Annotated in this window: 50 protein-coding genes and 1 riboswitch (1 of these 51 running past the window's edge); of the genes, 32 read left to right on the top strand and 18 right to left on the bottom strand. The window is 30.5% G+C overall.

Annotated elements, in window-relative coordinates; translation table 11 throughout:
* From B2217_RS15700 to B2217_RS15690, 3 genes are all read left to right on the top strand, one after another.
* Window positions 1-361 carry the 3' end of an NAD(P)H-dependent flavin oxidoreductase gene (locus tag B2217_RS15700; RefSeq protein ID WP_180904689.1) on the top strand. Its footprint begins 605 nt before the window's first position, so 361 of the gene's 966 nt are visible here — the last part of the coding sequence; the start codon falls outside the window, past its left edge; it ends in the stop codon at window positions 359-361.
* 8 nt (window positions 362-369) lie between these two features.
* Entirely contained in the window at window positions 370-1239 is an 870-nt protein-coding gene (locus B2217_RS15695; protein WP_180904690.1) for an acyl-CoA thioesterase, read from the top strand.
* A gap of 84 nt (window positions 1240-1323) precedes the next feature.
* A complete protein-coding gene (locus B2217_RS15690) occupies window positions 1324-1587 on the top strand; it encodes a hypothetical protein (protein WP_180904691.1) in 264 nt (87 codons plus the stop codon).
* On the opposite strand, the gene B2217_RS15685 is transcribed toward B2217_RS15690, so the two are convergent.
* The 4 genes from B2217_RS15685 to B2217_RS15670 form a co-directional block, all read right to left on the bottom strand.
* A complete protein-coding gene (locus tag B2217_RS15685; RefSeq protein WP_291123124.1) occupies window positions 1581-3167 on the bottom strand; it encodes a hypothetical protein in 1587 nt (528 codons plus the stop codon). The genes B2217_RS15690 and B2217_RS15685 overlap by 7 nt on opposite strands.
* 495 nt (window positions 3168-3662) lie before the next feature.
* Window positions 3663-5225, bottom strand: coding sequence for a hypothetical protein (locus B2217_RS15680; RefSeq protein ID WP_221855848.1), 1563 nt, complete (start codon window positions 5223-5225; stop codon window positions 3663-3665).
* A 4-nt stretch (window positions 5226-5229) separates the two neighbouring features.
* Window positions 5230-6276, bottom strand: coding sequence for an HlyD family secretion protein (locus tag B2217_RS15675; RefSeq protein WP_280037837.1), 1047 nt, complete (start codon window positions 6274-6276; stop codon window positions 5230-5232).
* Between the two features lie 2 nt (window positions 6277-6278).
* The gene (locus tag B2217_RS15670; protein ID WP_291123121.1) at window positions 6279-7610 is read right to left on the bottom strand and encodes a TolC family protein; all 1332 of its coding nucleotides are present in this window, start codon (window positions 7608-7610) and stop codon (window positions 6279-6281) included.
* Between the two features lie 119 nt (window positions 7611-7729).
* Between B2217_RS15670 and B2217_RS15665 the strand changes: the two genes are divergently transcribed.
* The 3 genes from B2217_RS15665 (at window position 7730) to B2217_RS15655 (ending at window position 9763) form a co-directional block, all read left to right on the top strand.
* Complete coding sequence (locus B2217_RS15665) at window positions 7730-8584, top strand: AraC family transcriptional regulator (RefSeq protein ID WP_291123117.1); 855 nt, start codon at window positions 7730-7732, stop codon at window positions 8582-8584.
* A 15-nt stretch (window positions 8585-8599) separates the two neighbouring features.
* Window positions 8600-9127 (top strand): NADPH-dependent FMN reductase, encoded by a 528-nt coding sequence (locus tag B2217_RS15660; protein WP_221855853.1) that lies wholly within the window; start codon window positions 8600-8602, stop codon window positions 9125-9127.
* Between the two features lie 69 nt (window positions 9128-9196).
* Window positions 9197-9763, top strand: a complete 567-nt coding sequence (locus B2217_RS15655) for an NADPH-dependent FMN reductase (RefSeq protein ID WP_291123114.1) — start codon at window positions 9197-9199, stop codon at window positions 9761-9763.
* Window positions 9764-9821: 58 nt separating this feature from the next.
* Here B2217_RS15655 and B2217_RS15650 read toward each other — a convergent pair whose 3' ends face one another.
* The gene (locus B2217_RS15650; RefSeq protein WP_038336062.1) at window positions 9822-10238 is read right to left on the bottom strand and encodes an OsmC family protein; all 417 of its coding nucleotides are present in this window, start codon (window positions 10236-10238) and stop codon (window positions 9822-9824) included.
* A 268-nt stretch (window positions 10239-10506) separates the two neighbouring features.
* Here B2217_RS15650 and B2217_RS15645 point away from each other — a divergent pair, with 268 nt between their 5' ends.
* Entirely contained in the window at window positions 10507-10803 is a 297-nt protein-coding gene (locus B2217_RS15645) for a hypothetical protein (protein ID WP_291123111.1), read from the top strand.
* A gap of 170 nt (window positions 10804-10973) precedes the next feature.
* Here B2217_RS15645 and B2217_RS15640 read toward each other — a convergent pair whose 3' ends face one another.
* Window positions 10974-12167 (bottom strand): Pycsar system effector family protein, encoded by a 1194-nt coding sequence (locus B2217_RS15640; protein WP_291123108.1) that lies wholly within the window; start codon window positions 12165-12167, stop codon window positions 10974-10976.
* Between the two features lie 24 nt (window positions 12168-12191).
* Here B2217_RS15640 and B2217_RS15635 point away from each other — a divergent pair, with 24 nt between their 5' ends.
* Window positions 12192-15914: a metallophosphoesterase gene (locus B2217_RS15635; RefSeq protein ID WP_291123105.1), complete on the top strand. Its 3723-nt coding sequence runs from the start codon at window positions 12192-12194 to the stop codon at window positions 15912-15914.
* A gap of 33 nt (window positions 15915-15947) precedes the next feature.
* On the opposite strand, the gene B2217_RS15630 is transcribed toward B2217_RS15635, so the two are convergent.
* The 4 genes from B2217_RS15630 to B2217_RS15615 all read right to left on the bottom strand — a co-directional run bounded on the left by B2217_RS15630 (window position 15948) and on the right by B2217_RS15615 (window position 20146).
* A complete protein-coding gene (locus tag B2217_RS15630; protein WP_286475306.1) occupies window positions 15948-16361 on the bottom strand; it encodes an SRPBCC domain-containing protein in 414 nt (137 codons plus the stop codon).
* Window positions 16362-16364: 3 nt separating this feature from the next.
* Complete coding sequence (locus B2217_RS15625) at window positions 16365-18683, bottom strand: hypothetical protein (protein ID WP_291123101.1); 2319 nt, start codon at window positions 18681-18683, stop codon at window positions 16365-16367.
* A 66-nt stretch (window positions 18684-18749) separates the two neighbouring features.
* Window positions 18750-19505 (bottom strand): peroxide stress protein YaaA, encoded by a 756-nt coding sequence (gene yaaA / locus B2217_RS15620; RefSeq protein WP_291123098.1) that lies wholly within the window; start codon window positions 19503-19505, stop codon window positions 18750-18752.
* A 20-nt stretch (window positions 19506-19525) separates the two neighbouring features.
* Window positions 19526-20146 carry an L-threonylcarbamoyladenylate synthase gene (locus tag B2217_RS15615; RefSeq protein WP_219034359.1) on the bottom strand — a complete coding sequence of 207 codons (621 nt, stop codon included), beginning with the start codon at window positions 20144-20146 and terminating at the stop codon, window positions 19526-19528.
* Window positions 20147-20440: 294 nt separating this feature from the next.
* Between B2217_RS15615 and B2217_RS15610 the strand changes: the two genes are divergently transcribed.
* Window positions 20441-21733, top strand: a complete 1293-nt coding sequence (locus tag B2217_RS15610) for a T9SS type A sorting domain-containing protein (protein ID WP_291123095.1) — start codon at window positions 20441-20443, stop codon at window positions 21731-21733.
* Window positions 21734-21788: 55 nt separating this feature from the next.
* On the opposite strand, the gene B2217_RS15605 is transcribed toward B2217_RS15610, so the two are convergent.
* Window positions 21789-22760 carry an N-acetylornithine carbamoyltransferase gene (locus B2217_RS15605; RefSeq protein WP_291123092.1) on the bottom strand — a complete coding sequence of 324 codons (972 nt, stop codon included), beginning with the start codon at window positions 22758-22760 and terminating at the stop codon, window positions 21789-21791.
* A 118-nt stretch (window positions 22761-22878) separates the two neighbouring features.
* Here B2217_RS15605 and B2217_RS15600 point away from each other — a divergent pair, with 118 nt between their 5' ends.
* Entirely contained in the window at window positions 22879-24138 is a 1260-nt protein-coding gene (locus tag B2217_RS15600; RefSeq protein WP_291123087.1) for a M48 family metalloprotease, read from the top strand.
* A gap of 14 nt (window positions 24139-24152) precedes the next feature.
* Here B2217_RS15600 and B2217_RS15595 read toward each other — a convergent pair whose 3' ends face one another.
* Together B2217_RS15595 and B2217_RS15590 are read right to left on the bottom strand one after the other, a co-directional pair.
* Window positions 24153-25652 (bottom strand): DUF6770 family protein, encoded by a 1500-nt coding sequence (locus tag B2217_RS15595; protein WP_115001084.1) that lies wholly within the window; start codon window positions 25650-25652, stop codon window positions 24153-24155.
* Window positions 25653-25688: 36 nt separating this feature from the next.
* A complete protein-coding gene (locus B2217_RS15590; protein WP_291123084.1) occupies window positions 25689-26570 on the bottom strand; it encodes a DUF72 domain-containing protein in 882 nt (293 codons plus the stop codon).
* A 180-nt stretch (window positions 26571-26750) separates the two neighbouring features.
* On the opposite strand from B2217_RS15590, the gene htpG reads away from it, so the two are divergent.
* Window positions 26751-28628, top strand: coding sequence for a molecular chaperone HtpG (gene htpG / locus B2217_RS15585; RefSeq protein WP_291123081.1), 1878 nt, complete (start codon window positions 26751-26753; stop codon window positions 28626-28628).
* Between the two features lie 640 nt (window positions 28629-29268).
* Here the strand turns inward: htpG and B2217_RS15580 are convergent.
* Genes B2217_RS15580 through B2217_RS15570 form a run of 3 tightly spaced genes read right to left on the bottom strand, consistent with a single transcriptional unit; the run spans window position 29269 to window position 32822 of the window.
* Entirely contained in the window at window positions 29269-30039 is a 771-nt protein-coding gene (locus B2217_RS15580; RefSeq protein ID WP_038337216.1) for a succinate dehydrogenase/fumarate reductase iron-sulfur subunit, read from the bottom strand.
* A 60-nt stretch (window positions 30040-30099) separates the two neighbouring features.
* The gene (locus tag B2217_RS15575) at window positions 30100-32112 is read right to left on the bottom strand and encodes a fumarate reductase/succinate dehydrogenase flavoprotein subunit (RefSeq protein ID WP_135836184.1); all 2013 of its coding nucleotides are present in this window, start codon (window positions 32110-32112) and stop codon (window positions 30100-30102) included.
* Window positions 32113-32129: 17 nt separating this feature from the next.
* Entirely contained in the window at window positions 32130-32822 is a 693-nt protein-coding gene (locus B2217_RS15570) for a succinate dehydrogenase cytochrome b subunit (RefSeq protein ID WP_038337219.1), read from the bottom strand.
* Between the two features lie 325 nt (window positions 32823-33147).
* On the opposite strand from B2217_RS15570, the gene B2217_RS15565 reads away from it, so the two are divergent.
* The 8 genes from B2217_RS15565 to B2217_RS15530 all read left to right on the top strand — a co-directional run bounded on the left by B2217_RS15565 (window position 33148) and on the right by B2217_RS15530 (window position 39581).
* Window positions 33148-33648 (top strand): RNA polymerase sigma factor, encoded by a 501-nt coding sequence (locus B2217_RS15565; protein WP_180904711.1) that lies wholly within the window; start codon window positions 33148-33150, stop codon window positions 33646-33648.
* Window positions 33648-34289: a hypothetical protein gene (locus tag B2217_RS15560; RefSeq protein ID WP_180904712.1), complete on the top strand. Its 642-nt coding sequence runs from the start codon at window positions 33648-33650 to the stop codon at window positions 34287-34289. The genes B2217_RS15565 and B2217_RS15560 overlap by 1 nt, the downstream gene beginning before the upstream one ends.
* Before the next feature lie 21 nt (window positions 34290-34310).
* Window positions 34311-34622, top strand: a complete 312-nt coding sequence (locus tag B2217_RS15555; RefSeq protein ID WP_180904713.1) for a hypothetical protein — start codon at window positions 34311-34313, stop codon at window positions 34620-34622.
* A gap of 50 nt (window positions 34623-34672) precedes the next feature.
* The gene (locus tag B2217_RS15550; RefSeq protein WP_291123078.1) at window positions 34673-37057 is read left to right on the top strand and encodes a TonB-dependent receptor; all 2385 of its coding nucleotides are present in this window, start codon (window positions 34673-34675) and stop codon (window positions 37055-37057) included.
* A gap of 7 nt (window positions 37058-37064) precedes the next feature.
* Window positions 37065-37382, top strand: a complete 318-nt coding sequence (locus B2217_RS15545; protein ID WP_038337229.1) for a hypothetical protein — start codon at window positions 37065-37067, stop codon at window positions 37380-37382.
* A gap of 53 nt (window positions 37383-37435) precedes the next feature.
* Window positions 37436-37918, top strand: coding sequence for a DUF4625 domain-containing protein (locus B2217_RS15540; RefSeq protein ID WP_052218032.1), 483 nt, complete (start codon window positions 37436-37438; stop codon window positions 37916-37918).
* Between the two features lie 101 nt (window positions 37919-38019).
* Window positions 38020-38874, top strand: coding sequence for a BadF/BadG/BcrA/BcrD ATPase family protein (locus B2217_RS15535; RefSeq protein ID WP_038337231.1), 855 nt, complete (start codon window positions 38020-38022; stop codon window positions 38872-38874).
* A gap of 2 nt (window positions 38875-38876) precedes the next feature.
* Window positions 38877-39581, top strand: a complete 705-nt coding sequence (locus tag B2217_RS15530; protein WP_291123075.1) for a formyltransferase family protein — start codon at window positions 38877-38879, stop codon at window positions 39579-39581.
* Window positions 39582-39659: 78 nt separating this feature from the next.
* On the opposite strand, the gene B2217_RS15525 is transcribed toward B2217_RS15530, so the two are convergent.
* Window positions 39660-40265 (bottom strand): DUF4126 domain-containing protein, encoded by a 606-nt coding sequence (locus tag B2217_RS15525; RefSeq protein ID WP_084106959.1) that lies wholly within the window; start codon window positions 40263-40265, stop codon window positions 39660-39662.
* A gap of 339 nt (window positions 40266-40604) precedes the next feature.
* Between B2217_RS15525 and udk the strand changes: the two genes are divergently transcribed.
* The 12 genes from udk (at window position 40605) to B2217_RS15465 (ending at window position 55102) form a co-directional block, all read left to right on the top strand.
* Window positions 40605-41273 (top strand): uridine kinase, encoded by a 669-nt coding sequence (gene udk, locus B2217_RS15520; RefSeq protein ID WP_180904718.1) that lies wholly within the window; start codon window positions 40605-40607, stop codon window positions 41271-41273.
* The gene (locus B2217_RS15515; protein ID WP_180904719.1) at window positions 41273-41662 is read left to right on the top strand and encodes an FtsB family cell division protein; all 390 of its coding nucleotides are present in this window, start codon (window positions 41273-41275) and stop codon (window positions 41660-41662) included. Before udk ends, B2217_RS15515 begins: the two co-directional genes overlap by 1 nt.
* A complete protein-coding gene (locus B2217_RS15510; protein WP_180904720.1) occupies window positions 41655-42929 on the top strand; it encodes a methylmalonyl-CoA mutase family protein in 1275 nt (424 codons plus the stop codon). The genes B2217_RS15515 and B2217_RS15510 overlap by 8 nt, the downstream gene beginning before the upstream one ends.
* A gap of 127 nt (window positions 42930-43056) precedes the next feature.
* Window positions 43057-44223 (top strand): RsmD family RNA methyltransferase, encoded by a 1167-nt coding sequence (locus tag B2217_RS15505; RefSeq protein WP_180904721.1) that lies wholly within the window; start codon window positions 43057-43059, stop codon window positions 44221-44223.
* A gap of 62 nt (window positions 44224-44285) precedes the next feature.
* Entirely contained in the window at window positions 44286-46463 is a 2178-nt protein-coding gene (locus B2217_RS15500; protein ID WP_291123069.1) for an FUSC family protein, read from the top strand.
* A gap of 3 nt (window positions 46464-46466) precedes the next feature.
* A complete protein-coding gene (locus B2217_RS15495) occupies window positions 46467-48266 on the top strand; it encodes an ABC transporter ATP-binding protein (RefSeq protein ID WP_291123066.1) in 1800 nt (599 codons plus the stop codon).
* Between the two features lie 60 nt (window positions 48267-48326).
* On the top strand, window positions 48327-49001 hold the full coding sequence (locus tag B2217_RS15490; protein ID WP_291123063.1) for a hypothetical protein: 675 nt from the start codon (window positions 48327-48329) through the stop codon (window positions 48999-49001).
* Between the two features lie 146 nt (window positions 49002-49147).
* Entirely contained in the window at window positions 49148-50530 is a 1383-nt protein-coding gene (locus B2217_RS15485) for a TolC family protein (protein ID WP_291123060.1), read from the top strand.
* Window positions 50531-50534: 4 nt separating this feature from the next.
* On the top strand, window positions 50535-51527 hold the full coding sequence (locus B2217_RS15480) for an HlyD family secretion protein (protein ID WP_180904726.1): 993 nt from the start codon (window positions 50535-50537) through the stop codon (window positions 51525-51527).
* Between the two features lie 6 nt (window positions 51528-51533).
* The gene (locus tag B2217_RS15475) at window positions 51534-52715 is read left to right on the top strand and encodes an ABC transporter permease (RefSeq protein WP_180904727.1); all 1182 of its coding nucleotides are present in this window, start codon (window positions 51534-51536) and stop codon (window positions 52713-52715) included.
* A 34-nt stretch (window positions 52716-52749) separates the two neighbouring features.
* Window positions 52750-54639, top strand: coding sequence for an ABC-F family ATP-binding cassette domain-containing protein (locus B2217_RS15470; RefSeq protein ID WP_180904728.1), 1890 nt, complete (start codon window positions 52750-52752; stop codon window positions 54637-54639).
* Window positions 54640-54707: 68 nt separating this feature from the next.
* A riboswitch (SAM-I-IV-variant riboswitch) is annotated at window positions 54708-54807 on the top strand.
* A gap of 43 nt (window positions 54808-54850) precedes the next feature.
* The gene (locus tag B2217_RS15465; protein WP_180904729.1) at window positions 54851-55102 is read left to right on the top strand and encodes a hypothetical protein; all 252 of its coding nucleotides are present in this window, start codon (window positions 54851-54853) and stop codon (window positions 55100-55102) included.
* Between the two features lie 52 nt (window positions 55103-55154).
* On the opposite strand, the gene B2217_RS15460 is transcribed toward B2217_RS15465, so the two are convergent.
* Window positions 55155-56642: a helix-turn-helix domain-containing protein gene (locus B2217_RS15460; RefSeq protein WP_180904730.1), complete on the bottom strand. Its 1488-nt coding sequence runs from the start codon at window positions 56640-56642 to the stop codon at window positions 55155-55157.
* A 117-nt stretch (window positions 56643-56759) separates the two neighbouring features.
* Here B2217_RS15460 and B2217_RS15455 point away from each other — a divergent pair.
* Window positions 56760-57671: malate synthase (locus tag B2217_RS15455; protein WP_414647367.1), on the top strand; the 912-nt coding region annotated here is incomplete at its 3' end.

Raw genomic sequence — 57671 nt, 5'->3', positions numbered from 1 at the left:
CGGAACTCGTTTTATTGCGACAAAAGAAGCGTCTGCTGATCAAGATTATAAAACAATGTTAGTCGATTCTACTTTCGAAGATGTGATTTATACAGATGGAATTTCTGGTGTAAATGCAAATTTCTTGAAACCAAGTATTATTCATTCTGGAATTGATTTAGACGAAAAGAAAGAAGAAGATTTTTCGAAATTAATTGGAGGAGATGGACATAAAGCATGGAAAGACATTTGGTCTGCTGGACACGGAGTTTCTGGAATTCATGATATTATTTCAACCGAAGAATTAATCAATCGAATGAAAAATGAATATAAATGTGCATTAGAACAAAATGTGCAGAAATTAAATAATTTGAAATTTTAAACTTAATAATGAAAACTACTCAAGAACTCATCGAATTAATTTCTCTCAAAAAACTAGAAGAAAATTTATTCGAAGGGAAAAGTTCTTTTATGGGAAGTCCAAATGTTTTTGGAGGTCAAGTTGTAAGCCAAGCTTTACACGCGGCGTATCAAACTGTTCCTACAGATCGTTTTTGTCATTCCCTTCACTCCTACTTTATTTTACCTGGACATTTAGAAAAACCTATCTATTTTGAAGTAGCAAATCTTCGTGATGGAGGAAGTTTTAGTACGCGTGTTGTTACAGCAAAGCAAGACAGTGTGCCTATTTTTGTAATGGCTTGTTCATTTCAGTTAAAGCAAGAAGGTTACGAACATCAAGAAGAAATGCCTGTTGTAACACCTCCAGAAGAATTAATGAGCTGGAATGATGTAGCAGAGCAATTTGGTTCGGTTTTACCAAAATCAATTATGCGATTTGTCTTAGCAGAACGTCCATTAGATTTCAAACCTGTTGAATTTGTCAATCCTTTTGATAAAAAAGATTATCCTAATTTCAGTAATGTTTGGTTAACTTTTAATGATGCTCCAGAGGGGTTACCTTTACCTATTATTCAGCAATTAATTGCTTATAGCTCTGATTACAATTTGTTATCAACAGCGATAAAACCACATGCTTCTAAAGCTCATTTTGGAAATACGCAAATGGCAAGTTTAGATCATTCGATTTGGTTTCACAGAGAACCAAATTTGCATGATTGGATATTAGTTAATGTTGAATCTCCAAGTGCAAATGACACAAGAGGTTTTACAAGAGGAAATTTATTCAATCGTTCTGGTGAACTAATTTGTAGTGTTGCACAAGAAGGTTTAATCAGACCAATCATTAAAGATAAATAACGAAAAAAGCTAACCAATTGGTTAGCTTTTTTATTTAAATCTATTTTTTAATTTGATTTTACTATCTTTAATAAAACAATTAAAATGAACAAAGAAAAATCTTTGAGCGAATTATCATTAGAAGAATTAAATGAAAAAAGAAAAAAAGTTAACAAACTAAATCTTAGCATTCAAATCCCATTATTACTTATAGCAGTCATTCTATTAATTCTGAAAATGACAAACAAATATGATATCAATGTAACATTCGTTATTTTATTATCATGTTCTGTAACTTTTATTCCTCTTATAACAGATTTAGCGAAAATAAACGCAGAAATAAATACTAGAAAAAAAGAGAATCAATGACTCTCTTTTCTCTTTTTCCTAAGATGTAAAACGTTTTTGATTGGATTATAAATCATAATAAAAACCATCATTACAATTCCGAAATAAAATAAAGTTCTAAAAATTTGAATATCTGCAATCAACAAGGCTTGGTTATACAATTGAGATTTCAGATTACTTGCTGTCAAACTGATAGATTCATTTACTAAATGAGTTGTATTGTGTTTATTGAATAGATTATTCCATTGTTCTTGAAAAATCGTATTGGTAATATCTAAATTTTTCGTCATCAAAAATTGATGTTTAGTCGTCAAGAAAAGAATTGCATTTTGCATAATCGAAAAACTAATTGTCGACGACCAATAACGCATTGCAACTGCTGCTTGCATGGTATTCATAGAAAAATTAGCATGTACAGAACATACCATATATTGCAAAATTGGCGCAAACAACATTCCTTGTCCCATTCCTTCCATCAACAATGGCGGAATAACTGCATTCGGACGAGTATCTGGAACCAAAATGTAACTAAACCACAACATAGCAAACGTTAAACAAAAAAAACCTCCAAAAAACACATACTTATATTGCGTTTGAAATTGTGTAATGATGTAATAAGCAAACAATGCTCCGATATAAATTCCGGCACAATTATAATATTGTATTTGCAAAACAAACTCCCAATGCCATTTCCAAACAACATTCATCACTTGATAAATGTTACTCATACTCGATTTGAAAATATAAAATGTAAAAAACAACAACATCCCTACAATAACTCTTTCGGAGCGAAGAATCTCGAAATGGAAAATCGGTTTTTTAGATGTTAATTGTTGCAAAATAAATAAGCCCGAAAAAATAAGCATTGCAGCAAACGCAATAACGATATAAAGCGATTCGAACCAATAATATCTTTTACCATAAATCAATAAAAAAGCTCCTGCTATTAATGACAACATCATCAAAAAATAACCAGCCAAATTCAACTGATACAAAGGTTTTTTGGGATACAATCTACCATGACTAAAAAGAAATACGTAAATCAATAATGATAAAACATGAAAAAAGATGACCGTATAAATCACCATATTGAAATTGTAATTTTCGATGGCAAATTTCACAATAGAAGTCGTGTATTTATCAGCCGTCATCATAAATCCATACAAAAACGTATTTCCTAATAATCGTCCATATTCGCCTTTTATACGCGACATAATTAGCGGAACTATAATACAACCTTCGAGATAAGATGTTGTTCCTTGTATCACACGAAGCAGATAAATCAATTGCGTATTTGTTGTCAACGAAATCAGTAACATTAATACAATATTGATAATCGTCATAAACAATAAATAGGAACGAATATTAAAGAACTGAAAAAGCCGTTCGTTAATAAAAAGCCCACATACAATTGTTGCGTAAGCCAAAGAAAAAATGAATTGTAAATCGTCTACATCAACATCTAGAAATGAAGCTGTAAACGTACTATTCATATTGAAAAGTGAGAGAATCATCACATGCGGAATCAACGCGGCAATGAGAATTGGAAGTACCAATTTTTCTGGTATCCATTTCTTGAAAATGGGATGTTGATTGTGCATTGAGTTATTTATTCAATTTTACAATCAAGTTCAAAACATTCATTCGAAAGTTTGTCTAATTAAAAATATTTTATTGATTTCGTGATTATCTTACCTAAAAAGTAAAAAAGGGAAGCTGCCTGAGAAAAGTCAAAAGGCTAAAATGTGATTCTGAATAATAAATCGTTAAAATACGATGATTCATTTTTATAAAACCATAACAAATTTAAAATCAATAAAATACAACTAATATTTATTAAAACAATTAATCATTTTTCGTTTGATTTATTTTGATGGCAAAAGTAAGTGCTGTCTCAGAAAAACAAGTTGATTATTTGAGAATATAATTTGTTCATTTACGCCATTTTTAAATTTAAAAAACTTTAAACTATCTCCTTTTTATCGAATAATTTTGATAAAATATTCATTTTTAAAAATTTGTTATAAAAAAAACGTACTTGATTCTATTAAATCAAATACGCCAATTAAATAAAAAAGTAATATATAAAAATTATTTTAACGATGTAAAAGTCTATTTTTTATCGGTTGATAAAGAATTACAAAAATCGCAGCGATAATTCCCACAACAAACAATGTTCGGAAAATCTCAATATTACTAACCAACAAAGCTTGGTTATACAATTTTGCTTTTAAAGCTGCGGCAGTAATACTTTCTGCTTCTTTTGGAAGATGACTCGCAATATTTTTATTGAACAAATTATTCCATTGTTGTTGGAAAATCGGACTCGTTTTGTCTAAATTTTTGGTCATCAAAAATTGATGTTTAGTCGTCAAGTATAAAATTGCATTTTGCATCAGCGAAAAACCAATTGTTGTCGTCCAAAAACGAATCGCCGTACCTGCTTGCGCCGCACTACCAGTAATAGAAGGATGTACAGAACCTGTAATATACAACACTAATGGCGTAAAAATAACACCTTGCGCAATTCCTTCTAACATCAACGTTGGCGCTATTGCCTCGACTTTTGTATCTGGATAAAACAAGTGACTAAACCACAACATGCTCATGGCTAAAAGTACAAATCCAAGAAAAAATATTTTTCTAAAATCAATTTTATTTTTAACCATGAAAAATGAAAATACAATACCAATGATGGAACCTGCAACATTAAAATATTGAATCTGCAACACATATTCCCATTGCCATTTCCAAACTGTTGACATGACTTGGTAAATATTGCTCATCCCAGCACGTAAAGTATAGAAAACAAAAAACATTAATATTCCTAAAATGACACGTTCTGATTTGAAAATCTCAAAATGAAACAAAGGTCGTTTGGCTGTTTTTTGATGCAATAAAAATAAACCACTAAAAACGAGTGTTGATGCAAATGCTATGATAATAATTGGCGATTCGAACCAATAATATTTTTTTCCATAAATCAAGAAAAATGCACCAGAAATTAGGGAAATAATCATCAAGAAAATTCCGCCTAAATTTAATTGATACAATGGTTTTTTAGGAAACATTCTGTTGTGATTAAAGAAAAATACATAAATAATTAATGCAACAACATGAAAACTCATAATCGTATACACCATCATATTGTGGTTATAATTCTCAATCGCAAACTTCACAATTGAAGTCGTGAATTTATCTCCCGTTAACATTACGCCGTACAAAAACGAATAAGCAATCAATTTTGAATGTTCACTTTTAATATTCGACATAATGATTGGCAACAAAATACAACCTTCGAAAAGCGATAAAGGTCCTTGAATAAAACGCAGAATCAAAATCAATTCTGTATTTGTAGTTAATGTCATTCCAAACAATACCAAAATGTTAAGCATGGTCATTGTTAGCAAATAACTTCTGATATTGAAAAAGTGAAAAAATCGAACGTGAATAAATAAGCCACAAACAATAGTGGCATACGCCATCGAAAAAAGGAACTGCAAATCGTCGACCTCCAAATCCAAAAATGATGCTGTAAACGTACTATTCATGTTGAATATAGTCAAAATCATCAAGTGTGGAAATAGCGCAAGGATAAAAATTGGCACAACCAATTTTTGCGGAACCCATTTATTAAATATTGAATTTTGTTGTGACATTTATTTAATTTACTTTTTCTGCGGAAACATTTACATTCATTCCGGTACGTAATTTTTCGTTGTTTTTAGACTCTTTCAGAATTATTTTTACAGGAAAACGTTGTTCAATTTTCACGAAGTTTCCTGTAGCATTATCAGGTTTAATCAAAGCAAACTCAGACCCAGAAGCTGGCGAAAGTGATTCAATTTTTCCTTCAAACTCAATGTATTTGTAGGCATCAGCTTTTATAATAACTGGTTGATCCAAATCGATTTCTCCAATTTGCGTTTCTTTAAAATTTGCAACAATCCATTTCTCTTTCGAAACTACTTGCACCAAGGCCTGCCCTTCTTTTATTAACTGACCTTCTTGTATATTTTTTGTTCCAACCCAACCATCGTAAGGTGCTACAACATAGGTATATGAGAGAATAAGTTTAGCATCGTTCAATTGGGCTTTTCGTTGTAAAATTTGAGTTTTTGCAGGCGCAACTTTTGTTTGTTCTGCAGACGCACTAACATTCACGGCATTACGTTGTTGTTCCAAAGCACTCAAACTTGCTTTTGCTTGTTTATATTTCGCTTCAACTTCTTCAAACTGTTGCACGGTTGCAGCATCTTCTTGCACTAAATTTTTGAAACGATTATAATCTTTTTCAGTTCTCCAAACCTCTATTTTAGCAGCTTCTATATTTGCATTCACAATATTAACATCACTTGATTTTGTGTCAACCGCTTTTTCGTACGTTAGAACAGATTGCGAAGTCGATTCTAAATTTGCTTCTGCAATATCAATCTGGTTCTGAAACTCTCTATTGTCAATCACAACAAGCGTATCACCTTTGTGTACAAATTGATTTTCTTCGAAATTTACTTTTTTGATAAAACCAGAAACTTTACTCGAAACTGGTGTAATATATTGTCGCACTTGCGCGTCATTTGTATTGACATGTGAACTCGAAAAGAAATAAAACCAAGCCACTGCAGTGATTCCTATGATAATAAAAATCCAAGCAATCGCCGAAAGCGTTCTATTCATTCGTTTTTCTCCTTTTGTCTGTTGTTTTCCCATTTTTATAAGTTTCCTAAAACGTATTGTAATTGATAGTATTTTAATTGTTTGTTGATCTGCAATGAAATCAAATTCGATTGAGCCTCTAAATAAGCGTTATCTGCATCGATAAGTTCTGTAATCAAACTCAATTTGTTGACATATTTTGTTCGAACAATTCGATAATTTTCTTTAGCTTGACCAATTGCTTCTTCCGCAATTTTTATTTTATCGATCGATTCTTCTAATCGTTTATTCGCTGCAAAAACATCGTGTTGAATTTGTTCTTCTTTCTCTTCTATTTCTAATTTTGCAATTGAAATGTTACGATCTGCGATTTGCATTTTTTGTTTATTTTTGAAAAAATTACTCAACGGAATCGAAACATTTACCCCAACAGAACCGAATCTGTACAAATATTCTTCTGGAGGAAAAAACATAAAGTTTGGATAATTATATCCATATTCAGCACCAGCAGTTATTTTTGGTAATGTATTGGCTTTGGTAATTTTCTTATCAATTTCTTTCAAATTCAAATCATCTTTCGCAATTTTCAAACTTTCACTTTGATCCATTGCTTCCAAAATCATTTCATCAACTAACCCCAAATGCTCTTCATTTGTAAACAAATCATTGGTATCAATATGCATTTCTTGATTTTCTGGTAAAGCCAAAATTGTTTTGATTTGATGTTCGATAATCGAAATTTCATTCGCCAATTCTGTAAAAGACATTTTATGATTTGACAATTGCAATTCTGTTCTCAAAACTTCGTTGTACGTAACCAAACCATTTTTTTTCAAGGATTCTGTTTGCTTTATCACAACCGAATCTTCTCTCATTTTATCCGAAATCAACTTTTGTTGCTCTTGTAAATGCAACGCTTGTAAATAAGCTGTGATAACTTGCATTCTCAATTCTCGCTCATCTTTTCGAACTTGTAGTTTCGAAATATTAGTTTCTATTTCAGATTTTTTCTCTTCATTTTTTAATTTTCCTCCCAAATAAATTGGAATTTCAGCCGAAAGTGTAAAATCATATTTCACACGAGGAACAGCATATTTTGTAGAAGGTTTTAGAACACCGTCTTCGAATTGGCGTAAATTACTCAAAACATTAAAACCAGTGTGAAAGTCTACATCTGGTAATTTTTCGTTTTTAAGATCTTTCTCTTTTAATTCAGCAATATTAGTTTTTAAAGCGCTAATTTGTAATTTTTTATTATTTTGAAGTCCAATTTCAATTGCTTTGCTTAATTTCAGTTGGTTATAGTCTATTTCATTTTGAGCATAACTCAACCCACTCAGCATTAACAACAATGTAAGCAACTGATATTTAACGAATTTAAATATCATTTTGTATTATTTATAAGTCTGTTATTGATTTTTAGTGATGCAAAGTTACATTGAAAACATGTTTACCCTCTTGATAAAAAAAGAAAATAATTTGCTCATTTACGCCAAAATAAAGTAATTTGCAAAAGCAAAATATTTCACTTTATAAAAGTATAAAAACAATGTTGTTTGATCAGTTTTTTTTTAACGAAGTTGACAAATCTAAAGTCCATTTTTACATACAACATGCACATTTAGATACTATAGGAACGCGCGTACATGAGCACAAAAAAGCACAATTATTATATGCAGAAGGCGGAATTGTACACGTTTTTGTAAACGACAAACATTGGTATTTGCCTGCGCGATGTTTTATGTGGATTCCTGCAAATACGCCACATTCTATCTTAACGAATAGTAAAACAGGCGATTTGTATAATTTTTATTTCAAGACCGAAAAAGAAGAAAACGATTTTTATTCGATTACAAATATTTATTACACGAATGAATTGTTAAGGGAAATGATATTGTACACCAAAAATTGGAGTGGATCAATTTCAGAAAAAGATCCTGCAAAATATGATTTTGTAAAAGCCATACGATCTATTCTACCCGAAATGGAATCGAACAAATTGCCCGCTTTTATTCAGCATCCATTTCCAAAAGATCAGAAACTGATTGATATTGCTCGATTTCTGATGAAAAATATCGAGAAAAACTATACAATAGATGAAGTTGCGCAACAATTTGGTTTGAGCACGCGAACATTATCTCGAAAATTCAAAGATAATATGGGAATTAATTATGTTCGATTTTTACGCGCATTACGTATCACAAAATCATTGGAATTGATTGCTGAAAATAAATACAATATGTACGAAATCGCAATGTTAGTTGGTTATAATTCGTTGTCATCTTTCAGTAATATTTTTCAGAAAGTTTCAGGAATTCGACCAACAGAATATGCGCAATTATTACACACAAAAAAACAATAACTTAAGATAAAAACTATGATTATTAAAGCTTTTGCCGGAAGTAACAGCTCTACTTCTATCAATAAACAACTCGTAACTTATGCTTCTTCTTTATTAAACAAAGATCAAATTGAGATTTTAGATTTAGATGACTTTGATATTCCTACTTTTGATATTGATATAGAAAAAGAACAAGGTTTTTCTGATGAAGTAAAACGATTTTATCAAAAACTTGTTGATTCTGATATTTTACTTATTTCATTAGCAGAACATAATGCTTGCATTACAGCAGTTTTTAAAAGCTATATGGATTGGTGCTCAAGAATTAATTATAAATTTCTTGAAGGAAAAAAGGTCTTCGTTATGAGTACATCTCCTGGTGGTTATGGAGCTAAAAACTCTTTAGAAATAGGTTCTAAATTAATTACAAAATTGGGAGGTGACATTTTAGTCGATTTCTCTTTGCCTAAATTCAACGAAAATTTTGCAGAAGATAAAATCACTAATGAAGAATTAAACAGAGAATTGATTCTTAAAATTGATGAATTTAGAAAAAAAATATAAGTTTTTATCTTTTCCTAACATAGGTCAATAAAATTTATGGTTGCTTGCAATAACTTTGCTTCATCAAAAATGAAAATACTCAATAAGAATATGAAAATTTTAGCTTTCGCTGGTAGTAACAGCAAAAAATCAATTAATAAAGAATTATTAAATTATACTTTAAATCAAATCGAAAATGCAGAAATCGATTTAGTTGACATCAATGATTTCGAGATGCCTATCTATTCTATTGACCGTCAATTAGAAAATGGATTTCCACAAGAAGCACAGAATTTTTACAATAAAATCAAAGATGCAGAAGGTGTTGTAATTTCTTTGGCAGAACACAATGGAAATTTTTCTGTTGCATTAAAAAACATTTTGGATTGGGTTTCGCGTATCGAAATGCCATATTTGAAAGATAAAAAAGTGTTATTATTAAGTACATCTCCAGGTGCTTATGGTGGAGGAAATGTAATGGAAGTTGCAACAAAATATTTTGGAATGTTTGCAAGCGGAGAAATTGTAGCAAGCACGACTTTCCCATCTTTCAACGATAATTTCCAAAATAACGAAATTGTAAATGAAGAATTAAAAAATAAAGTACTAGCTCAAGTTAGTATCTTTCAAAAAGCTTTAACTATTGTTGAAGCTTAATTGAAAAAGTATGTATTAAAAAGGTCTTTCGTTCGAAAGACCTTTTTTTGTTATCAATTTAATTTACATTTATCTCGTAAGTGATATCAATTCCTCCATTTGCAAGCATATCATGTACACTACAATACTTCTTAACCGCTAATTCAGCAGCCTTATTTGCTTTATCTAAATCAATATTTCCTTTTAAGAAAAATTTGATGTGAATATTCGTGAAAATATTTGGAATTTCATCTCTACGTTGACCTTCAACTTCAACTTTAATATCTTCAATTTCTTGGCGTTGTTTCTTCAAAATCTCATTCAAATCAAAAACACTACAACTTCCCAAAGCAATCAAAACTAACTCCATCGGGCGAACTCCTTTTCCTTCTCCTCCAATAGATTCTGGTCCATCAATATTTACTTTTACTGAAGAACTTGGTGCTGTCGCTTCATAGTGAGAAGCCTGATTTACTCTATTTAATTCAATTTTCATCTTATTTCTTTTAAAGTATAAAAATAATCATTCTCAAAAGATTTATTCTAATATTTGATTGAATAATGATTTTCTGAATAAATTTTAGCTGAATTTAAATTCAATTATAGAAAATTTTGATAAAACTGCTCAAAAAATCCTCGAAAACGGAGGAATAATAGCTATGCCAAAATTTGCAATTCCTAGAATGTGTTGGCAAGGTTATTTTTTTAGATACAAATAATTTTGAAATTGATAAGCACACTAAATAAAACTAAAACACACTAATATGAAACTATTTCTATTTCTTCTTTTATTTATTTTTTCGTTGAATTCTTGCGAATCAACTAAAACTTCTGTTGATAAACCAAGTTTTGATTTTTTGGTTGGTGAATGGATTAGAACAAATGAAAAATCGGATCGAAAAACGTTTGAAAGCTGGAAAAAAGTTGATAAAAATACCTTCTTAGGTTGTGGATTTACAATCAAAAATAATGATACGATTTCGCAGGAACATCTTACTATCACAAAGATTGATGATAAATGGATATTAATAGTTAACTTGGAAAAACTAAAAACGAGATAACTGATTTTGAGTTAATCAATTCTGATAGAAATTCGTTTACATTAGAAAATCAAGAGAATGATTTTCCTAAACTTATCAAATATTTGAAAGTTGGTCATCAGTTAAAAGCTGAAATTAGTAATGATGAATCAAGTAATATTGCGTTCGATTTCGAAAAAGTAAAGAAATAATTAAGCTACATTTGTGATCATCGCGTAAGCAAACGTTAGAACAGATAAAATTGTTCCGATCATAAAAATTGTATATGTGATGCTTAACAAACGATATTTTCGTTCCAAAACTTTTCCTAAATAATACAAATCTCTTGTCAAAGACGTATATACATAGTCGCGGTCTTTCATCAGTTCTTGCATAGCATCCTCGTAAGCATCAAGCGACATTTGATAAAAATTACCAAAGAAAAGCAAATTCACTTTTTTGTTTTTGATATCTTCTTCGTTAAAACTTTCATATGTTACATTTGGTTTAGTTGCTAAAATTGCAAAAATAATTGAAACAACGCTTGATAAAAGCATTACAATTGAAGGTAAAAGTAAATATTCATTCTTTGGACTTCCTAATTTTGGAACCAAAGTAGAAAGTGCAATCGAAATCACGATGGCGTTTACAGACAATAAAATGTTGGCTTTACTATCAGCAATATCGCTTAAACGAGTATGATTATTTAATGTTACACGAAAAAGTGTATCAACACCACGATCTGGTTGTTGAATCTTATCGTTTTTCTTTTTCTTGATTTCATACTTATTAGGAATATCACCAATCAATTCAATCTCTTTGATTTTATTTTGTGTAAAGATCAAATTTTCTTCTTTTCCTTTCTGCCAAAGCTTTTTTGCAGCATCCGTATAAAAATGATGAACCTTTAAAAAAAAAATTCTATTCTCTACATGCCATTCGTAATCAGAAAATTCTTTGTGACAAATTTTGGCAATTTCATCACGTAATAATTCAGAAATTTTAGGATATTCAGTTTGTCCTAAATGAAAGTTATCTGCATCTTTTACAATTGCTTCACCTATATTTTTCGGAACATTATTTAGCGCTGTGATTAAAATATAATCTTGAACTTCTTTGATGTAATTTTCGTCAAAATTATGCTCGCTCAAATATTGTTTTGCAATATTTGCACTTTCACTTTCATGACCTTGCACGGTTTTTGTATATCCCGTATCATGAAACCAACCAGCAATTAATAATTTCTCTTGTAAATCTGTAGAGATTTGTTCCTCCGCGCTCAAAGTTTTTATAGCTTCTACAACTTTTACAGTATGCATAAAATTATGATACGTAAAATCTAAAGAAAGATTATCTTTGAACAGATTGAAAACATAGTTTTCTAAATTTAATAACAATTGGTTCATCACAAGTTTTTAACGCTTAAATGTATGAAATTATTACCAACACTGAACAACAAAAAATTGAATTATCCTTTTTTGGCTTTAGTAGGTTCTTGCCTTTATATGACATCTTGCGCTACGCAACATCCTCAATATGGGAGAAACATTAAGACAGAAAAAGTACAAAATGTAGAAGGAAATAAAATACAATCTATCTATTTAATTGGCGATGCAGGAGATCTTGATCAACCAAAAAATAAACAAAATTTAGAAATTTTAAAGAATCAATTAGCGAAAGCTGACTCTTCTTCTTACCTTTTCTTTTTAGGTGATAATGTTTACGAAAATGGAATTGTAACAGATTCTACAAAAGCTGAATATACAACAAGTAGAGAAAAACTTCAATTTCAGATTGATTTAGCGAAAGAATTTAAAGGAAAAACTCTTTTTATTCCAGGAAATCATGATTGGCGGAATGGTGTAAAAGGATTAAAAGAACAAGAAAAATTAGTCAAAAAACAATTGGGTAATAAAAAATCTTTTTTACCAAAAGATGCGTGTCCAATTGATAAAATAAATGTAAATGATAGCATCGGAATTATTGCGATAGATTCTGAATGGTATTTGCAAGATTGGGACAAACATCCTGGTCTGAATGAAAAATGTGATATCAAATCGCGCGAAGCTTTCTTCGAAGAACTAGAATCGCAATTGAACAAATATCAAAACAGAACAACTGTTATCACGATGCATCATCCGTTATATTCGAACGGAACACATGGTGGACAATTTGATTTCAAAAAACAGTTTTATCCATTAGGAGATAATTTCAAAGTTCCATTACCTGTAATTGGATCTTTTATCAATTTACTAAGAAGTACAACAGGTCTTAGCCCTCAAGACGTTAATAATTTCAAATACAGAGAGATGGCTTCTCGTATTGCAACGCTTATCGAAAATAGAAATAATGTAATTGTTGTTTCTGGACACGATCACAACTTGCAATACATTCAGCAAAACAATGTCAAACAAATTATCAGTGGTTCTGGTTCTAAAAAAGAATCGGCAAAAGCGGTTGGTAAAAACGATTTTTCTTACGGAGATAATGGTTTTGTTGTCTTAGATTTGTATGATAATGGTGCTTCTAAAGCTAATTTCTATGGTTTTAAAGACGGTGGAATCGAATTATTATTAGCAAAACAAATTACAGAAAAGAAAAAGGAATATTTGGCTCAAGTTTATGATGACAAAAAAATGCCGAAAACGAAAGAAACAAGTGTATATCCATTAGAAGATACACGTAAATCTGATCCGTATAAATTCTTTTTTGGTCGCCATTATCGTCGAACATATGGTCAAACAATTACTGCTAATACCGTTAATTTAAGTCAGCTAAATGGAGGTTTAACCCCTGTTAGAATGGGCGGTGGACATCAAACGCAAAGTTTACGATTGGTGAATGCGAAAGGTGAAGAATACAATATGCGATCGGTGAAGAAAAGTGCCACGCAATTCATTCAGCAAGTTGCATTTAAAAATAAATATGTTGCAGATGAGTTTGAAGATTCGTTCACAGAAAAATTTTTGATGGATTTCTATACAACCAATCATCCATATTATCCACTAACAGTTGCTAATTTGATGAAACCGATCAATATTATGCATTCTACGCCAAAATTATATTATGTTCCGAAACAAGAAGCCTTGAAAGAATATAATGAGAATTTTGGTGATGAATTATACATGATAGAAGAGCGACCAATGTCTGGATATCAAGATGGTGTTTTCGGAAAACCAAAAGATATTGTTAGTACAGATGATATGTTGGCTGCAATTCACAAAAACAAAGATGTTGTTGTAGATAAACAAGCCTACATTCGTGCACGACTTTTTGATATGTTAGTTGGTGATTGGGATCGACATTCTGATCAATGGCGTTGGGGCGTTTACAAAGAAAATAATCAAACTATTTACAAACCAATTCCACGTGATAGAGACCAAGCATTTCCACGTTATGACGGACTTTTCTTTCATTTGATTATGAAAATTCCTCCGCTTAGACATATGCAAGATTACAAAGATGATATCAAAAATGTAAAATGGTTCAACAGAGAGCCTTACCCGTTGGATTTAGCCATTTTAGAATCATCCGATCTTGATTTATGGAAAAAAGAAGCAAAATATATTCAAGATAATTTGAGTGATGATTTTATCAAACAATCATTTGAATTAATTCCTGAAGAAACAAAACAAGAATATGATCAAGAAGTCATTAATAATCTTATTGCTCGAAAATCTAAATTAGAAAAATTCGCTGAAGAATATAATAAAGTTCTTCGCAAATTAGTCATTCTGAAAGGAACAGATGAAGATGAAGATTTTGTGATAACTCGTTTACCAAAAGGAAAAACAAATGTAAAAATCTATTCAGGACAAAATCGAACTTTAATTCTTGATGAAGATTTTGATAAAAAAGAAACGAAAGAAATTCGTTTATACGGATTAAACGGAAAAGATAAATTCAAGGTTGAAGGAAAGCCAAATAATGCTATTTTAGTTCGTATTATTGGTGGAATAGATGACGATATGTACGAAGTAAAACGTTCTGCAAAAGTAAAAGTATATGATTACGCAAACGGAAGTGATGCATCGGAATCTACCTTTTTAACGTCGAAAAATTTTGTCAACGATTACGAGGTTAATACATACGATTACAAACAACCGATGTATAATTTCTTTACTATGTTACCTAATATTGGCTACAATCCTGATGACGGAATAAAAATTGGTTTATCGCCAACATACACTGTCAACGGTTTTGATCGTAAACCATATTCGCAACGCCACAATTTGCAATTAAGTTATTATTTTGCAACAGGCGGTTGGGATGCAAAATACAAAGGAACGTTTACAAAAGCTTTGGGTAAATGGAATTTAGATCTTAATGCAGCTTACACGAGTCCGACTTATAGTACAAATTTCTTTGGTTTAGGAAACGAAACCGTGAATAATCAAGAAGAAATTGGAATGGATTATAACCGTGTTCGATTAGAAAGTTATAGCATTGGACCATCTATTTTCAAGATTATGAATAACAATGGTCGTTTAGATTTTTCTGCGATATATAGTTACAAAAAAATTGAAGAGAATAAAGATCGTATCGTCGAAGATTTACCATCAATTAATAGAGACGTTTTCAAAGGACAACATTTCGGAGAAATTGGAGCCAAATATTTGTTCAAAAATTACGATAACGAATCATTACCAAAATTAGGCATGACATTTTTAGCTAATGCGAAATGGATTTCTAACTTGACAGATTTTGAACGTAATCATTTTTACACAGAACTTAATTTAGGTTTTACGCACAAAATTTCTGCAAATGAAAGATTAACAGTTGCTTCTATGCTAAAAGGTAAAGCAGTTTGGGGTAATTTTATGGAATTCTACCAAATGGCTAATTTAGGTGGAGATCAAGATTTACGTGGTTATCGATTAGGTCGTTTTGCTGGAGACAAAGTTTTCTTACAAACATCTGATTTACGATTTGATGCTTTACGTTTCAAAGCCGTTGTTCCATTGCGATTAGGCGTTTTTGTTGGAGCTGATTATGGACGAGTTTGGTTAAACGGAGAAGACTCAAATAAATGGCATTCATCTATGGGTGGCGGACTTTGGATAAACGGAGCACAATCTATTACCGCAACAGTTTCATACTTTAAAGGTGAAGATCCAGGGCGAATCGTTTTTGGATTGAATTTCGGATTTTAACATATAAAAAAATAACCTTCAAAAATTTGAAGGTTATTTTTTTTGTACATATTTCTTGATTGCTTGCATCATATTTATCCACGCATTTTCTGAATGTGAGCGTTCAAAATCATCCGCAAAATCTTTTCCTTCAATTGATAGATAAGTAAAATTACCTGAAGATTTTAGATTAAAAATCACTTCAATCTCATGGTTTGTATTTTGTTTTTTATAATTATATCGCAAACGTTCATTCTCCATAATAGATGTAATCAAAGCTTCATCTACCAACGTTTCATTATTTTTTAGCGTTACAAACTTTATCTTCTCTCCTACTTTCCATTCGTTACAAGTCATTTTTATGTTTTCAAAACATTCATTAAACGCTCGTTCATCTGTCAAAACTTTCCAAATATTTTCGGCAGTATTATCTATCGAAATATTAAGCAATACATCATCTTTTTCCATTCTTTATTCTTCTATTTTAGTATATTTTTCGAGTTTATTTTTATAATTAATCGAAACTCTAATTGCTTGCAAACCACTTATACCTTGCAAATCATCAATTTCCAAATATTCAACATCTTTTTTCAAAAATTTCTTATCAATTAATAAATTGATATAATTTGAGTATTCTTCTTTTAGGATATCTACGGTATAAATAATACAAATTTTGTGTGGCAAATTGATTCGTTCATTTGTTCCTTTCACAAAAGCTTTACTCAATCTTTTCTTGATTATTTCATATTTTGCATTGTTATATCCATTAACATCAAAACGTTTCTCATCTAATTTGAACAAAATATCTAAAGTGGTATTCGTTGCAAAAATCAACGAAGCAACCTCAACTTTTAATGGTGTTTTTTTCTGAATTTCTTTGTAAGATTGTTCCAAGGCTATCATCGCTTGTAGTTGCCAATATCTAATTTCTCGAATATTTTGATAGGAGAATTTTTTGAACGGCGCAATACTTCGCCCAACATACAAATTGTAATCAATTCCATCTGTCTTGAAACGTTCGTAATAATGCGGAAATACATCTTGAGCATCTTTCTGAAAAGTGTCTAATTTGTTCGACAAAAGTGAATTTGTCATTACAATTGTTTGGTCAAATTTTTTGCGTTCTACGTAAAATAATCCCGTTGTAGAATCTAACTTTTTTAGATATTCTTCGATAATTGATTTCTCATTGTCCTTTACATATTTGGGAATTTCAGGATGAATATGCAACGTAATGTAATCAAATAATTCGCTTTCGAAATAGATTTTATCTACATTATCTATTCGTTGCAAAAAATCAGTCAAATCGTCAATATAATCCAAAAATTTATTCTTTTTTGTACGATTATATAACTCGTTACAAATCAAAATCAAGTAATTAATCTGATTAGTATAATCCATTTTTAAACATTGATTTCGAATCACTGACGAATTTCTCACATCCAATTCACCATAAATTGGATATACATTTTGAAAAGAGATCTGCAATTTTTGTTTTGTATTTCCCGGATGCAATATATGTTCGCGAGCTTTTTCTCTAAATTTCCAATCTACACTTGGATGCAACGAGGTATATTCGGTTTGTATATAAGCATTGATTTGATTCTCAAATTCTACCGTATAGCGATAAATAGATTCTTCTAAAAGAGGCGTGATTTCGCGTAAAAGGTTTGCATTAATTCGATTGAAAACTCCAGCTTCTTTCGAGCCTATTTCTAAAATACCTAAATGAGATTTTCCGTTTTTCAATGGATAAAGAATCAAACTTTTCAGACCAGATTCATTTGCCATTCTCAACATTTTATCTTGTGGAAACTTCTCCAAAGCTGCGTCAATATTAGAAACAACATAATAATCTGATTTCGATATTTTGTTCTCTAAATCAGCACAAAAAATTTCATTCAGTTTTATTTTTTTATGATTATCAATCAGTAAGCTATCATTCAATTGTAATAAATGACTAATTTCTAATTGATTTTTATCCGAATTATAAGCCGAAAAACCGACTTCTAAATTATTGATTCTAAAAATAGATTTTAATGCAGAAATAATATCATTTCGAACAATATTAAAAGGTTCTCCATAAGATAATAATTTAGATTTCAAGTTAGAAAGTGCAATTTCAGTCGTATTATCAAAAAATGATACAAGATTAAACCCTTTTGCAATCCAAGATCCAATTGGAATTTTTCTCATCCACAAAGCTGTATCTTCATAATTATTCAACAACTCTTCAATTTCATCTTCAGTCAATTTAAATTTATCTTCAGATGGATAAATACGAAAATAATCATGGTTTATATCAGTCCCAAGATAAATTCTGTAGCCATTTTGATTGTCTATCACCAACTGATTTGATAAATTAAAATCTAAATTTTTATGATAATATTTTGATAAGATGAAGCAACAACAAAACTTATATAATGTATCATAATCTAAATCTTCAAAATTGAATTTTAGTCGTGATTCATTATTATCAATCAACTCTTTAAGTCGATCCGTTGCAAAAATAAATTTATCTGAAAAGGGAAAAGTTATCGCTTTTAAATTATATTTTACAAATGGTTTAGGAATAATTTTCTCAATAATTGGCTCAACATCTTTAATAATTTTCTGAAAATCTTCAAATGTTTCAACACCATCAATCAACTCTGGTCGAGTAGCTTTCAGATATTCTAAAAAAGCTTTAAACTCTCCAAAGTTGTATTCAGATCGTTCTAATTCTTCAATCAGCGATTGGAACGAGTAAATAATTTTGATGGGTAATTTATCGATAAAATTTTCTTTCATATATGATTTAAAAATAACAAAAGACTACTAATAAAGCAGTCTTCAAGTTATTATTTTTTTTAGTCATTATCTTGTAAATACCAAAGTTTCTTCGGTAGAAAGGTTCTCATCAAAACGATAACCATCCACGTCAAATGCTTTCACTTGATCCAAAGTTTCAACTTTATTTTCTGCACAATAACGCGCCATTGCACCACGAGCATGTTTAAAATACATCATGATTTTTTTCAATTCACCGTTTTTGTAATCTTGAAACTCTACATCAATCATCGGAACTTTTAACGATTTTTTATCCAAAACTTTAGCATATTCATTACTTGCTAAATTTAAGATAAATTCTCCTTTTTTTAATTTCGAATTTAGAAAAGATGTCAAAATTTCTTTCCAAAAACCATACAAATTTTTCGAACCATGAACATCTAATTTCGAACCCATTTCCAAGCGATACAACATTACTTTATCCGAAGGACGCAACATTCCATAAAGCCCAGATAACAAAAATGCATGTTTATTGAAATAATCAAGTGCTTCGTCGTTTAACGTTTCAGCATTCAAACCTCTATAAACTTCACCTTTGAAAGCTAAAGCTGCTGGAATAGCTTGTTTCGTAGTAGGTTTAGCATTCCAAACCTGATTACGCTCCACATTCATTTCTGCAATATCTTTCGAAATTTTCATTAATTTTTCAAGATCAGTTGTACTCATTTCTTTCATAACATCCATAATTTCTTGCGAATGTTCCAAAAATTGAGGTGTTGTTGATCTCCATTTAGCATTCGTTTCCAAATTCATCATCTTCGCTGGAGAAAGTAATATTTTCATAGTTTTTTTCTTAAAATAAATTATAAATAATCTTCAATATCACCTTTACCTTCACGTAAAACCTCTACTCCATCTGTCATATCAACAACAGTAGACGCAATATTATCTCCATAACCACTATCAATCACAGCATCTACAAGTTTCTCCCATTTTTCAAAAATCAATTCAGGATCTGTTGTATATTCTACAATTTCATCTTCATCATAAATAGAAGTTGAGGCAATAGGATTTCCTAATTTTTCTACAATCATTTGTGGAACAGCATGATCAGGAACACGAATACCAACCGTTTTTTTCCCTTTGTAAGCGACAGGTAAATTGCGCGAAGCATTCATAACAAATGTAAAAGGGCCTGGTAGAGCGCGTTTCAAAATTTTGAACGTACTATTATCAATTGGTAAAGTATATTGAGACAAATGGCTTAAATCGTTACAAACAATAGAAAAATGAGATTTTTCAAGTTTAACACCTTTTAATCGTGCCAATTTTTCCATTGCTTTAATATTCGTAATATCACATCCTAATCCATACACAGTATCAGAAGGATAAATAATTAAACCTCCATTTTGTAGAATCTTAACCACTTGATCAATCGCTTTTTCTTGTGGATTTTCTGGATGAATTCTGATATAATCTGCCATTTGTAAATCTTTATTCAAAGATACAAAATTGACAACAAATCTATAATTTCGGAGATTTTAGTTTTTGATTATATGATTGACTAAATTTATAATATTGGATAATTAGGATAGATTCATCAATTTAATTAATATTAAATTCATGAATTTTTCAAAACAAAATAAACACGCATAACATTAATATAAAATGTTTTACATTTTAAAAAAAATGAATTTTAATTATATAATAATCATTTTGTTAATGAAATTCATTATATAAATAATTTTGAACTATACAATTAACACAAATATGTAATTATGAAAAAAATTTATTCTTGTTTGTTAAGTGCTAGTTTTTTTGCATTAACAATGTATTCAAATCTATTAAATGCTCAAGTATATTTAATAGGAAATGGTGAATTCTCTTATAGAATATCTGATGATGGAAAAGTTGTTACCTCAAATACAACATCGGGTAGTTATTACTGGACAAAAGAATTAGGAACTCAATTACTAGGTACAATGCCTGATAATGTATATTATCAAGGAGTTCCTTCGGTTTCTTCTGACGGGAAAATAATTGCTACAACTATCACAAATCCAAATAAAAATATTGCAGAAATAGGCATATTCGATACTACAACCAAAACTTGGACATATTTGGGATCATTAGGATTTTCAACTGATGGTTTTGCGAGTTCTCTTTGGGGAATGACGCCTGATTCTAAAAAATTAGTTGGTTTAGCTCAAACTTCTGGCAAAACAGCACATGCTGTTTATTGGACGAAAGAAACTGGCCTAGTTGATATAGGATCTACTATAGAAACAAGTAGCTCTAGAATTAATAATGTAAGTGATGACGGTAAAATATTTGTTGGATGGCAAGATAATATTACAGGATTAAGAGAAGGATGTTATTGGGAAAATGGAGAACAGGTAATTATTAAAGACCAGAATGGATATTCCGTTAATGAAATTGGTTACATATCTGGAAATGGAAAGTGGATGTTAGGTTCTAGTGGATATTATGCTTCAAAATGGAGCAAAGAAACAGGATTAATCAAAATTGAAGATCCTAATGCGGGAATGTACTATAGAGGTAGTGCTACTTCTTCAAATTATAATGGTAGTGTCATTATTGGTTATTATAGAAATTGGCCAGGAGGAGCAACAATGGGACAAGGATTTATTTGGACAGAAAAAGATGGTTACCAAAACTTAAATGATTATGTTAAAAGTTTAGGAATAGATAATTTAGGAGTTACATTTTCTTTACCGTTAGGAATATCAAGAGATGGCAAACATATCGTTGGAGTAGGAAGAACAGATACAACTTCAGTTTCATTCTTAATAGATTTACCAAAAGATGATTTATTTACAAATGAATCAAACAAAGTTAGTTTTGACATTTTTCCTAACCCAACAACAGAAACCATAAATATTCAAACAAAAGGAAAATTGACATCTTCTATTTTATATGATATGAATGGTAAATTAATTCTTAAGTCTTCAGAAAAGTCTATCAATGTGAAACATTTACCAAAAGGAATCTATATATTAAGAACTGTTATAGATGGAAAAGAAAGTACAAAAAAAATAATCAAGAAATAATATAACAAAAAAGGCTTAAAAATAATTTTTAAGCCTTTTTTATGATTGTAGTTTACTACTTATTTTTCAGAATTTCGTGGAAAACAGTTTGAGCAGAGAAAATTCTATTTGTTGCTTCATCAATTACGATAGAACGATCAGAATCTAAAACTTCATCAGATACTACCACATTACGACGAACTGGTAAACAGTGCATAAATTTTCCGTTATTTGTTAAATTCATTTTATCCATTGTCACTTCCCAATCTTTATCACCATCATTCGCTTGACCATAATTTTCATAAGAAGACCAGTTTTTTGCGTAGACAAAATCTGCATCTTTCAATGCTTCATCTTGATCATAAGCTATCATTGCTCCATCAGTAAATTTGGAATCTAATTCATATCCTTTCGGTTGTACAACTGTAAAATCTACCCAATCTACTTTAGAAAACCATTGCGCAAAAGAATTCGGAACAGCTTGTGGCAAACGACGTGGATGCGGCGCCCAAGTCATCACAACTTTCACTTTCTTTTCAGGTTTTGTCCCAGGCGTATAACCCGTTTTTTCTGCAATTGTAATTAAATCAGCAAAAGATTGTAATGGATGTAATGTTGCACTTTCCAAAGACACAACAGGAACAGAAGATAATTCTTTTACTTTATTGAACATGATTTCGTTATAATCTTCATCACGATCTACTAATTTCGGAAAAGTACGAACGCCTAAAACATCACAATACGCACTCATTACCTGAATTGCTTCTTTGATATGTTCTTGCGAATCTCCGTTCATCACAGCACCATCAGCCATTTCCAATGTCCAAGAATCTGCTCCAGCATTCAAAACCCAAGCATTTGCTCCAAGATTATAAGCCGCTTTAATAGAACTTAGACGTGTACGTAAACTTGGATTAAAAAAAATTAAACCAACTGTTTTATTTTTACCAACTTCTTGTTGAGCAAAAGGATTTGCTTTAATTTCTAAGGCTGTTTTTAGTAATTCGTCGATGTTTTCTACATCATAAACCGAAGTAAATTGTTTCATAATTGAGAAGAATCTTTTGTTTTATTTGTTCTGCAAAATTAGTTGAAACAATCGAGGTTTAAAGAATTATTTGTATATTTTTGTGAGAATTATATACTAATCTTTTTCAAAAAATAGAATGAAATACTTTATACTTTTCTTCTCTTACTTATTATTAATACAATCTGTTTATCCACAAACAAAGGAATTAGATTCTAAGTATATTAAAAATATAAAATCAACTCTTAGTAATTTCAATTCAAAAGAAGAAAGAAAAGAATATGAAAATTATTTTGAATTTTTAGAACATCGAATTTCTCTTAATTATACTAAAAATAATTACGTATTAGATAATGATTATCAGAAATTTACTCAAAATATTTTTAATCAAATCATTTCTAAAAACGCTGAATTACAAATAAATAAAAATAAATTTTATATCATAAAATCTAATATTCCAAATGCTTCTTCACTTGGTTTTAATGTATATTTTATAGAATCTGGTTTGTTTAATTTGTTAGATAATCAATTTCAATTTGCAGCAGTAATCTGTCATGAGATTGCTCACAATCAATTAAATCACACAAGATTAGCAATAGAACAAGATGCTGAATTTGAGAAAGATTTTAAACGTGAAATTAAGTCAATCAAGCGACAAGATTTTTTAAAATTGATTAAATCTCAAAATGAAGTTATTCAAAAAAAATATGATTTAGCAGAACAATCACGCAAGAAAGAGATTTCTGCTGATAGTTTGGGATACATTTTATATAAAAATCTTAATTATCCTAAAAGCGAATATTTTCATCTTTTAAAGAAAATTGAAGAATTTGATCAAAGCGATAAATTTATACTTGATGATTCTATCTATGCTTATTTATTTGATTTGCCTGAACAAAAATTCAATCCTAAATCGATTAAAATAGAAAAAAACTCATTGTTCGAAGGATTAAATTTTACTGAATATATTGATAAAGATTCTATTCGTACACATCCAAATTTGAAAGATCGATTAGATTGGATTCAGAATAATTTTCAAGAAGATTTTACGAAACAAAATGTAACTCCTTCGGCAGAATTTGAAAATATTAAAGCAAAAGAAATCCAAAATTATTACGAAAATTATATTCACAATAAAGAATATACAACTGCACTTTTGGAGTTGATGTATGAGAAGCAAAATCATTCGAATAGAACATATTTAGACAAATATATTGGAATGATTTTCAGTAAACTATATGAAAGTCGAAAATCGTTGAAGTTTAATAAACATGTTGCTCAAGTTGATGCAAATGATAAAAATATTAATAAGCAAAAGTTACTCAGTTTCTTATGGAGTTTGACTAATGACGAATTTAAAAATATTGGTGAACATTATACAAAAAAAGCAACTAATTAGTTGCTTTTTTCCTTTTATAAATTTAATTTTTCTATTCGAACTGAGCTTTCTTTTTCATCTTTATTATATTCACTAATAAAAATATAACCATATTTAGCTTTACCAAAACGCATACTTGTTTCCTTTGTTTTGAAAGGCATTTTATCTTGAGTTAACACGCCATTTTTAAGTTTATTGATAATTAAATTCCAAACTTTTTTATCATTTTTATCTTGTTCACTATAAAAAAACAAAACTTCGTTTTCAGTTTTATTTTCTTGAGAAAAAAGATAACTATCAAACATTTTTTGTTTCGATTTTTCTAGTACAATATGATTTTTAAAAATCCCATTACTATCAAAATTAGCGATAATATAATCTGTAGATCTAATAACGGTAAAGCTATTATCTCCTTTTTGCTTTTCTAATAAAACCGTAAACGAATTATCATTATAATTAAAAAATTCTTTCAAAGCATAGCGATAACCATCATTATCTCTTAACGTTTTAAAACCAATATCAGAAAATATTTCGCTGTAGTTAATTCTTTTTTCTAACAATTGCTTTCCTACATTATCATAAATTGTTCGTATCAATCCAATAGTTGGTCCAAATCTAGAGAATGGAATCGCATATTCTGAAGATTCTTTTATTTCTCCAATTACAAGTAGTTTATCATTTTGTATTTCCATCTCAGGAAAAACATAAATTCCGTTTCGATTAGTTTTTGAACTATATACAATATTTGATGTATTTTTCCCATCAGCTAAATCATACGTTAACAATCTTTCCACTCCTATTTTATTAAATCCAGAAGATTCGTCATTCTTTTTTTGCAATAAAACTAATTGATCATTTTTAAAAGTTCCTAACTCAAATTTATATCCATCTTTTCTCATCTTTTTATCAATTACATAAGAAAAAGTATTCTCATAATTATCGTTATAAATATTTATACTTTCTAAAAGATTTTCGAAACCAATCTTAAAATCAACATAATAAACTTGATTTTCGTCTTTATATATTTTAAATACATTGGCAGAATACATTGAAGTGTTTAAAAATTTCATCTTATCAAAACTTTCAACTTCAGAAAACAAAGTATAACTACCATTTCTATAAAACATAACATCTTCACTTTTATTTGTTTTCAAATCAAGCTTCATCAAAATATTTCCATATTCTCCAAAACTTTTAGCATGGTATAATTTTGAATTGATATACAATTTTTGCTTCAAAAATTCTATTCCTGTAAAACTATAAATTGACTTTGCAATGTTACGAAGCTCAAAGTCTCCATTCGTAATTTTGTTCAAATTATTGTCTAACAATACATATTCGTATTGAACAAATTTATCTTCTTTTATTAATCCTTTGTTGAAAATGAATGCATATCCAATTACATTTCCATCGTTGTCATTAAGTCGAGAAGATTGCTCTAAAACCCCAGTTGACAATTCTTTCAAATTCTGAACTTGAGCAAAAGAAAAAGTGAGAGTAATAAATGTAAGTAGTACAAATAAAAATTTTTTCATATAGTTTTTAAAATAATTTCTAATAATCTTAAACGTCTAAAACAACGTCAATTCATCTTGCGGACCACGAATATCTAAATCTAAATCATTGTTTAATTTCTTAATAAAATATTTGGCTAACATTGGCGATTCTAACTCTAAATTTTGATGAATAAAGAAATACAATTTCTGCAAACCTTCTGCTTTCCAAAGTTTAATTGTTTCAATCCATTCATCCAAACGCTCGTAATCAGATGGAATATTTGCTCCAACAAAACGCACAAAAGCTTCATTCGAAGTCAATCGCATATGCACCATATCTCTCCTACCCGCCGCATCAACAATGATATTTGAAATGTTATGCTTTTCTAATAACGAAACCAATCGATTAAAATTTTCTTCGTTCGAAAACCAATCTTCATGACGAAGTTCTACAGCTAACGGATAACCTTTCGGAAAATTTTGAATGAAATTTTCTAATTTTTCAAAATCTTTTGGAGCAAAATTTTCGTGCATTTGTAAGAAAATCATTCCTAATTTTTCTTCAAATAACGCAACTGCATCCAAATATTGATTCAATTTATCTGTCACATTTTGCAATCGTCCATAATGACTAATACTTTGTGGAATTTTCGGGAAAAATTTAAAATCTTTTGGAGTTTTATTTACCCAAGTTTCGACATTTTCTTTACTTGGCGAACGATAATATGTCGCATTTAACTCGATACTATTAAATTGCGTTGAATAATAACTCAATTCATCTTTTGTTTTAGGAGGATAAAAATTCTTCAAATCTTTCTTATTCCATTTCGCACAGCCTACATATACTTCGAAATTATCTGATTTAGCAACTTTATTCAACAAATCAATCGTTTCTTTTGGCGTTTTTGGCAATGTAAAATCAACCAATTCTGGGTTTTCTACTTTTCCGAATTTCATCTTTCTAAATTTGAACGAAAATTAAGCAATTATAAGCAGTTCTCATGATCTATTTTACGACAAAATGTCAGAAAAATTTCATTTGGAATATCTTTTGAAATTTACATTCCGTCTACAAATCTCATGATTTAGACTATTTACAAGAAAAACTAATTATTAAAAATAAAAAATACAATAACGATGAATAAAGGAAATATTAATGTTTCGGTAGAGAATATCTTTCCATTAATTAAGAAGTTTTTATACAGCGATCACGAAATCTTTTTGCGTGAGTTGATTTCGAATGCTTCTGACGCAACCCTGAAATTAAAGCATTTAACAAGTATTGGTGATGCAAAAGTAGAATACGGAAATCCAAAAATTGAAGTAAAAATCAATAAAGACGATAATACTTTACATATTATTGACCAAGGTTTGGGAATGACAGCTGATGAAGTTGAAAAATACATCAATCAAGTTGCTTTTTCTGGTGCAGAAGAATTTATTAATCAACACCAAGATGCAGACGGAATTATCGGACATTTTGGTTTAGGTTTTTATTCTGCATTTATGGTTGCGGATAAAGTAGAAATCATTACAAAATCATACAAAGACGAGCCAGCAGTTCATTGGACATGTGATGGTTCTCCTGAATTTACCTTAGAAAATTCTGATAAAACTGAACGTGGAACTGAAATTATTTTACATATTGCTGAAGATTCGAAAGAGTTTTTAGACGAATGGAAAATCCGTGAATTATTGAATAAATACAATAAATTCATGCCAATTCCGATCAAATTTGGAACGAAAAAAGAAACACTTCCTTTACCAGAAGGTGCTGCTGAAGATGCTAAACCAGAGGAAATCGAAGTTGATGATATTATCAATAATACAAATCCGGCTTGGACAAAAGCGCCATCAGAATTGTCTGACGAAGATTATCAAAATTTCTACAGAGAATTGTATCCAATGCAATTCGAAGAACCTTTATTCCATATTCACTTAAATGTTGATTATCCATTTAATTTGACTGGAATTTTATTCTTCCCAAAATTAGGAAACAACATCAATATTGATAAAGATCGTATTCAATTATACCAAAATCAAGTATTTGTAACAGACGAAGTGAAAGGAATTGTTCCTGATTTCTTGATGTTATTACGTGGTGTGATAGATTCTCCAGATATTCCATTGAATGTTTCGCGTTCGTACTTACAAGCTGATGGAGCTGTGAAGAAAATTTCGGCACATATTACGAAAAAAGTGGCGGATAAAATGTCTTCATTAATGAATCAAAATCGTGAAGATTACGAGCAAAAATGGAACGATATTAAAGTTGTAATTGAATATGGAATGATTTCGGAAGATAAATTCTTCGAAAAATCTGACAAATTTGCATTGTATCCAACAGTTGATGGTAAATATTTTACTTGGGATGAATTAAATACTGCGATTAAAGACAATCAAACCAACAAAGACGGAAAATTAGTAATTCTTTATGCGTCTGATGTTGATGGACAAGATCAATACATACAAATTGCGAAAGAAAAAGGTTACGAAGTAATTTTATTAGATTCTCCTATTTCTTCTCACTTGATTCAGAAGTTAGAATCTACAAAAGAAAATGTAACATTTGTTCGTGTTGATGCGGATCATATCAATAATTTGATTGAAAAAGATGAAGTTAAAATTTCCAAATTATCTGATGATGATAAAGAAAAATTGAAAACTGAAATCACAGAATCAATCAACAATAAATCATATACAATTCAATTAGAAGATTTATCTGGAACAGATGCACCTTTCATCATTACGCAATCAGAATTTATGCGTCGTATGAAAGATATGCAAGCTTCTGGCGGAGCTGGGATGTTTGGAATGGGTAATTTCCCTGAAATGTATAATGTTGTTGTGAATGCAAACTCGGATTTAGCAACAGAAATTTTAGCTAAAGATTCGAAAGAAGAAAAAGAAGCGTTGATTAATCAAGCATTAGATCTAGCAAAATTATCGCAAGGTTTGTTAAAAGGTAAAGAATTAACAAATTTTATCAATAGAAGTTTTAAGAACATTAAATAATCTCAGAACACTATATTTTAGTAATCTTAAACTTAAAATCCAGCACATAATGTGCTGGATTTTTTATTTCTAAATAGATTTATTGATGTGTTAAACTTTTAAAATTAATCTGAAATAATTTGCAAAACATGATTTTTGTCATTAATTTTACATCAAGGAATTAATAATTATTCGTTCAGGACTTCAAAATACTTTAGTTGTTTTGAAACAGAACATTAAAATTAATAGTTGTTTTTCCACAAAATAACGAAATTTTTAAGCCGACAGAGAATTTTCATAATAAGGTGAAAATTAATTCAAATCATTATCAAAAATTTCGGGAAGGATTTCAAGAAATTGAAATCCTTTTTTCCCTAGACGTTCTTTTTAAATCGATTTTGCTCATAGTTATTGCATAGGATTAATAGTCTCTCATATATGAGTACATTTCATTTATTATTTACAATAGATATTTGTTCTATTTATAAAAATTCTTTTTTATAATCATTTAAAAAGAACAAGTTACAATGGACTTATTCAGAAGAAAGAATTTGACATTGGGAAGGATTTCAAGAGATTGAAATCCTTTTTTTTTTTGCAATTATTATAACAAAAAAAGAGCGACAAACATGTCGCTCTTTTAATATATATCAGAATGTTATTATTCTTGTGATACAATTTTTGCAGATAAATACTCACGGTTCATACGTGCAATGTTATCTAAAGAAATTCCTTTTGGACATTCGATTTCACAAGCTCCTGTATTTGTACAGTTACCAAAACCTTCTAAATCCATTTGTGCAACCATTTTTTGAGCACGACGAGCAGCTTCTACTTGTCCTTGTGGTAACAATGCGAATTGAGAAACTTTAGCTCCTACGAATAACATTGCAGATCCATTTTTACAAGTTGCAACACAAGCTCCACAACCAATACATGTTGCAGCGTCGAACGCTTCATCTGCATGCATTTTGTTTACTGGAATATTGTTTGCATCTACTGTACGTCCTGATGTATTTACAGAGATGTAACCACCAGCTTGTTGGATACGGTCGAAAGATGAACGGTCTACAATTAAATCTTTGATTACTGGGAATGCAGCAGATCTCCATGGTTCGATGTAAATCGTTTCACCATCTTTGAACATACGCATATGTAATTGACAAGTTGTAACACCTCTATCTGGTCCGTGCGCTTCTCCATTGATGAATAAAGAACACATACCACAAATACCTTCACGACAGTCGTGGTCGAATGCAACTGGCTCTTTTCCTTCCTCTATTAATTGCTCGTTTAATAAATCAAGCATTTCTAAGAAAGAAGAATCAGTAGAAACATCTTTTAAGGAATATGTTTCCATTTTTCCTTGAGCATTAGCGTTTTTTTGACGCCAAATTTTCAGCGTGATGCTGATTGTTTTTGATGATGCCATAATTCTATATGATATTTTGACATTTTGCTTGAAAGTTTGTTATCAAGCAAAATGATTTTATTATTTATAACTACGAGTTTTAAGCTCGATATATTTGTAATTTAATTCCTCTTTGTGTAAAACCTCAGTGTTGATGTCATCACCTTTATATTCCCAAGCGGCAACATAAGTATAATTTGCATCATCACGCATAGCTTCACCTTCTTCTGTTTGGTACTCCTCACGGAAGTGACCACCACAAGACTCATTACGGTTAAGTGCATCAATTGCCATTAACTGTCCTAATTCTAAGAAGTCAGCTACACGTCCAGCTTTTTCTAACTCAGTATTCATTTCGTTAGCATCACCAGGAACTTTTACATCGCGGTAGAATTCTTCACGTAAAGCAGCAATTTCAGCAATCGCTTCTTTTAAACCTTCAGCGTTACGAGCCATACCTACTTTATTCCACATGATGATTCCTAAACGTTTGTGGAAACTATCTACAGTTTTAGTTCCTTTATTGCTTAAGAAATGTTGAATTTGATCTTTAACAGCTTTTTCAGCTTCGTCAAATTCTGGAGTATTTGTAGGAATTTTACCTGTACGAATATCTGCTGATAAATAATCTGCAATTGTATAAGGTAATACGAAATAACCATCAGCTAAACCTTGCATTAAAGCAGAAGCTCCTAAACGGTTAGCTCCGTGATCAGAGAAGTTAGCCTCTCCAGCTACGAAACATCCTGGAATTGTAGATTGTAAGTTGTAATCAACCCAAACACCACCCATTGTATAGTGAATTGCAGGATAGATACGCATTGGATTTTCATATGGATTCTCATCTGTAATTTTCCAATACATTTGGAACAAGTTTCCATATTTCTCCTCGATCCATTTTTTACCTAATTTCTCGATTTCAGCATCTGATGGATTTTGATCTCCGTTTGCGAAAGCAACCTCACGACCTTTTTTCTTAATCTCATCTGTAAAATCTAAGTAAACTCCTTCTCCAGTTTCGTTAGCTTCGATACCATAACCAGCATCACAACGCTCTTTTGCAGCACGAGATGCAACGTCACGAGGAACTAAATTACCGAATGCAGGATAACGTCTTTCTAAGTAGTAATCTCTGTCTTCTTCTTTGATATCAACTGCTTTTTTCTTACCAGCACGGATTGCTTCAGCGTCTTCTTTCTTTTTAGGAACCCAGATACGACCAGAGTTACGTAAAGATTCAGACATTAAAGTCAATTTAGATTGATTTGTTCCGTGGATTGGAATACAAGTTGGGTGAATTTGTACATAACAAGGGTTAGCAAAATAAGCACCTTTTTTGTGAATTTTCCATGCAGAAGTTACGTTAGAACCCATTGCATTAGAAGATAAGAAATATACGTTTCCGTAACCACCAGTAGCAATAACTACTGCGTGAGCAGAATGTCTTTCGATTTCACCTGTAATTAAATTACGAGCGATAATACCACGAGCTTTACCATCTACAAGTACAATGTCTAACATTTCGTGACGATTGTACATTTGGATGTGCCCTAAGTGGATTTGCTGATTCATTGCTGAATAAGCTCCTAATAATAATTGTTGTCCTGTTTGACCTTTCGCATAGAAAGTACGAGATACTTGTACCCCACCAAAAGAACGGTTATCTAATAACCCACCGTAATCACGTGCAAAAGGAACCCCTTGCATTACACATTGGTCGATAATATTACCAGAAACCTCTGCTAAACGATAAACGTTAGACTCACGAGCGCGGTAATCACCACCTTTGATTGTATCGTAAAATAAACGGTAGATAGAGTCGTTATCTCCTTTATAATTTTTAGCAGCATTAATCCCCCCTTGTGCAGCAATAGAGTGCGCACGACGTGGTGAATCTTGGTAACAGAAAGCTTTTACTTTGTATCCTAACTCTGCTAAAGTAGCAGCTGCAGAACCACCAGCTAAACCTGTACCTACAACAATAACATCAATTTTATCACGGTTATTTGGAGCCACTAAGTTTAAGTGTGCTTTGTGTTCGCTCCATTGTTGTGCGATATCTCCTTGTGGAGATTTTGAATCTAATATACTCATTTCTTGATATTATTTAATTATTTAACAAAAAAATGGTAAACAGCGATGATAATGAAACCTGCTGGAATTAAAATTGAATACCATTTCCCGAAAGCAACAATTACTGGAGTGTATTTGTTGTGTCTTGCACCAATAGATTGGAATGCAGATGCAAATCCATGTTGTAAGTGTAATGATAAAAATACAAATGCAACAATGTAAATTACTAATCTTACAAAACTTAAAGCACCTTCTAATGTGAAAACGTGGTTTAAGTGATCCATAAAGTAATTTCCTTGAGCAAACTCAGGATTTGGAGCAATGTAGTGATCAGTAATTGTAGGAACCCAAAAGTCATACAAGTGTAATAATAAGAAAACTAAAATTACAGATCCAGAAACTAACATGTTTCTTGACATCCAAGAAGCATTTGCAGCACCATTATACTTTTGATAAGCAACTGGTCCACGCGCTTTCTTGTTTTGCGCTTCTAATACAAACCCCATTACAAAGTGGTATACAACACCAATTAATAAAATAGGCTGCATTAAATATTGGATAAAAGGGTTATCACTCATGAAAGCCGAAACTTCATTGAACCCATTCGGATTAATAACAGATAATGCATTAATCACGAAATGTTGTAACAAGAACACGATCAAAAATAACGCTGAAAGCGCCATCGCGAACTTCTTACCAATCGACGATTTTAGTAATGATTCATTTGCCATAAAGCAATTCGTTTAATTTTTTAGATATTTCCACAAATTTAATCATCCCGTTGCTCTAATCACAATGAATTATATCATTTCGTTAACAGATTTCGATAGTTTAGAATCATTCTTAGTTAATTAAGACATTTTTAACAAATTTTCTAAATTTTTATTGCTTAATAAATAATTAATTTCTATACTTGCAGTAGAAAAGTAGAACAACTTTTCATAGGTTTAAGTTAGTTAGGTTAATCCTCTTATAGAAATATAAGAGGGTTTTTTATTTTTTAGTTGTAACATTATTCTTTTTTTTACTACAAATAAAGAGCAACAGAATAATAGTTTGAATAATAAAGCAAAAATATTTACCGAATTAGTCGAGAAAAATCAGGGAATTATCCATAAGGTTTGTCGTATATATACAGACGACAAGGATTCTCATGACGATTTATTTCAGGAAATTGTATTGCAATTATGGCGCTCTTACGATTCCTTCAAAGGAGATTCAAAATTTAGTACATGGATGTATCGTGTTAGCTTGAACACAGCGATTACATTAATCAGAAAAAAAACAAAATCGAGTGAAACTGATTTTAATGAAGCTCAATTTTTAAATTTAAAATCAGAAGACAAAGACGAATTTTTAGAGGAACGCATCACACTTTTATATGCTGCAATTAGATTATTAAATGACGTAGAACGTGCATTGGTACTGCTATTTTTAGAAGACTTACCTTACAAAGATATTGCCGAAACTTTAGGAATTTCGGAAGTAAATGCACGCGTTAAGATGAACAGAGTGAAGATAAAATTGAAAGAGATAATGTCTAAAATGGAACAATAATGGAGTTAGATGACTTAAAATCAATTTGGGGTTCCATAAAGGAAGAAGAAAAGTTTGATCAAAATCAAATTTTTCAAATGTTGAAGAAAAAATCGTCAACGACAATAAAATGGTTATTTATATTCACTTTTTGCGAATTTATCCTTTTTCTTGTCTACAATTTATATGTTTTAATTTCAGGAAAAAATTTTTTTAATAACGAAGTCAAAACATTAGTCGAAGAAAAAACGATTAATAATTACGAAATCGCTTCCGTTTTTAGTATTGTGATTACGTTTGGATTTTTGGTAATGGCTTATCGTTATTTCAAGAAAATAGATCTTAATCAATCTGTCGTCGATTTGATGAAAAACATTATTTCATTTCGTCGATTGGTGAACTTGTTTATTCTTTTCACCGTTTTAAGTTTAATTGTTTCCTCTGCCCCATTCTATTACGAATTAGGCCAATCTATTTATTTAGCAAAACATGCCAATGATATACAACCAATTGCGAATAATGCTGCTGTTTATGGTTGGATTGCAATAATAACTGCTGTTGCTTTTATTGTGATTATAGGAACAGTTTATTATGGAATTATTTATTTTTTATTTTTAAGAAAACTTCAACAAAACATGAAAGAGTTGAAAGAAATGAAATAAAATCTTATTTTTGTAAACTGAATGAAAAAATTTATCCAATATATTATGCTTACAATTTCACTGTTTATGACAGTGTATCAGTCTGCGCATATATTGGATCATGCTCTAAGTAAAGAGCACAAAGAGTTGAAAGATAAATTCTCTAACGTACATGATCACAGCTGTACAATTTGTCATTTCAATCAACATTTTGTAGAAAATGATTCAGAAATCGAGTTATTCGAATGGTCTCAATCATTTATCCAAAAAGATAAAACACTTTATACAACTCGTGTAAAACAAGCTGTATTACTTACTCAGAAAAGTCTTCGAGCACCGCCCTACACAATTTAATTACAGAAAAAACCACCTTATTTTTTTAACGTTATTAAATTATTGTATTTATGTCAATCAACATAAAATGTAGTATTGCAGCTACATTATTGTGCGGAACTGTGTTTGCACAAAACATTTTCGAAGGTCAAATTATAGATAAAAATCAAAAACCAATTCCTTTCGCAACTGTATACTTCAACAACGAAGAATATCACACAAATTCCGAAGGAAAATTTAGAATTGAGAATTTAAATAAAGGAAATTATCAAGTTCAAATTGATGAGCAAGGTTACGAACCTTTTTCTCAAAATATTACGTTTGATTCGCAACAAAAATTTGTTTTTACACTTACTTTTCACAAATCGTACAATTTAGATGAAGTTACTGTTTTAGGTCATCATCACGATTTTTCAACAGCTAATGTAGAACGTGTAGATCAATCTTATATTCAAGAAAATTATGCAGGATCATTAGCAAAATCGCTCGAAAATATTGCAGGTGTCAATGCTTCTGGAATTGGATCATCAGCCTCAAAACCAATTATTCGTGGACTTGGTTTCAATCGATTAATTGTTGCTGAAAATGGTGTAAAACAAGAAGGACAACAATGGGGAGCCGATCACGGTTTGGAAATTGATGCACTAAATGTTGAAGATGTCGAAGTGATAAAAGGCCCTGCTGCTTTAGAGTACGGAAATGAAGCTATTGCTGGAGTTATCAAGATTAACAATAACAATTTACCAGCAAAACATTCACTTTCTGGAGAAGTAAAAGCTTTGTATCAATCGATTAATGATAATTACGGAATTGGATTTAATTTAAAATCTCGAAACGATCATTTTTTCTATAAAATAAAAGGTTCGTATTCTGATTATGCAGATTATAGAACAACTACCGATCGCATTTATTATCTGAATCGCTATTTGCCAATTTACAATAAACGTGTAAAAAATACGGCTGGACAAGATTTGAATGCTGAAATACAAACAGGTTATATTGGCGAAAAATTTCGTTCAATTTTAACTGTTTCTAACGTTAATCAGAAAATTGGTTTTTTTCCTGGTTCGCACGGAATTCCTTCTGTAGATAGGCTTCAAGATGATGGAAATTATAGAAATATCGAATTTCCTTATCAAAAAGTTAATCATTTTAAAGTGATTTCCGAAAATGAATTTCGTTTAAATTCAAAAGACGTTTTAAAATTTTTAGCAAGTTATCAAAACAATCGTCGACAAGAAGTTAGTTCATTTCACACACATTATGCAAATCAACCAGTTCCAACAAAAAATCCTGATTTAGAATTAGATTTTAATTTATCAACGTATGATTCTCAATTAAAATTTGAACATAATCATAGCAAAAATTTCAAAACAATAATTGGCGCACAAGCGCAATTACAAGCCAATAATATTGCCGGTTACAATTATTTATTACCAAAATATGACCGAAATATTTTTAGCGGATTTTTGATTGAAGAATTCAAAAAAGGAAATCGTTGGAAAGTAACTGCTGGTTTACGTTACGATTATTCGACGTTCAAATCGGAAGGTTATTTTGATGAATTTCTTTACAATTATTTGATTGAAAAAGGTAATTCTGAAGGCATTGCAGATTATTATGCAAATCGTAGCAAATCAATCGATCGTAGTTTCAGTAATTTAAACGGAATGATTGGTGCAACTTTTCAACCAAATGATTTATGGGATTTCAACTTGAATGTTGGAACAAATTTCCGTTTACCAACCGCTATAGAATTGGGTTCTAACGGAATTCATCACGGTAGTTTTAGACATGAACGAGGTGACGAAAATCTTGATATAGAAAAAGGAATTGCTGTAGATTTCAAATCTGTTTTTCACAAAAATGATTGGAATATTTCGCTAAGTCCGTATTTATATTATTTCAGCAATTATATTTTCTTAAAACCTTCGGGACAATTTTCGATTCTTCCTCATGGTGGACAAATTTATCAATATACACAAAGCAAAGCTTTGTTGACTGGTTTTGAATTTGAAGTTCGTAAGAAAATCAACGAAAATTTTGATGCAAATCTTGTGTACGAATATTTATACAATCGACAAATTACGGAAAATAAAAAATTCGGAAATTATCTTCCTTTCACTCCTGCAAATAATTTATTTGGACAAATTAATTATAAAATCAATCAAAATATTGCATTTTTAGAAGGTTTGAGCTTTTTTGCAAATGGAAAATATACATTTGAGCAAGATAAAATTGCACAAAATGAAGATATCACTCCAAGTTATTTCTTGGTTGGAATTGGAGGAAAAACGAAACTTAAATTCAATAATTTTAGTGCAAATTTAAGTGTTCAGGTTTCTAATTTATTCAATAAAAACTATTACAATCACACCAGTTTTTATCGTGCATTGCAATTACCAGAACAAGCTCGAAACATACAAATTATGTTAGGAATTCCGTTCGGAAAATAGTTGATACATGAAAAAGAAACATCCTATTTTTGGACTTTTCTTTAGTATTATTCTTTTTTCGATTCCAACTTTTAATCAATTACATTTTTCTTTAATCGATCATTCACAAGATTTTTCGAATCAAAAGAAAGAAATTATTCATCATCAATGTAATCATTTCACCTATTACTCTGTCTTTATTGACACGCATGATGAACCAAAAATAGAATCAAAACCGAACGAAGAATTTTACAGTAAAGAAAGTTTTGAACAAGTAGAAAAAATTAAACATTCTACAATTGAATATCATTTTACACGAGGTCCGCCTCAGGATTTTGTTTATTAATAAATCAACCAAAATCTTAAAAAAATAATATTCAATTCAAAAAAAATAAAACAATGAAAAATTCAATTTTAAACTATTCATTTATAACATTATCAGCATTATTCATTACATCTTGTTCATCAGATGATTCTTCATTAGATACAACAAAACCTGAAATTAATTTAATTTCACCAAAAGATGAAGCTCATTTACATTTAGGTGACGAGATTAATATTGAAGCTATCTTGAAAGATAATATTGAGTTGGGAGCTGTAAAAATTGATATTCATTATGCAGGAGATGGACATACTCATAACCATCGTTCTGCTAGTGTGCAAGAAGCGTCGAGTTCTACAAATACTCAATGGGAATTTACCAAAGAAGAAGCAATTCCTTCAGGTAAAAAGGAATATGCATACAATTATAAAGTTGCAATTCCTCAAGAAGGTATTGTAGATGGAGCATATCATTTAGGATTAATTCTAATTGATAAAGCAGGAAATCAATCCGAAACATACATCGAAATCGATATAGTTGACCATAGCCACGATCATTAATTATTTTTTTATATAAAAAGCCTGAAATTTCAGGCTTTTTTTTATGTGCATTGTTAAAAGAATGTTATTTTAGCACTCCTCAATTATATCAAAACAAAAAAATGATTGCAATAGCAGATAGCGGTTCTACTAAAACGGATTGGGTAATTTTAGATAGCGACCTTAATGAAGTTTTTAGAACAAGTACAATCGGATTTAATCCGTATTTTGTAACATCAGAAGATATTACGACTGAATTACAAAAAAATGAAGATTTTGCACCTGTTGCAAATGATTTTACAAAAGTCTTTTTTTATGGTGCAGGAACTTCCAGCGAAGCAATGCATGCTGTTGTTAAAGAAGGTTTAGAGAATTTCTTTACAAATGCAGAATTTGTCGTAGACCATGATTTATTAGCTGCTTGTTACGCAACTTATATGGGAAAACCTGCAATGGTTTGTATCTTAGGAACAGGTTCTAATTCTTGTTATTTCGATGGAACAACAATGCGCGAAGAAACAAAATCTTTAGCTTATATCTTAGGTGACGAAGGTTCTGGAAATGACTTAGGAAAACGTGTATTACGCGCTTTTTACACAAAAAAAATGCCTCCACATTTAGCCAAAGCTTTTGATGATTATTATAAATTATCTGTAGATGAATTAAATAAAAATGTGTACCAAAATAAATTTGCAAACACATATTTAGCATCTTTCAATAAATTTGTTGTTGAACATAAAAATGATCCATTTATTCAGAAAATTATTTATGATGCAATGTCTTCTTTTATCGAATATCAAATTATGCCTTACGAAGAAGCTCGTCATTCTGAATTAAATTTTATTGGTTCAATTGCTCATATTTATGAAGATGTTATTCGTTCAGTTGCGGCAGAATATCACTTAACAGTTGGTCATATTATTAGAAAACCAATTGATAATGTTGTTGATTATCACAAAAAGTATTTGATTAAATAATCATGGTAACTCAACCAAAAATAGCGGTAATTTCTTACAATACTCCTCATCGCAAAACACAAGATGTTTTACACGGATTAAAAGCTAAAGGTTACCAAAATGTAAAAATATTTGCGTTGCCTTTTGTACAAAGAGAAAATCCGTTCAAACCAATTTATCAGCATCGTCCAAGTAAGGCGATTCAAGTAAATTTAGATGATTATTGTAATAATTTTGATTATAATTTTGATTTGACAACTGCTGAAACGTTGAACAATCAATTAAACGATTATAAAGCTGAATATGTGATTATTGCAGGAGCAGGATTATTACCAGATGAATTGGTTGAAAATCATAAAATTATCAATACGCATCCAGGTTTTTTACCTTTGACGAGAGGTTTAGATTCATTAAAATGGGCAATCACAAAAGGAGTCGAAATTGGTGTTACAACTCATTTTGTAAACACAGAAGCTGACGCTGGCTTTTTGATTGAACAACAATATATTCCTGTTTATGGGAATGATACATTTCATTCATTGGCTAATCGTCAATATGAAACAGAAATTGAAATGTTAGTTAATTCGATTGAATTAATTCCAACACTTTCAGAATTCAAATCACTTTCATCAAATGAATTTGAGGCTACGCGCAGAATGCCAAAAGCTATAGAAGAAAATTTGATGCAAGCATTTGAAACATACAAAGAAAAATATAAAAGGGATTAAATATTTTTAGATAAAAAAACAAAAAAAAGCTAACCAATTGGTTAGCTTTTTTTTAAAAAAATATAATTCTTCACTCTTTCACAATTCTTCCGCCAATAACTGATCACCTTTTTTTCTGACACTTTTATATGCTCTATAACACACATATAAAATAATCAGTACAAAAATAAATGCTAAAGGAGCCAATACAATTGCCGTGATACTTAATACAATAGAACTAAACGTTTCTCCTGTATTAACCAAAAAATTTCCTGCTCCCGCAGTTGTCGTGGTCGAAACAGCTCTTGCAGCCGCTGTTGTACCGCTAATCGCAGCCGCTGTTCCTCCTCCAGCTATAATCGCCAAAGCCCAAGTTGCGACTTCGTTCATTTCTGGCATCGTAATTCCAACCGCTATTGTTCCTGCAATTCCAGCTAAAGGAACCGCAATCGTATCCAACAAATTATCAATAATTGGAATATAATAAGCTCCAATTTCTACTAACATCGCTACACCAAGTGTTATAAGAGCCGGTGTACTCCCAACCCACATCCAACTTTCGTCGAGATTAATAAAACTTCCTCCAAATTTAACAGCTAAACTCAGTACAAATAAGGGAAGAAAAATCCGAAAACCAGCAGCAGCGGCTAATCCTATTCCGAGAAATAACGAAAAAATAGTAGACATTGAGATTAAATCGTTCATAGTTTAGCATTTTATAATAGTTCTGATTTTATAAATATAATGATAAAAAAGATAAAGTTTTTATAATTTTTTCTTTCCTTTGCATCCGATTAAGAGAAACCAAGTACTGCAAAGTACTTTTTTTGTGTAAATAAACCTAAATGTTTGAGCTACATCTAAATAATCGAATAATAAATCAATCATTTTTTAAATGCATTGATAATTATTTCTTTTCTCAAAATCAATCAACCAAAACTTCTTCACGACAACATTTAAAATTTTGCAAGAATCAATTTCTTTTTATTTTAATTTCTGATAGGAAAATTTTATCTTTAAGGAAATTTTACGAGAACTCTTGCAATGGAAACATCAAACGAAATTAAACAAAATAATAAAACAAAAATGCTGGTAATAGGAATTGCAGGAGGAACAGGTTCGGGAAAAACAACTGTTGTAAATAATATTTTAAGAGATCTTAACGCAGAAAGCGTTATCGTCATCTCTCAAGATAATTATTATAAAGATCATCCTGAATTATCTTTTGATGAACGTTCTAAGATCAATTTTGATCACCCAAGATCAATTGATTTCGAATTACTAAAAGAACATGTCGCTTTATTGAAAAATGGCGTATCAATAGAACAACCTGTCTATTCGTTTATTACGCATAGTCGCAAGGAAGAAACGATTTTAACACATCCACAATCGGTTATTATTGTAGAAGGAATTTTGGTATTGACTGACCCAGATTTACGCGATTTATTTGATGTAAAAATCTTTGTTCATGCAGATTCTGATGAACGTTTAATTCGTCGCGTACGCCGTGATATACAAGAACGTGGGCGCGATTTAGACGAAGTTTTAACACGTTATCAAAAAACGTTAAAACCTATGCATCAGCAATTTATAGAACCATCTAAAAACTATGCAGACATTATTATTCCGAATATGAAAAAGAAAAATTCTGTCGCAATCAAAGTTTTATCAACTGTAATTAAAGAAAAACTCAACTCGAAAACTACTGTATAATGAAAGAAAAATCGGAAGAAATCTTTGACGAAGAACTTACACCAGAAGTACCGAAAAGAAAAATTAAGGATACACGTGTATTCAAATTTGTTTGGAATCGTTACTTTGTTCTAACTGTTGCGTTTGCTGTTTGGATGATTTTTTTCGACCAAAATTCTTTTTTCGTACATCGCGAGTTGGATAAACAAATCAAATTATTAGAAGTTGATCAACAATATTACCAAGAACACTTGGATACTGAGTCTGAAAAATTAAATCAACTAAATAGTAATCCTGCTGAAATTGAAAGGATTGCAAGAGAAAAGCATTTCTTGAAAAAAGATGATGAAGATATTTTTATCATTCAGCAAGAAAAATTTACGAAGCCACAAAATAAAGAAAATGAGTAAGTTATTTGAAAATTTTGATTCTATTTCTGAAAAAGAATGGAAAAATAAAGTTCAAGTCGAGCTAAAAGGTTTAGAATATAATGAAACTTTGGTTTGGGGAACGAACGATCAAATAAATGTAAAACCATTATATACAAAGGATGATGTCGATTATTCGGCTGTACAACCTTTACCAAAATCCTCAAAAGATTGGAAAATTATTTCGAAATATACTGGAAATAAAAACCAAGATTACAGCTTTTTGTATGGATATTTGATTAATCAAAATCAAATTGATTCATCGTTAGAACTTCCTAATTATTTGGATTTATTTATTAAATATGATGAAACTTCTAATTTAAAATCGCTTGAAAATCTTCCAAATCTGAAATATTTAGATTTAGATATTTATGGATATTTGGCTCAGAATGGACTTTGGCAAAATGACTCAGAAAAAGCATCAAAAGAATTGGTGAAAGAAGCTTTGGCATTGAAAAATTTCGAAAAAGTAATTTCAATTCAAGGAGATGTTTATCAAAATGCTGGAGCAAATCATGTTCAACAAATTGCGATTACACTTGCACATGCAGTAGAATATTTAGAAAATTTTGGAGCTGATATTGCAGATAAAATCTATTTTAAATTCGCTGTTGGAAGTAATTATTTCTTCGAAGTTGCAAAATTAAGAGCATTCCGTTTCTTATGGAAAATGATTTTGGAGCAATATAATAAAGAAAGTGAAGCATTTATTTTCACTTCAACATCAGATCGCAATAAATCTAAATTAGATATTTACAACAATGTTATTCGCTCTACAATAGAAGCTTCTTCGGCTATCTTTGGATCAAGCGATGCTGTCTTTGTTGGATCGTATGATGAAGTAAATAAAGAGTCTGATTTTGGGTTAGAATTAGCCGCAAAACAACAATTATTGTTGCAAAAAGAATCTTATTTGAATCAATTTGCTGATCCTGCTGCTGGTTCTTTCTACATCGAAAGTTTGACAAATCAAATGGCTGAAAATGCGTTAGAATTGTTCAAAACAACACAAAATGTAGGCGGTTTTGTAAAAGCTTTACAAAATGAAACTATTCAAGATTTTATTTACACAAGCGCGAAAAAAGAGCAAAAAGATTTTGATGAGCAAACCATTAAATTAATTGGTGTAAATAAGTTTAGAAATCCTGCGGATGTGATTGAAAAATCGCCAAAAGAAAAAGTAGTAAAACAAGCACTTTTTGTTCCAATTGTTCCAACTCGTTTGGCAGAAAAAGAGGAAAAAAAATAGTTTTTACATGAATTGGACACCAATTTCATTAAAAGAACTCAACAATATAATCGAAACTTCAGTAGCTGTGATGGATACTGAAGTTTTGTGTTTAATAAAGTAATATTTTACGTCAAAAAATAACAATTTGAATCCAACTATTTTAACAAAAGAATTTCAAGATTATCTGAAAACGATCGAACATGAAGACATCAAATCTATAGGTTTGAAAAAATCGTTATTTGATGAAATTTCTTCTGCTGAAATCGCTCAACAATTGAAAGGAATTCAAGTTTCAAAACATAAATTTCCAACACTTTATTCGACAGAAAATATTTATTTTCCGCCTTCAATTAATTTGGAACAAGCAAGTTCGGAAGCTACCGCAAATTATAAATCAACTTTAGTTAAAGGAAAAAATTTGATTGATTTAACCGCAGGTTTTGGGATTGATACTATTGCTTTTGCAAAGAATTTTGAAAAAGTATATCACATCGAACAAAATCCTGAATTGAGTAAGATTGTACAACATAATGCTAAAATTTTAGCACCAAATTTAGAAACCTATACAGGTACTTTTCAGTCTTTTTTTGAAGAAAATCTTACTTTAAAATTTGATGTGATTTATCTTGATCCAGCAAGAAGAAATTCGAGCGGAAGAAAATTTATTTTGGAAGATTTAGAGCCAAATATTTTAGATTGGATTCCAACTTTTTTCGAAAAAACGGAGAAAATTATCATCAAGCTTTCGCCTTTATTGGACATCACTTCTACCCTACAACAAATTGATTCGATTTCCGAAATACACATTGTTGCATTAAAAAATGAAGTAAAAGATTTTCTAATCATTTTAGATAAAAATTCTTCGACAAAAAATCCTTTGATAAAAGCTGTTAATTTAGAAAATAATCAACCCGAATTTTCTTTCAATTTTGAAGAAGAATATAGTGCAAATGCAAGTTTTGGAGAAATTCAACATTATATTTACGAACCAAATGTTGCAATTCTCAAAACTGGGGCTTTCAAATTATTAAGCGAAAAATTCAATCTTCACAAACTTCATCAAAATACACATTTGTATACTTCGAATGAACTTTTAGAAAATTTTCCTGGAAAAATTTACCTGATTGAAGAAGAAATTAAAAATCCGAAAAAAGAAATTTTAAAGATTAAAGCGAATTTATTGGTCAAAAACTATAATCAGCCAATAGACGTTATCAAGAAAAAATTCAAAATTATTGATGGCGGCACAACAACTTTAATTTTTACACAAAGCATTGATGGGTTTCATATTCTAAAAACTTCACGAGTTTAGTTGGGTTTCGAAAAAAGTTGTGTTAATTTTATACAACAATTTTCAACCTTAAAAAATTACACTTGAAAATCATCAATAAAATTGAAAACTTTATCTACGGAGAAGCGCTTTCAGATGGCTTAAAAACTTCTTTAGCGATTATCATTCCACCTATCGTAGCCAGCTTATTTGGCGATTTATATGCCGGTGTAACAATAAGTCTTGGTGCAGTTTTAGCGCACATGACGGATACACCTGGTCCATTTAAAGAACGTCGAAACCTGATGTGGCTTTCCGTACTCTTGATTTTCCTTGTTTCGTATTTCACCAAAACGATTAATAGTTACCCAATATTTCTAGGTATTTGTTTAACAGTTATCGTTTTCTTTTCTAACATGTTAACCGTTTGGGGACAACGTACAAGTGCGCTTGGAATGGTCATTATGATGTCGATGGTAATGAATATGAATGATTTACGACATGAGTTAAGTCCTCTTCATATTGCGCTTTTTGTGACGGCTGGAGCAGCTTGGTACACTATTTTTAGTCTAGCTATTAGCACTTTTCGTCCTTATCGTATGGCGCAGCAAAACTTAGCTGATACAATGATTCATATTTCTGAATACATTCGAATCAAAGCTTCTATGTTTGATAAAGACTCAAATTATGATGATATTATCAAAAAATTAATCGACGAACATGTTGTAATTAATGAAAAACAAAGTTTAGTTCGTGAATTAGTTTTTTCGAATAAAAAATTGGTAAAAGACCAGACTCCAATTGGGCGTTCGATTGTGTTTATTTTCTCTGATTTGGTGGATATTTTCGAGAATATTACCGCGACTCAATACGATTATGTAAAAATTCGAGAAGTATATGGCGACACAAAAGCCATGCGCAAAATTTATAACATGATGAATAAGCTTGCGCACGAGTTAAAAATGATTGCCTACCACATTAATTCCAACAAACGACCTAAAAAACCTTCATTTGATTTTGACGCTGAATTAAAAAAGATTGATGATGCCATCAAAGAATTATATGCAGAAGGACAAAAACCAATTGTTTTATCTAAAATTTATATCAATCTAAAGCAAATTGTTTATAAAATAGAGTTTATTCATAAGTTTTTTTATGATGATTCGTTTACAGAAAAAAAGAAAAATCCGCTGGATCATGCCGAACATTTTGAACCTACAGTTGATTATTCTTTACGAAAATTAAAAGATCATCTGAATCTAAAATCTTCAATTTTTAGACATGCAATTCGTGCATCAATTGTAATGTTATTAGCTTATGGCGTCACATTTATTATTCCAATGACTTATCATAGTTACTGGATTTTGATGACAGTTTTAGTAATTTTAAAACCTGGTTTTAGTGTAACAAAAAAACGAAACTTTCAGCGTTTGAAAGGAACAATTGGCGGTGGATTAGTTGGGGTTTTAATATTATTGATTATTCCTCAACACAGTATCCGATTTGCTTTAATGCTTATTTTCATGTTGATGGCGTACACTTTTATTCGTCACAAATATGCAATTGGTACATTTTACTTAACCGCGTATATTCTTATTTCGTTTAGTTTTTATTCGCAAAAAGATTCATTGTATATAATTCAAGAACGTTTTATTGACACACTTGTTGGAGGATTTATGGCGTTTATTTCGAGTTATTTGATTTTACCAACTTGGGAAAAAAATAATATGAACGAATATATTCAAAAAGCATTGATTGCAAATTATGAGTTTATTTATTTGGTTTTTAAAAAATTAGCAGACAACGAAGTTTCTACAACTGATTATAAGTTAGCTAGAAAAGATGTTTTTATTGCAATGGCAAATATTAATTCAGTTTTTCAACGTGTAATTTCTGAACCGAAAGGAAAACAAGAAAATGCTAACGTACTGAATAAATTCACCATTTTCAACCAGTCATTTGTCTCATATTCAGTTGGTTTAGTTAAAATTTTAAAGAAAAACAATTCTGTTATTTTAACTTCAGAACACATTCGATTGATGAAGAAAATTTTGCAATTATTGTTACAAAACATTCGGCTTTATGGCGAATATGAAACAGAAAATTTACCTAAAACAATAGAATTTGGAGAAAAAACTGTTGCATATACTGAAATTGAAACAGAGGCTTTGCAAAATGATTCTGAACTGATTGAAGATCTATTAGAGTATTTATACGAGATTGCTTACGATTTCACAAAAGTTGGTCACGTTTTTGTGAAAGAACAACCGTTAAAAGAATAATAAATGACAATCATCCAGCTGTTTAAAAATCTACGTCCATTTGTAAAACCTTATCGTTCTTTGGTTGTCGCAACTTTGCTCCTAACCTTAGTTGGATCTTTTACTTCACAAGTAAATGCCCTTATTTTACAGTATACCGTAGATTCTATAAATGGTTTGGTTGAAGCTGGAAAAGGATTAAAAGAAGGTCTGAAAATCATTTCGTTTATTTCGATTGTTTTGATGACAAAAGAAATCTTGAATGCATTCATCACATTTGGTCAAAAATATTATGGTGAAAAGCTTCGAATTTTTGTTTCGCAAGATTTAGCTCAAGCCATTATCGAAAAGATTTTGACGTACCGAATGGCGTTTTATACAAATCAAGATAATCAAGCAGGAAAACTTCAAACCCGTATTGACAGAGGAATTGAAAGTTTGACACGTTTAGTTCAAAACTTTTTTATCGATATTCTTCCACTTTTTGCCAATTCAATTGTTGCTTTAATTTTAATGTTCAATGCTAATTTTTATGTTGGATTGGTTGGACTTTGTATCGTTCCGATTTATTTCATTATCACGCAACAGCAAGCGAAAAAGCTGAGTGGTTGGCGACGAAACTTAAGAGGTTATCGTGAACAAAAATCACAAGGAATTATCAGCATAATTGATTCAATTACAGTAATTAAATCATTTAACCGAGAAGATATAGAAGGTAAAAAACAACTTGATTTGCAAAAAGAATTGACGAATAATCAAATGCAAACACGCAAAACAAGTTTCTTTTTTGATGGTTTAAAATCTTTTATCGAGCAGTTTGGCGTAGTGATTATCATTATTTTAACTTCGTATTTGGTTCTTGACGGACAAATGACAATTGGTGCAATTATGTTTCATATTTTGTTGTTTAACAACGTTTCTGCGCCTATTCGTCAACTGCATCGTATTTACGATGAAATGAATGATGCTATGATTTATTCCGAAAGTTTCTTTGGAATTTTGAAAGCAGACAATGAAAAAGAATCATCTGGGAATTATCTTCCAACAAATCTAAAAGGAAAATTCGAAATCCAAAATGTTGACTTTTCTTATCCAAATGGTTACAAAGCCTTAAAAAATATAAACATGACAATTCAACCCAATAAAATTACTGCTTTGGTTGGTTTGTCTGGCGCTGGAAAAAGTACAGTGATTAATTTATTGGATAAATTTTATCAACCTGATTCTGGAAAAATTCTACTTGACGGAATTGATTTAGAAGAATATGACACACAATTTTTACGCGATAATATTGGATTGGTTTTACAAAAAAATCACATTTTTAATGGAACAATTGAAGAAAATATTCGTTACGGAAATGTCAACGCAACTTTCGAAGAAATAGAAGATGCTGCAAAACGTGCTTATATTCACGAACAAATTATGGATTTGCCAGAAGCTTATCAATCCAAAGCCTTATTGTTATCTGGTGGTCAACAGCAACGTATCGCCATTGCGCGTATGTTTCTCAAAAATCCACCGATTATTTTCTTGGACGAACCTACTGCAAGTTTGGATGCAATTGCGACGGAACAGATTAAAAATAGTTTGGATGCCATCAAAAAAGATCGAACAGTTATCATTATTTCGCATAGTATTTCTCAAATTATCGATGCCGATTATACGTACGTGATGAAACAAGGCGAAGTTGTGGAACACGGAATTCATGAGGATGTATACAAAATGAACGGCACTTATAAAGAGATTTTTGATGCAATGGCAAAAAGCTTAAACATTGAAAAAATTGCCAAAACTTTTGACGATGAAGAAGAAGAAAATTATTAGGAATAATTCTATTATAAAACATTATAAATCACTATCTTTAAAGAGGTAATAGGATAGCGTATGAAAAAATTAGTTTATTTTATAGTTGGGGTATTGTTTTTTACCCAATCTTGCGAGCAAAAAAAAGAAGCTCCAAAAGAATTAGCACTTAATACGGTAACTTACGAAAGTGCTTTAGACGTTCCTGTAAATAAAGTTGGTGTTCTGATTAATATAGATTCTCTTGGTTTTTTTGATCATAATTCTCAAAATTATGATCAAAACATTGATTCAAAATCAATTGAAAATCAACTGAAACAATTAAATTCTAAATTTGATGTTTTTAAAACTATTCGCGATAAATCAGTCAAAATTCTGAACGATAATAAGTATACATATCAAATGATTGATAAATTTGATAAAAAACTAATTCCGAATGAATTAATCACAAAGGAAAATGTAAATCAAATTAAATTTAATGATTTAAAAAAAGCGATTAATCAAGATGATTTAGTTTTGATTAATGTAAAATCTGGTCTTGATTATGATCCTGCCAACAAACAGAAATACATCGCAAAAACATATGTCTATATTAATATTTTAGACCTTAAAAATAATGCTTTAAAATATAGCGAAACAATTGGTGGAACAAAGTATATAGACGAAACAATCAATAAAAGTACAACGGATTATTTAGAGAAAATGATGAAAGAGTCATTAAACGAAACGTTGGATATTATTGATAATAAATATTAAATACATTGAACTATGCGCCATTTTTTTGGCAACTTTTGGAAGTCCTGACCCCTTAAAAAGTTTCAGGATTTTTATTTTTAATGATATTCTAATATTGACTTTTATTCATGGTATATTTTTTGTTAATTTTATGCTAAAATTATAGGATGCCTATTATACGATATTTATCTTTTATTCCATTATTGACTTCTATTTCGGGATTTGCACAACAATTGATTGATCCGCAACTTCGACTACCTGTTGAAAAAGCGATTGAGTCAAGTTATGAATTAAAAAATAAACAACTGGAAGTCGAAAAAAACAATTACCAATATGACGAAGTAAATGGTAAACGACAACCAAATTTATCTGCAATTGCACTGGGTGGTTATCTAAACTCGAACGGAATCATCGATATTCCAACCAAATCAATCGATATTTTGTCCGCAGAATTGTTTTCGGGTAATCAAAAATTCAATACCTCTGCAGGATTATTTACTGTTGGAATTAACGCTACTCAAATTATATTTTCGGGATTACAAATTCCAAATGCGTTGAATGCTATTCAAGAAAAAAGTACTGCTTTAGATTATTTGAAAGAAGCCGAAAAAGAAACTATAACCAAAGATATCTTACAAACCTATGATCAATTGATGTTATTGGTCAAAGTAGAAGAATTAATTTCAAATTCTGCAAAACGCTTGGATAAAGAGCATCTTAAAGTTCAAAAGGCAATTCAAAATGGTTTAGCTATTCCATACGATCGTGAAAAAATAAAATTAGCAATGTTAGAGTTAGAAGCTCGACAAGTAGAACTGAATGGTAATCGACAATTACTGTACAAAAAATTAGAAACCTTGACGCATCTGTCTGAACAAGATCTTCAACAAATTCAATACGAACTAGCGCCAATTGACATTCTTGCTTCAAGTTATACTTTAGAAAATAAAAAAGAGTTAAAAGCACTTGAACACTCTGTAAAAGCTTACGAATTTTTATATCAAAAAGAAAAAGGATCGCATTTACCACAAGTTTTTGCATTCGCGAACACCAATTATACGTCAATTTTTGGAAGTCGTTTTAAGCTAAAAGATGTTGATTTTTTGGGTGATGTTAATTTGAAAATGAACCAATTTTCGATGTTTCCTAATATTTTGATTGGAGTTGGCGCAAAGTGGGAATTGTTTGATGGCAGACAACACAAGAATAAATTAGCGCAAGCGAAAACAGACATTTTAATAAATGAAAACAAGTTGAAAGATTCGCAAGAAAAATTGAATTTATTGTTAAGTAAAAACAAAATTGATTACGAAACTTCTACTGAAAAATTGAAAGTAAATAATCAACAAAATACCATTGCAGCAAATAATTTAGAAATCGCTTCAAGACGATTTCAAGAAGGATTAATAGATGTAACCGAACGTTTGGCTGCCGAAAATGATTATTACAAAGCCAATTTAGGTTATTATGCTCAAATCTTGGATCAACGCTCTAAAACCTACGAATTACTTCAAACTTCTGGAGAATTATTTAATCAATTATCAAATTAAAATCATGAAAAATACACTATACTATATTTTTGCTTTAAGCGGATTAATACTTTTTACAAATTGTAAATCATCTGACAAGGAAAATAAAAAAGAAGAGCAAACTATTTTTCAAGGTAAAATTGAGCGCGATCAAATTAGCGTTGTAACAAAAATTCCAGGAAAAATAGATCAAATATTAGTTCACGAAGGTGATGAAGTAAAAAAAGGACAAACGCTTTTTATCTTACAATTACCAGAAGTTGATGCGAAGAAAAGTCAAGCAAAAGGTGCTGTAAATTCTGCCGAAGCTCAATACGAAATGGCTAAAAAAGGTGCTACAGATAATCAATTGAAACAATTGCGTGCAAAAGTTGCTGGCTTGAAAGAGCAATTAGATTATGCAGAAAAATCAAATCATAGACTAAAAAATATGCTTCGAGATAGTCTTGTCCCACAACAAAGTTATGATGAAGTTTATGCTAAATATCAAGGTGCTAAAAATCAATATTTAGCTGCAAAAGCGGAATTAGCTGATGCCGAAAATGGAGCGCGTGTAGAACAACAACAAATGGCTTTGGGACAAAAAGAGCGTGCTTTGGGAGCTTTGCAAGAAGTTGATGTTGCTGAGGCGGAAAGACACATCAAAGCACCACAAGACATGACGGTTGAAACAATTAATCTGAAAGTTGGAGAATTAGCTTTGGCTGGATATTCTATTGCAAATGGGATTTTGGAAGAAACTACATTTTTTAGATTTACAATTCCTGAGAATAAAATCGGACAATTGCAAAAAAATCAAATCGTCAATTTAAAAGTTCCTTATAAAAATAATATGGTTTTGAAAGGTAAAATTGTTTCGATAAAAGTTCTTAATTCATATGCAAATATTTCAACTGCCTATCCTGATATCGATCAACAACAATCCCAATATGAAGTAAAAGTTGTTCCTGTTGACTATAAACAAGCTGCTCAACTATTGACAAAAGCAAATGTAGTTTTAGATCTTAATGCTAAATAAATTCTGATGAAAACGATTTTTCATTTAATTATACGAGAATTCAAACTTTTCTTCAAGAATCCTGTTTTACCAATTTTATTCTTGGGAGCACCTATTATGTATGGTGTTCTAATCGGAAATGTTTATAAAAAAGGGAATGTAACCGATTTACCAATTATTGTTGTTGACGAAGATCATACGACGACAAGTCAGAAAATTATTCAGATGTTAGATGAAAATGAATCGGTGAAAGTTGCTGAAGTTTTACCTTCAACATTTGATTCTAAGAATAAAGCTTTAGCAATCGGAGCTGAAGTTGTGGTTGTTATTCCTCGAAACTTTCAATCTGATGTACAGCAAAAAAAATTACCCGAAATCGCTTATTTTGTAGATGCTTCAAACACGTTAACTTCTAATACAGCAGCAATCGCAATTACGACAGTTCTAACAACAATGAAAGCCGGAATTTCAATAGAAACAGCTAGAAAACAAGGCGTTCCTGAATATATTGCTACACAAAGCTACGAACCATTCAAATCAACGATGATTCGCCAAAATATCAGAAGTGGAAACTACTTATATTTTATGCTTCCAGGTGTTTTATTAACCGTATTACAACAGGTTTTATTATTAGGTTTAGCACTTTCATTTGCTTCAGAATTTGAGAATAGGACATTTAATGAATTGATCTCAAAATCATCCAATCCATTTACCATTTTATTCGTCAAAACTTTTCCTTATTTATTTATGTCAGTATTTATATATATGCTGTATTATTGGTTCGGAATGTTTTATGACATGAAATTAGAAACCGAATTTTGGCCATTCTTTACGTCTTCTCTTGCATTTATTTTAGCCGTTTGTTTTTTGGGTTTTTTAGTCAGTATTCTTCTTCCAAGCCAACTAAAAGCAACCGAAGTTTTGATGGTTGTTGCAACACCAAGTTTCATTTTAAGTGGATTTACATGGCCTTTAAGTCAAATGCCAAAATGGATTCAAGCAATTGCAGATTGCATTCCATTAACACATTATTTGAAAATATTCCGAATACTTTTCATCGAAAAAGGCGATCCTGCGTTAATTCAACCACATTTAAATAATCTAATTGTAATAGGAAGTATTTGCTTTGTCTTATCTTTGGCCATTCTAATCGTTAAAATAAGAAAAGCTAAACAATCGATGAAACAAATCGAAACAGAAAAGATTTAGCATCTTTTTTAACTTACAAAACAGATAATAAACCATGAATTTTCTTACAGTTGAAAATCTAACCAAATCATATGGAATCCGAACTTTATTTGAAAATGTAAATTTTCATGTAAATGAAGGAGACCAAATCGCATTCGTAGCAAAAAACGGAAGTGGAAAATCTACTTTACTTAAAATTTTAGCTGGATTAGAAACGGCTGATTCTGGCGAAGTTCGTCCAAATAAAGGTGTTAAAATCTTAATGTTAGATCAAAGTGATGATTTTGACGAAAATTTAAAAAGTGAAGAATATATTTTCAATCATTCGAATGAAGTTTTAGATATTGTTCGACAATATGAAAACATGATCGAAAATGATCCAACAAATCCTGATTTAATTGATTTAATGGGAAAAATGGATGTTTTAGATGCATGGAAAGTTGAACCAACAATCAAGGAAATTTTATCAAAATTGAAAATTGATTTCTTGGATCAAAAAATTGGAAAACTTTCTGGTGGTCAGCGCAAACGTATTTCTTTAGCAAAATTTTTGATTGATTTAAGTTTCGAAACTGGATATGTTCTTTTGATTTTAGATGAGCCTACCAACCATTTGGATATTGAAATGGTAGAATGGCTTGAATATTTCTTGAACAAAGAAAACAAAACATTGATTTTGGTTACGCACGATCGTTATTTCTTAGATGCAATTTGTACCAAAATTCTCGAAATGGAGGACAAAACATTGTATGTACATTCGGGAAATTACGAAACTTATATCACGAATAAAGCATTGCGTATCGAAAATCAAAATGCGACAATTGACAAAGCGAAAAACCTTTATCGTAAAGAGATTGAATGGATGCGTCGTCAACCGCAAGCACGTACAACAAAGTCTAAATCTCGTATTGATGCGTTTTATGATACTGAAAAAGTGGCTAAACATAAAATTGTCGATCAACAAGTAAAATTAGAGATGGTGATGACGCGTTTGGGTCAAAAAATCATTGAGATGGAACATGTCTCGAAAGCATTTGGTCAAAAGAAAATTTTAGATGATTTCTCTTATATTTTCGCTCGTGGTGGAAAAATTGGTTTAGTCGGAAAAAATGGTGTTGGAAAAACCACTTTCTTGAAAATGTTAGAAGGAATCGAAACGATGGATTCTGGAACAATTGAACGTGGAGAAACCTTAAATATTGGACATTTTAAACAAGATGGGATAGAATTTAAAGGCGACGAACGTGTCATTGAGTTTGTGAAAGATATTGCAGATTTTTTCCCTCTTTCTAATGGAAAAGAAATGCGTGCAGAACAGTTCTTAGAAATGTTTTTATTTACGCCAGAACAACAACATACTTTTATCTCAAAGTTGAGTGGTGGAGAGAAAAAACGTCTGCAATTATTGGCAATTTTGTATAAAAATCCTAATTTTTTGATTCTTGATGAGCCAACAAACGATTTAGATTTACCTACTTTAACGGTTCTTGAAAGTTTCTTAGAAGAATATCAAGGTTGTTTATTAGTTGTTTCCCACGATAGATATTTTATGGATAAAGTGGTCGATGAATTAATGATTTTTGAAGGCGAAGGAAAAATTTCTCGTTATATGGGAACATATACAGAATATCACATCGAGAATAAAAACAAGCCCATAACTGAAGATAAAAAGGTTGAAAAAGAAATCGTTATTCAGGAAAAAGTTGAATCGAAAGAGAAAAATGCAGAGACAAAACCAAAAAAATTATCGTTTAAAGAACAACGAGAATTAGAAGAAATCAATAAATCTTTACCAATTCTTGAAGCCAAAAAAGAAGAATTAACGAATTTACTTTCCGACCCAAATTTAGGTTATGACAAAATCGCAACTATTGGAGATGAACTACAAAAAATTGTAGACGAATTAGAAGAAAAAGAATTTCGTTGGTTAGAATTAAGCGAATAAAAATATTGAAAAGGAACTTTTTTTGAGTTCCTTTTTTTGTTTTAAAAATTTATTTGTACATTTATTCTATCAATCATCAGGAGTTTCTGAAAAATCAGAACACCAACCGAGCCAAAACCGCGCTACGGTGGTATAGAATGAGGGCAAACGCCAAAATAAAAGGTTATTCTCTACTCTATCCTGTTGTTTTTATCATTAAAAAATTAAAACAATGGAAAATCTAAAAAATGAATTTGTCGTATTATTCCGTGAATTAACTGACAACGAATTAGTCGATCGCTTTAATCAAAATGTAGGAAATAGTTCCTGGAATTCTGCCAGAAGATGTTATGTCAAAACATTATTTGACGAATTACAATACCGTAATTTTGATTGCGCAACCATAGAAAGAGGAAACACATTTTCGCTTCAACATTATGTAGTATTAATTGAAAATAGATTAGAATATTTAGATCAAACATAAAAAAAAGGAAAACTTGTTTCAAGTTTTCCTTTATATTTTATGGTAGACAATATTACTTACTCTGCTCTTTTATAAAATCATTAATCGTAACATTTAATCGCTTATTTCGGATATCTTTTTCAAAACGAATTGGTTCTGCAACACGTTCTGCACAATCTTTCATCCCGCAATTTTCGCATGTAACCGCAACTTCTTTTACAGGAATTGATGGGTCATTCATAAATTTAATTTTACGTTGTGCTGATTTGTACAACACACCTATCGTTACGCTTCTTAAATAATTTGGATTGAATGGATCTTTCGTTGCTGAAGAAATTACATAATATTTTTGATTATTATTGAACGGATACAAAGAAATTTGTGCAGAAATCTCATGATGATCATCTTGATGCTTTTCCAATTCTTTCAAAACATTTAACGAAACCCAACGACGACAATAATGCTCATCCGTTTCATTTGCTTGTGGCGACTGTTGTTGATTAAGGTGAAGTTCTTTCGTTAATTTATATGAATTTGAGCCAACTTTTGCTGACAAACGCAAGAAAAACAAATCACGAATATTAAAATGTTTGGGTAACAAATTTGTCATTCGTTGATAAACCGTCTCAGGAGATTCGGTATATTTTCCAAGAATTTCTTGAAATTTAGACAAATCATGATGCTCTATAGCAAACAAATTCTGCATATCCTTCAACAATTTTTCTTCTGGTAACAACAACGCTCCAGCAAAATAAGATGCATAAAAATTGTTTAACAATTGATCAAAATTATCGAAACTTGCCCACGAAAATGTATACAAACGTTCCTTCAAATCAAGGTAATTATAGCCTAATTCTTTCGCTAAAATAAATCGTTTTTGATCATTGTCAGAATTGATATTGATATACAAAAGTTTTTTCTCTTTGATAAAAATAGAACGCAATTTCGCTAAATCCTTCCCTCCTAAAGAAGTGAAATCTTCATAAAGAATGGTATAATTATATTCCTCTTTCAGAATTTCCTCCATCGTTTCATTTTTCACAAAATCTTCTGATTCAATCAAATATTCTTGTAAAAAACTTTTTGCTGATTTTTCAATTTCAGGAAAATAATTATCATTTGCTTCCTGAAAAGACCTCAACGAAGCCAAGAAAAAACTTTCGCGCGTAAGATTATAATTATTACCTATTTCAATCAACGTAGAAATAAACGCATTTACCTTCATTGGGGCGTTAGAAATGATCTCAATTAAATCTCTTTCTTCAATTCCGAAGAGTTCCAAAGGAATTTCTTGCAATAAATTTGATTGTAGAATCTCAGCGACTGGTGCTAAATTTTTATCTAATTTTAAGGAAACTATCTCATCGTAAGGAATTTCCAACGCTTCGGCAAGAGCAACAATTTTATCAGTTTTTGGATATTTTTTACCTTTTTCGATCTCATTCAAATACGACTTCGAAAGTCCAGTTAACTTAGATAACTTAAACAATGACAAATCTTTAGCCGTTCTAACTTGTTTTAGTTTTAACCCAAAAATTAATTTAATGTATTCTTCTTGCATAATTTTTTCAAAAATATTTGGTAAATGTAAACGAATTTTTATAATTTAGCGAACGTTCGCTGGAAGTAAAATTCCGCTCGAATAACCAAAACCAAAATTACAACAAAAACACAAAAAATGGATACTATTACAAGTGAATTAAAATTATCGCAGAATAAGCTGGATAGTTATCCAGATGTTTTGACAACCGAAGCGGTTAAATTTTTAACAGCTTTACACAAAAATTTCAATGAAAGACGTTTAGAACTTTTAGCGAATCGACAAGAAAGACAAATCTTTTTTGATTTGGGGAATTTTCCAACTTTTTTGTCAGAAACAAAGGAAATCAGAAATGGTGATTGGACAGCAGCTCCAATTCCAGCTGATTTACAAGACAGACGCGTTGAAATAACTGGTCCAGTTGACCGTAAAATGGTAATTAATGCGTTAAACTCTTGCGCTAAAACATTTATGGCCGATTTTGAAGATAGTAATTCTCCAACATGGGATAACAATCTTCAAGGACAACAAAATTTAAGAGATGCAGTAAATGGTACTATTTCATTCGAAAATAATGGAAAAAAGTATCATTTAAACGAAAAAACTGCTGTCTTGCTTGTAAGACCGAGAGGTTTACATTTGAATGAAAAGAATATCATAATAGATAAACAAGAAATATCAGGCTCACTATTTGACTTTGGTTTATATTTTTTCCATAATGCACACACGTTACTTTCCAAGCAAAGTGGGCCTTATTTCTATCTTCCTAAATTAGAACATCACCTAGAAGCACGCTGGTGGAACGATGTTTTTGTTTTCGCACAAAATTATTTAAACATTCCACAAGCTACGATTAAAGCTACAGTTTTGATCGAAACTATAACAGCTTCTTTTCAGTTAGATGAAATTATTTACGAATTAAAAGACCACATCGCAGGCCTTAACTGCGGTCGTTGGGATTATATATTTTCTTATATCAAAAAATTTAAGAAACACCCAAATTTTATTGTTCCAGATCGTTCACAAGTTACGATGACTTCGCCTTTTATG

Origin of the sequence: Empedobacter sp. UBA7620 (assembly GCF_002484185.1) — a bacterium.
GTDB lineage: Bacteria > Bacteroidota > Bacteroidia > Flavobacteriales > Weeksellaceae > Empedobacter > Empedobacter falsenii_C.
The sequence above is the reverse complement of the archived record's forward strand: the minus strand, read 5'-3'. Positions and strand labels throughout refer to the sequence as shown.

Bases quoted from the DNA above. Each gene is read 5' to 3' on its own strand.
- B2217_RS15670 (WP_291123121.1), bottom strand. From the start codon at position 7,610: ATGATATTTAAATTCGTTAAATATCAGTTGCTTACATTGTTGTTAATG.
- B2217_RS15550 (WP_291123078.1), top strand. From the start codon at position 34,673: ATGTCAATCAACATAAAATGTAGTATTGCAGCTACATTATTGTGCGGA.
- B2217_RS15525 (WP_084106959.1), bottom strand. From the start codon at position 40,265: ATGAACGATTTAATCTCAATGTCTACTATTTTTTCGTTATTTCTCGGA.
- B2217_RS15590 (WP_291123084.1), bottom strand. From the start codon at position 26,570: ATGAAATTCGGAAAAGTAGAAAACCCAGAATTGGTTGATTTTACATTG.
- B2217_RS15645 (WP_291123111.1), top strand. From the start codon at position 10,507: ATGAAACTATTTCTATTTCTTCTTTTATTTATTTTTTCGTTGAATTCT.
- B2217_RS15530 (WP_291123075.1), top strand. From the start codon at position 38,877: ATGGTAACTCAACCAAAAATAGCGGTAATTTCTTACAATACTCCTCAT.
- B2217_RS15475 (WP_180904727.1), top strand. From the start codon at position 51,534: ATGAAAACGATTTTTCATTTAATTATACGAGAATTCAAACTTTTCTTC.
- B2217_RS15635 (WP_291123105.1), top strand. From the start codon at position 12,192: ATGAAATTATTACCAACACTGAACAACAAAAAATTGAATTATCCTTTT.
- B2217_RS15580 (WP_038337216.1), bottom strand. From the start codon at position 30,039: ATGGCATCATCAAAAACAATCAGCATCACGCTGAAAATTTGGCGTCAA.
- B2217_RS15460 (WP_180904730.1), bottom strand. From the start codon at position 56,642: ATGCAAGAAGAATACATTAAATTAATTTTTGGGTTAAAACTAAAACAA.
- htpG (WP_291123081.1), top strand. From the start codon at position 26,751: ATGAATAAAGGAAATATTAATGTTTCGGTAGAGAATATCTTTCCATTA.
- B2217_RS15535 (WP_038337231.1), top strand. From the start codon at position 38,020: ATGATTGCAATAGCAGATAGCGGTTCTACTAAAACGGATTGGGTAATT.
- B2217_RS15595 (WP_115001084.1), bottom strand. From the start codon at position 25,652: ATGAAAAAATTTTTATTTGTACTACTTACATTTATTACTCTCACTTTT.
- B2217_RS15695 (WP_180904690.1), top strand. From the start codon at position 370: ATGAAAACTACTCAAGAACTCATCGAATTAATTTCTCTCAAAAAACTA.
- B2217_RS15650 (WP_038336062.1), bottom strand. From the start codon at position 10,238: ATGAAAATTGAATTAAATAGAGTAAATCAGGCTTCTCACTATGAAGCG.
- B2217_RS15540 (WP_052218032.1), top strand. From the start codon at position 37,436: ATGAAAAATTCAATTTTAAACTATTCATTTATAACATTATCAGCATTA.
- B2217_RS15690 (WP_180904691.1), top strand. From the start codon at position 1,324: ATGAACAAAGAAAAATCTTTGAGCGAATTATCATTAGAAGAATTAAAT.
- B2217_RS15515 (WP_180904719.1), top strand. From the start codon at position 41,273: ATGAAAGAAAAATCGGAAGAAATCTTTGACGAAGAACTTACACCAGAA.
- B2217_RS15575 (WP_135836184.1), bottom strand. From the start codon at position 32,112: ATGAGTATATTAGATTCAAAATCTCCACAAGGAGATATCGCACAACAA.
- B2217_RS15470 (WP_180904728.1), top strand. From the start codon at position 52,750: ATGAATTTTCTTACAGTTGAAAATCTAACCAAATCATATGGAATCCGA.
- B2217_RS15675 (WP_280037837.1), bottom strand. From the start codon at position 6,276: ATGGGAAAACAACAGACAAAAGGAGAAAAACGAATGAATAGAACGCTT.
- B2217_RS15625 (WP_291123101.1), bottom strand. From the start codon at position 18,683: ATGAAAGAAAATTTTATCGATAAATTACCCATCAAAATTATTTACTCG.
- B2217_RS15630 (WP_286475306.1), bottom strand. From the start codon at position 16,361: ATGGAAAAAGATGATGTATTGCTTAATATTTCGATAGATAATACTGCC.
- B2217_RS15490 (WP_291123063.1), top strand. From the start codon at position 48,327: ATGAAAAAATTAGTTTATTTTATAGTTGGGGTATTGTTTTTTACCCAA.
- B2217_RS15555 (WP_180904713.1), top strand. From the start codon at position 34,311: ATGAAAAAATTTATCCAATATATTATGCTTACAATTTCACTGTTTATG.
- B2217_RS15570 (WP_038337219.1), bottom strand. From the start codon at position 32,822: ATGGCAAATGAATCATTACTAAAATCGTCGATTGGTAAGAAGTTCGCG.
- B2217_RS15495 (WP_291123066.1), top strand. From the start codon at position 46,467: ATGACAATCATCCAGCTGTTTAAAAATCTACGTCCATTTGTAAAACCT.
- B2217_RS15600 (WP_291123087.1), top strand. From the start codon at position 22,879: ATGAAATACTTTATACTTTTCTTCTCTTACTTATTATTAATACAATCT.
- B2217_RS15605 (WP_291123092.1), bottom strand. From the start codon at position 22,760: ATGAAACAATTTACTTCGGTTTATGATGTAGAAAACATCGACGAATTA.
- udk (WP_180904718.1), top strand. From the start codon at position 40,605: ATGGAAACATCAAACGAAATTAAACAAAATAATAAAACAAAAATGCTG.
- B2217_RS15545 (WP_038337229.1), top strand. From the start codon at position 37,065: ATGAAAAAGAAACATCCTATTTTTGGACTTTTCTTTAGTATTATTCTT.
- B2217_RS15465 (WP_180904729.1), top strand. From the start codon at position 54,851: ATGGAAAATCTAAAAAATGAATTTGTCGTATTATTCCGTGAATTAACT.
- B2217_RS15510 (WP_180904720.1), top strand. From the start codon at position 41,655: ATGAGTAAGTTATTTGAAAATTTTGATTCTATTTCTGAAAAAGAATGG.
- B2217_RS15615 (WP_219034359.1), bottom strand. From the start codon at position 20,146: ATGGCAGATTATATCAGAATTCATCCAGAAAATCCACAAGAAAAAGCG.
- B2217_RS15655 (WP_291123114.1), top strand. From the start codon at position 9,197: ATGAAAATACTCAATAAGAATATGAAAATTTTAGCTTTCGCTGGTAGT.
- B2217_RS15660 (WP_221855853.1), top strand. From the start codon at position 8,600: ATGATTATTAAAGCTTTTGCCGGAAGTAACAGCTCTACTTCTATCAAT.
- B2217_RS15480 (WP_180904726.1), top strand. From the start codon at position 50,535: ATGAAAAATACACTATACTATATTTTTGCTTTAAGCGGATTAATACTT.
- B2217_RS15685 (WP_291123124.1), bottom strand. From the start codon at position 3,167: ATGCACAATCAACATCCCATTTTCAAGAAATGGATACCAGAAAAATTG.
- B2217_RS15485 (WP_291123060.1), top strand. From the start codon at position 49,148: ATGCCTATTATACGATATTTATCTTTTATTCCATTATTGACTTCTATT.
- yaaA (WP_291123098.1), bottom strand. From the start codon at position 19,505: ATGAAAATATTACTTTCTCCAGCGAAGATGATGAATTTGGAAACGAAT.
- B2217_RS15610 (WP_291123095.1), top strand. From the start codon at position 20,441: ATGAAAAAAATTTATTCTTGTTTGTTAAGTGCTAGTTTTTTTGCATTA.
- B2217_RS15640 (WP_291123108.1), bottom strand. From the start codon at position 12,167: ATGAACCAATTGTTATTAAATTTAGAAAACTATGTTTTCAATCTGTTC.
- B2217_RS15560 (WP_180904712.1), top strand. From the start codon at position 33,648: ATGGAGTTAGATGACTTAAAATCAATTTGGGGTTCCATAAAGGAAGAA.
- B2217_RS15680 (WP_221855848.1), bottom strand. From the start codon at position 5,225: ATGTCACAACAAAATTCAATATTTAATAAATGGGTTCCGCAAAAATTG.